General features: G+C 37.0%; 61 protein-coding genes and 1 pseudogene (1 of these 62 running past the window's edge). 23 read left to right on the top strand and 39 right to left on the bottom strand.

Annotated features, from left to right (window positions below; genetic code table 11):
* Positions 1-319: 319 nt before the first annotated feature.
* The 5 genes and pseudogenes from E2K98_RS25015 to E2K98_RS25035 all read right to left on the bottom strand — a co-directional run.
* Positions 320-697 (bottom strand): annotated as a pseudogene (locus E2K98_RS25015) (recombinase family protein); the annotation flags it as partial.
* Positions 698-774: 77 nt separating this feature from the next.
* Positions 775-1,962 carry an MFS transporter gene (locus E2K98_RS25020; RefSeq protein ID WP_235824933.1) on the bottom strand — a complete coding sequence of 396 codons (1,188 nt, stop codon included), beginning with the start codon at positions 1,960-1,962 and terminating at the stop codon, positions 775-777.
* A gap of 675 nt (positions 1,963-2,637) precedes the next feature.
* The gene (locus E2K98_RS25025; protein ID WP_133339052.1) at positions 2,638-3,096 is read right to left on the bottom strand and encodes a DUF523 domain-containing protein; all 459 of its coding nucleotides are present in this window, start codon (positions 3,094-3,096) and stop codon (positions 2,638-2,640) included.
* A gap of 266 nt (positions 3,097-3,362) precedes the next feature.
* A complete protein-coding gene (locus E2K98_RS25030; protein WP_133339054.1) occupies positions 3,363-3,608 on the bottom strand; it encodes a hypothetical protein in 246 nt (81 codons plus the stop codon).
* A 387-nt stretch (positions 3,609-3,995) separates the two neighbouring features.
* Positions 3,996-4,958: a helix-turn-helix transcriptional regulator gene (locus E2K98_RS25035; protein WP_133339056.1), complete on the bottom strand. Its 963-nt coding sequence runs from the start codon at positions 4,956-4,958 to the stop codon at positions 3,996-3,998.
* Between the two features lie 111 nt (positions 4,959-5,069).
* Between E2K98_RS25035 and E2K98_RS25040 the strand changes: the two genes are divergently transcribed.
* The 4 genes from E2K98_RS25040 (at position 5,070) to E2K98_RS25055 (ending at position 8,118) form a co-directional block, all read left to right on the top strand.
* Complete coding sequence (locus tag E2K98_RS25040) at positions 5,070-5,549, top strand: GyrI-like domain-containing protein (RefSeq protein WP_133339058.1); 480 nt, start codon at positions 5,070-5,072, stop codon at positions 5,547-5,549.
* A gap of 21 nt (positions 5,550-5,570) precedes the next feature.
* Positions 5,571-6,038, top strand: coding sequence for a phage tail protein (locus tag E2K98_RS25045; protein ID WP_133339060.1), 468 nt, complete (start codon positions 5,571-5,573; stop codon positions 6,036-6,038).
* A gap of 282 nt (positions 6,039-6,320) precedes the next feature.
* Positions 6,321-7,547 carry an NAD(P)/FAD-dependent oxidoreductase gene (locus E2K98_RS25050; RefSeq protein WP_133339062.1) on the top strand — a complete coding sequence of 409 codons (1,227 nt, stop codon included), beginning with the start codon at positions 6,321-6,323 and terminating at the stop codon, positions 7,545-7,547.
* Positions 7,548-7,659: 112 nt separating this feature from the next.
* Positions 7,660-8,118, top strand: a complete 459-nt coding sequence (locus tag E2K98_RS25055; protein ID WP_133339064.1) for a staygreen family protein — start codon at positions 7,660-7,662, stop codon at positions 8,116-8,118.
* A gap of 286 nt (positions 8,119-8,404) precedes the next feature.
* Here the strand turns inward: E2K98_RS25055 and E2K98_RS25060 are convergent, their stop codons facing one another.
* Both E2K98_RS25060 and E2K98_RS31485 read right to left on the bottom strand, forming a co-directional pair.
* Positions 8,405-10,474, bottom strand: coding sequence for a GH25 family lysozyme (locus tag E2K98_RS25060; protein WP_133339066.1), 2,070 nt, complete (start codon positions 10,472-10,474; stop codon positions 8,405-8,407).
* A 295-nt stretch (positions 10,475-10,769) separates the two neighbouring features.
* Positions 10,770-10,925: a hypothetical protein gene (locus E2K98_RS31485; protein WP_208025420.1), complete on the bottom strand. Its 156-nt coding sequence runs from the start codon at positions 10,923-10,925 to the stop codon at positions 10,770-10,772.
* Between the two features lie 210 nt (positions 10,926-11,135).
* On the opposite strand from E2K98_RS31485, the gene E2K98_RS25070 reads away from it, so the two are divergent.
* The 5 genes from E2K98_RS25070 to E2K98_RS25090 all read left to right on the top strand — a co-directional run bounded on the left by E2K98_RS25070 (position 11,136) and on the right by E2K98_RS25090 (position 16,210).
* Positions 11,136-11,627 (top strand): hypothetical protein, encoded by a 492-nt coding sequence (locus tag E2K98_RS25070; RefSeq protein WP_133339068.1) that lies wholly within the window; start codon positions 11,136-11,138, stop codon positions 11,625-11,627.
* Between the two features lie 573 nt (positions 11,628-12,200).
* The gene (locus tag E2K98_RS25075; protein ID WP_133339070.1) at positions 12,201-13,352 is read left to right on the top strand and encodes a pyridoxal-phosphate-dependent aminotransferase family protein; all 1,152 of its coding nucleotides are present in this window, start codon (positions 12,201-12,203) and stop codon (positions 13,350-13,352) included.
* Positions 13,353-13,662: 310 nt separating this feature from the next.
* A complete protein-coding gene (locus E2K98_RS25080) occupies positions 13,663-14,184 on the top strand; it encodes a PadR family transcriptional regulator (RefSeq protein WP_133339072.1) in 522 nt (173 codons plus the stop codon).
* Positions 14,185-14,390: 206 nt separating this feature from the next.
* The gene (locus E2K98_RS25085; RefSeq protein WP_133339074.1) at positions 14,391-15,512 is read left to right on the top strand and encodes an ABC transporter permease; all 1,122 of its coding nucleotides are present in this window, start codon (positions 14,391-14,393) and stop codon (positions 15,510-15,512) included.
* Entirely contained in the window at positions 15,512-16,210 is a 699-nt protein-coding gene (locus E2K98_RS25090) for an ABC transporter ATP-binding protein (RefSeq protein ID WP_133339076.1), read from the top strand. Before E2K98_RS25085 ends, E2K98_RS25090 begins: the two co-directional genes overlap by 1 nt.
* A gap of 327 nt (positions 16,211-16,537) precedes the next feature.
* Here the strand turns inward: E2K98_RS25090 and E2K98_RS25095 are convergent, their stop codons facing one another.
* From E2K98_RS25095 to E2K98_RS25100, 3 genes are all read right to left on the bottom strand, one after another.
* A complete protein-coding gene (locus tag E2K98_RS25095) occupies positions 16,538-17,032 on the bottom strand; it encodes a cysteine hydrolase family protein (RefSeq protein WP_133339078.1) in 495 nt (164 codons plus the stop codon).
* A 65-nt stretch (positions 17,033-17,097) separates the two neighbouring features.
* Positions 17,098-17,346 (bottom strand): hypothetical protein, encoded by a 249-nt coding sequence (locus E2K98_RS31215; RefSeq protein WP_165976381.1) that lies wholly within the window; start codon positions 17,344-17,346, stop codon positions 17,098-17,100.
* Positions 17,347-17,394: 48 nt separating this feature from the next.
* Positions 17,395-18,597: an FtsW/RodA/SpoVE family cell cycle protein gene (locus E2K98_RS25100; protein WP_133339080.1), complete on the bottom strand. Its 1,203-nt coding sequence runs from the start codon at positions 18,595-18,597 to the stop codon at positions 17,395-17,397.
* An 893-nt stretch (positions 18,598-19,490) separates the two neighbouring features.
* Between E2K98_RS25100 and E2K98_RS25105 the strand changes: the two genes are divergently transcribed.
* Entirely contained in the window at positions 19,491-19,619 is a 129-nt protein-coding gene (locus E2K98_RS25105; protein ID WP_133339082.1) for an FbpB family small basic protein, read from the top strand.
* Between the two features lie 308 nt (positions 19,620-19,927).
* Positions 19,928-20,083 carry a hypothetical protein gene (locus tag E2K98_RS31220; RefSeq protein WP_165976382.1) on the top strand — a complete coding sequence of 52 codons (156 nt, stop codon included), beginning with the start codon at positions 19,928-19,930 and terminating at the stop codon, positions 20,081-20,083.
* 317 nt (positions 20,084-20,400) lie between these two features.
* Here E2K98_RS31220 and E2K98_RS25110 read toward each other — a convergent pair whose 3' ends face one another.
* From E2K98_RS25110 to E2K98_RS25155, 10 genes are all read right to left on the bottom strand, one after another.
* A complete protein-coding gene (locus E2K98_RS25110) occupies positions 20,401-21,174 on the bottom strand; it encodes an alpha/beta hydrolase (RefSeq protein WP_133339084.1) in 774 nt (257 codons plus the stop codon).
* Between the two features lie 714 nt (positions 21,175-21,888).
* Positions 21,889-22,380, bottom strand: a complete 492-nt coding sequence (locus tag E2K98_RS25115) for an OsmC family protein (RefSeq protein ID WP_133339086.1) — start codon at positions 22,378-22,380, stop codon at positions 21,889-21,891.
* Entirely contained in the window at positions 22,373-23,554 is a 1,182-nt protein-coding gene (locus E2K98_RS25120) for a cobalamin-independent methionine synthase II family protein (RefSeq protein ID WP_133339088.1), read from the bottom strand. The genes E2K98_RS25115 and E2K98_RS25120 overlap by 8 nt, the downstream gene beginning before the upstream one ends.
* A gap of 120 nt (positions 23,555-23,674) precedes the next feature.
* Positions 23,675-24,490 (bottom strand): phosphate/phosphite/phosphonate ABC transporter substrate-binding protein, encoded by an 816-nt coding sequence (locus tag E2K98_RS25125; protein WP_133339090.1) that lies wholly within the window; start codon positions 24,488-24,490, stop codon positions 23,675-23,677.
* Between the two features lie 23 nt (positions 24,491-24,513).
* A complete protein-coding gene (locus E2K98_RS25130; RefSeq protein ID WP_133339092.1) occupies positions 24,514-25,641 on the bottom strand; it encodes an acyl-CoA dehydrogenase family protein in 1,128 nt (375 codons plus the stop codon).
* Positions 25,642-25,753: 112 nt separating this feature from the next.
* Positions 25,754-26,401, bottom strand: a complete 648-nt coding sequence (locus E2K98_RS25135) for a TerC family protein (RefSeq protein ID WP_235824934.1) — start codon at positions 26,399-26,401, stop codon at positions 25,754-25,756.
* Positions 26,402-26,801: 400 nt separating this feature from the next.
* Positions 26,802-27,008, bottom strand: coding sequence for a twin-arginine translocase TatA/TatE family subunit (locus E2K98_RS25140; RefSeq protein ID WP_133339096.1), 207 nt, complete (start codon positions 27,006-27,008; stop codon positions 26,802-26,804).
* 55 nt (positions 27,009-27,063) lie between these two features.
* Positions 27,064-28,284 carry a metallophosphoesterase family protein gene (locus E2K98_RS25145; protein WP_133339098.1) on the bottom strand — a complete coding sequence of 407 codons (1,221 nt, stop codon included), beginning with the start codon at positions 28,282-28,284 and terminating at the stop codon, positions 27,064-27,066.
* A 550-nt stretch (positions 28,285-28,834) separates the two neighbouring features.
* Positions 28,835-29,131 carry a putative quinol monooxygenase gene (locus E2K98_RS25150; protein ID WP_133339100.1) on the bottom strand — a complete coding sequence of 99 codons (297 nt, stop codon included), beginning with the start codon at positions 29,129-29,131 and terminating at the stop codon, positions 28,835-28,837.
* Between the two features lie 31 nt (positions 29,132-29,162).
* On the bottom strand, positions 29,163-29,801 hold the full coding sequence (locus tag E2K98_RS25155) for a nitroreductase family protein (RefSeq protein ID WP_133339182.1): 639 nt from the start codon (positions 29,799-29,801) through the stop codon (positions 29,163-29,165).
* A 229-nt stretch (positions 29,802-30,030) separates the two neighbouring features.
* Between E2K98_RS25155 and E2K98_RS25160 the strand changes: the two genes are divergently transcribed.
* Positions 30,031-30,693, top strand: a complete 663-nt coding sequence (locus E2K98_RS25160) for a TetR/AcrR family transcriptional regulator (protein WP_133339102.1) — start codon at positions 30,031-30,033, stop codon at positions 30,691-30,693.
* Positions 30,694-31,141: 448 nt separating this feature from the next.
* Here the strand turns inward: E2K98_RS25160 and E2K98_RS25165 are convergent, their stop codons facing one another.
* The 7 genes from E2K98_RS25165 to uraD all read right to left on the bottom strand — a co-directional run bounded on the left by E2K98_RS25165 (position 31,142) and on the right by uraD (position 38,465).
* Positions 31,142-32,146 carry a DUF3231 family protein gene (locus E2K98_RS25165; RefSeq protein WP_133339104.1) on the bottom strand — a complete coding sequence of 335 codons (1,005 nt, stop codon included), beginning with the start codon at positions 32,144-32,146 and terminating at the stop codon, positions 31,142-31,144.
* 208 nt (positions 32,147-32,354) lie between these two features.
* The gene (locus tag E2K98_RS25170) at positions 32,355-33,323 is read right to left on the bottom strand and encodes a 2-keto-3-deoxygluconate permease (protein WP_133339106.1); all 969 of its coding nucleotides are present in this window, start codon (positions 33,321-33,323) and stop codon (positions 32,355-32,357) included.
* 734 nt (positions 33,324-34,057) lie between these two features.
* On the bottom strand, positions 34,058-35,287 hold the full coding sequence (locus E2K98_RS25175; protein WP_133339108.1) for a Zn-dependent hydrolase: 1,230 nt from the start codon (positions 35,285-35,287) through the stop codon (positions 34,058-34,060).
* 16 nt (positions 35,288-35,303) lie between these two features.
* Entirely contained in the window at positions 35,304-36,665 is a 1,362-nt protein-coding gene (gene allB, locus E2K98_RS25180; protein ID WP_133339110.1) for an allantoinase AllB, read from the bottom strand.
* A gap of 10 nt (positions 36,666-36,675) precedes the next feature.
* Positions 36,676-37,035: a hydroxyisourate hydrolase gene (gene uraH, locus E2K98_RS25185; protein ID WP_133339112.1), complete on the bottom strand. Its 360-nt coding sequence runs from the start codon at positions 37,033-37,035 to the stop codon at positions 36,676-36,678.
* Entirely contained in the window at positions 37,032-37,985 is a 954-nt protein-coding gene (gene pucL, locus E2K98_RS31820; protein WP_133339114.1) for a factor-independent urate hydroxylase, read from the bottom strand. The genes uraH and pucL overlap by 4 nt, the downstream gene beginning before the upstream one ends.
* On the bottom strand, positions 37,986-38,465 hold the full coding sequence (gene uraD / locus E2K98_RS31825) for a 2-oxo-4-hydroxy-4-carboxy-5-ureidoimidazoline decarboxylase (protein WP_235824935.1): 480 nt from the start codon (positions 38,463-38,465) through the stop codon (positions 37,986-37,988).
* A 586-nt stretch (positions 38,466-39,051) separates the two neighbouring features.
* Between uraD and E2K98_RS25200 the strand changes: the two genes are divergently transcribed.
* Positions 39,052-39,522, top strand: coding sequence for a nucleoside deaminase (locus E2K98_RS25200; protein ID WP_133339118.1), 471 nt, complete (start codon positions 39,052-39,054; stop codon positions 39,520-39,522).
* Positions 39,523-39,790: 268 nt separating this feature from the next.
* On the opposite strand, the gene E2K98_RS25205 is transcribed toward E2K98_RS25200, so the two are convergent.
* Together E2K98_RS25205 and E2K98_RS25210 are read right to left on the bottom strand one after the other, a co-directional pair.
* Positions 39,791-40,249, bottom strand: coding sequence for a CBS domain-containing protein (locus E2K98_RS25205; protein ID WP_133339120.1), 459 nt, complete (start codon positions 40,247-40,249; stop codon positions 39,791-39,793).
* A gap of 53 nt (positions 40,250-40,302) precedes the next feature.
* Positions 40,303-41,502, bottom strand: coding sequence for an MFS transporter (locus E2K98_RS25210; RefSeq protein ID WP_235824936.1), 1,200 nt, complete (start codon positions 41,500-41,502; stop codon positions 40,303-40,305).
* A 150-nt stretch (positions 41,503-41,652) separates the two neighbouring features.
* Between E2K98_RS25210 and E2K98_RS25215 the strand changes: the two genes are divergently transcribed.
* Complete coding sequence (locus E2K98_RS25215) at positions 41,653-42,534, top strand: LysR family transcriptional regulator (RefSeq protein ID WP_133339123.1); 882 nt, start codon at positions 41,653-41,655, stop codon at positions 42,532-42,534.
* A gap of 551 nt (positions 42,535-43,085) precedes the next feature.
* The gene (locus E2K98_RS25220; protein ID WP_133339125.1) at positions 43,086-44,195 is read left to right on the top strand and encodes a GerAB/ArcD/ProY family transporter; all 1,110 of its coding nucleotides are present in this window, start codon (positions 43,086-43,088) and stop codon (positions 44,193-44,195) included.
* Positions 44,196-44,330: 135 nt separating this feature from the next.
* Here E2K98_RS25220 and E2K98_RS31225 read toward each other — a convergent pair whose 3' ends face one another.
* Positions 44,331-44,528 (bottom strand): hypothetical protein, encoded by a 198-nt coding sequence (locus E2K98_RS31225; protein WP_165976383.1) that lies wholly within the window; start codon positions 44,526-44,528, stop codon positions 44,331-44,333.
* 119 nt (positions 44,529-44,647) lie between these two features.
* On the opposite strand from E2K98_RS31225, the gene E2K98_RS32445 reads away from it, so the two are divergent.
* Complete coding sequence (locus E2K98_RS32445) at positions 44,648-44,779, top strand: hypothetical protein (protein ID WP_165976384.1); 132 nt, start codon at positions 44,648-44,650, stop codon at positions 44,777-44,779.
* A gap of 520 nt (positions 44,780-45,299) precedes the next feature.
* Here the strand turns inward: E2K98_RS32445 and E2K98_RS25225 are convergent.
* Positions 45,300-45,725 (bottom strand): hypothetical protein, encoded by a 426-nt coding sequence (locus E2K98_RS25225; RefSeq protein ID WP_133339127.1) that lies wholly within the window; start codon positions 45,723-45,725, stop codon positions 45,300-45,302.
* 244 nt (positions 45,726-45,969) lie between these two features.
* Here E2K98_RS25225 and E2K98_RS31235 point away from each other — a divergent pair, with 244 nt between their 5' ends.
* From E2K98_RS31235 to E2K98_RS25235, 3 genes are all read left to right on the top strand, one after another.
* On the top strand, positions 45,970-46,107 hold the full coding sequence (locus E2K98_RS31235) for a hypothetical protein (protein ID WP_165976385.1): 138 nt from the start codon (positions 45,970-45,972) through the stop codon (positions 46,105-46,107).
* 203 nt (positions 46,108-46,310) lie between these two features.
* Positions 46,311-47,771 carry a 4-hydroxyphenylacetate 3-monooxygenase, oxygenase component gene (gene hpaB / locus E2K98_RS25230; RefSeq protein WP_133339129.1) on the top strand — a complete coding sequence of 487 codons (1,461 nt, stop codon included), beginning with the start codon at positions 46,311-46,313 and terminating at the stop codon, positions 47,769-47,771.
* Positions 47,772-48,278: 507 nt separating this feature from the next.
* Positions 48,279-48,476 (top strand): hypothetical protein, encoded by a 198-nt coding sequence (locus E2K98_RS25235; protein WP_133339131.1) that lies wholly within the window; start codon positions 48,279-48,281, stop codon positions 48,474-48,476.
* Between the two features lie 211 nt (positions 48,477-48,687).
* Here the strand turns inward: E2K98_RS25235 and E2K98_RS25240 are convergent, their stop codons facing one another.
* The 4 genes from E2K98_RS25240 to E2K98_RS25255 all read right to left on the bottom strand — a co-directional run bounded on the left by E2K98_RS25240 (position 48,688) and on the right by E2K98_RS25255 (position 51,509).
* The gene (locus tag E2K98_RS25240; protein WP_133339133.1) at positions 48,688-48,897 is read right to left on the bottom strand and encodes a hypothetical protein; all 210 of its coding nucleotides are present in this window, start codon (positions 48,895-48,897) and stop codon (positions 48,688-48,690) included.
* 100 nt (positions 48,898-48,997) lie between these two features.
* Positions 48,998-49,375, bottom strand: coding sequence for a hypothetical protein (locus E2K98_RS25245; RefSeq protein WP_208025421.1), 378 nt, complete (start codon positions 49,373-49,375; stop codon positions 48,998-49,000).
* Between the two features lie 350 nt (positions 49,376-49,725).
* The gene (locus E2K98_RS25250) at positions 49,726-50,337 is read right to left on the bottom strand and encodes an FMN-binding negative transcriptional regulator (RefSeq protein WP_133339135.1); all 612 of its coding nucleotides are present in this window, start codon (positions 50,335-50,337) and stop codon (positions 49,726-49,728) included.
* A 278-nt stretch (positions 50,338-50,615) separates the two neighbouring features.
* Positions 50,616-51,509 (bottom strand): C39 family peptidase, encoded by an 894-nt coding sequence (locus E2K98_RS25255; RefSeq protein ID WP_133339137.1) that lies wholly within the window; start codon positions 51,507-51,509, stop codon positions 50,616-50,618.
* 386 nt (positions 51,510-51,895) lie between these two features.
* On the opposite strand from E2K98_RS25255, the gene E2K98_RS25260 reads away from it, so the two are divergent.
* Together E2K98_RS25260 and E2K98_RS25265 are read left to right on the top strand one after the other, a co-directional pair.
* On the top strand, positions 51,896-52,015 hold the full coding sequence (locus tag E2K98_RS25260) for a YjcZ family sporulation protein (protein ID WP_081810731.1): 120 nt from the start codon (positions 51,896-51,898) through the stop codon (positions 52,013-52,015).
* A 52-nt stretch (positions 52,016-52,067) separates the two neighbouring features.
* Positions 52,068-52,154 (top strand): YjcZ family sporulation protein, encoded by an 87-nt coding sequence (locus E2K98_RS25265; protein WP_133333238.1) that lies wholly within the window; start codon positions 52,068-52,070, stop codon positions 52,152-52,154.
* 172 nt (positions 52,155-52,326) lie between these two features.
* On the opposite strand, the gene E2K98_RS25270 is transcribed toward E2K98_RS25265, so the two are convergent.
* Together E2K98_RS25270 and E2K98_RS25275 are read right to left on the bottom strand one after the other, a co-directional pair.
* Positions 52,327-52,716 carry a cupredoxin domain-containing protein gene (locus E2K98_RS25270; RefSeq protein ID WP_133339139.1) on the bottom strand — a complete coding sequence of 130 codons (390 nt, stop codon included), beginning with the start codon at positions 52,714-52,716 and terminating at the stop codon, positions 52,327-52,329.
* 152 nt (positions 52,717-52,868) lie between these two features.
* Complete coding sequence (locus E2K98_RS25275) at positions 52,869-53,792, bottom strand: glycoside hydrolase domain-containing protein (protein ID WP_133339141.1); 924 nt, start codon at positions 53,790-53,792, stop codon at positions 52,869-52,871.
* 752 nt (positions 53,793-54,544) lie between these two features.
* On the opposite strand from E2K98_RS25275, the gene E2K98_RS31240 reads away from it, so the two are divergent.
* Positions 54,545-54,682, top strand: coding sequence for a hypothetical protein (locus tag E2K98_RS31240; protein ID WP_165976386.1), 138 nt, complete (start codon positions 54,545-54,547; stop codon positions 54,680-54,682).
* A 450-nt stretch (positions 54,683-55,132) separates the two neighbouring features.
* Here the strand turns inward: E2K98_RS31240 and ycaC are convergent, their stop codons facing one another.
* Both ycaC and E2K98_RS25285 read right to left on the bottom strand, forming a co-directional pair.
* Positions 55,133-55,777, bottom strand: a complete 645-nt coding sequence (gene ycaC / locus E2K98_RS25280; RefSeq protein WP_133339143.1) for an isochorismate family cysteine hydrolase YcaC — start codon at positions 55,775-55,777, stop codon at positions 55,133-55,135.
* 183 nt (positions 55,778-55,960) lie between these two features.
* On the bottom strand, positions 55,961-56,518 hold the full coding sequence (locus E2K98_RS25285) for an NADPH-dependent FMN reductase (protein WP_133339145.1): 558 nt from the start codon (positions 56,516-56,518) through the stop codon (positions 55,961-55,963).
* Positions 56,519-56,747: 229 nt separating this feature from the next.
* Between E2K98_RS25285 and E2K98_RS25290 the strand changes: the two genes are divergently transcribed.
* A protein-coding gene (locus E2K98_RS25290; RefSeq protein WP_133339147.1) for a low temperature requirement protein A crosses the window boundary here: on the top strand, positions 56,748-57,671 show its 5' portion. It continues 171 nt past the right edge of the window; 924 of the gene's 1,095 nt are visible here — the first part of the coding sequence; it begins with the start codon at positions 56,748-56,750; its stop codon lies beyond the right edge, outside the window.

The following is a 57,671-nucleotide window of genomic DNA, read 5'->3' on the forward strand; positions in this document are numbered from 1 at the left end:
TTCGGCCCGCTACCTAACTGTCTACGCTTAAAGACTAAAGTTACCTTTAGCCCTCCAAGACTCGCTACGAGCGAATGGCTAGTTCTTACTCGACGGGAATCCCACCCGTTATATGATACGACCTATGCTCGGCCGCACAAGCACCCATTAGTTTAAGTGAAATTCTTCACTTAGAAATCAAACTAAAATGGTTCGTGCAATTGTTTTAGTTTTTCAAGTTCTGGTAACAATGATTTATCGACATAAAACGTAGATTCTTTTCCATTGTATTTATCAATAACAGTATAGTACAGCATGACCATTAATGGATTATCCTCCTTTATTGACGCAGCTGCTCCTGCCGTTTCTTCGCCCTAATTAGAGTGCTTTTGCTTATGCCGGTTGTATCCTCCACTTGCTTGTAAGAAGTAGTTTCTAGTAGTTTCAATGCGTGTTCAATTTGTGTTTTTTTGAATTTCTTCGGGCGGCCTTCTCTAATATCCTCGCGCTGCTTGGCTAATGCTTTCCCCTCTTGGGTTCGTTCAACAATCATATTTCTTTCCATTCCCGCGACCGCTAACATGGTTTGAAGGAAGAACCGCCCCATAGTTGTGTTTTCAAGTAAACCAACATTCAACACATGGACACGAACACCCTTGTTGAAAAATTCCTCTACAACGTCAATTCCTTCACGTACATTCCTGGCTAACCGATCTAGCTAATATTGTGCCGTTTTTTGAAAAATCCGAAGCAAGAATCACTGAACAAGACCGATGATTATCGTTTACATACCCCTTAAATGCGCAAGATAATCATTAACAGTGCAGCGATTACAGCAATCGCACTACTCGTACTGAAAGCCGCCACAGGCCCAAATGTCTGCCATAGATAACCCGCCATGATACTTGCTGGCAAAGCCGCCAAACCGGTCATAGCATTGAAGGTGCCCATCGCTGTACCTCTTTGCCCTTCGGGTACAATATCAGCAATATAAGCTTTTTGTATCCCTTCGGTAAAAGCATAGTAAAATCCGTATAAAACAAACAATACCCAAATCCAAGGAACGTTTTTTACTATTCCAAAACCAAAGTAAATGGCTGCAAAAATAAGCAAGCCGGAAATGAGGACGGGACGACGACCAATTCGATCTGATAACATTCCTATAGGCATCGAAAAGATACTGCTACTCATATTCAATGCGAAAAAGGCTAGTGGAACAAAAGCGGGAAGCATCCCTACATCCTGTGCCCGTAAAGCTAGAAAAGCATCCGAGAAATTACCGACCGTAAAAAACGTGAAAATCAAAGAAAACCAAATAAAGCGACGATCTAAATTTCTGAAACCTATTTTCGGAAGACTGGCTTGTTTTACATTTTCTCTTCGATCCTTTTCTTTCAAAAAAAAGGCGATAAGGATAACCGCTAGAAAACCAGGAATAACGGATAGCCAGAATACAAGACGATAATTACCTGCATAAATTGCCAGAATTGCAAAAGCAGCCAATGGTCCTATTGCTGCACCCAAAGCATCCATAGCACGGCGAAAACCAAACGCTTTTCCACGCTCTTCTTTCGTTGTGGAATCGGCAACGAGCGCATCACGCGGTGAGGTTCTTATTCCTTTACCAAATCGGTCGGAAAAACGAATAATAAGAACTTGACTCCAAGAGGCGCTTAACGCAAATAGCGGTTTTGTCAAATTTGATAAACCATAACCCATTAACATGAGAAGCTTATGTTTCCCTATGCGATCCGTAATCCAGCCGGAAAACAACTTCAAAATACTAGCGGTACTTTCGGCTATTCCTTCAATAACGCCTATTGCCCCTACCTGTACATGTAAAACAGCCGTAAGATACAAAGGTAAAATGGGAACAATCATGTTACTGGATAAGTCTGTAAACAAACTGACTAGCCCAAGTACAAGAATTACCGGATTCATGGTAAACAGTCTCTTTTTATTTGGTTCCGCTGAACCATTCATTTCATCACCTCTATTTTTCTCTTATAGTGTGTAAACTTTTTTAAAGCATTTTTAATTGTGTGGGAACTTAAGACATAAATCCGTTTAAAGTTGTTGCTATTAGTAAACTTATGCTAAGGAAGGTATGTATGTAAATAAATTTCAAATTACAATTTTTTTGAACGTAGATAAAAGAAAAATAATTAACTTGGGACTTCGAATTAGAAGTCCCAATAAATTTTAATAAAAAATAAAGTTTAACAAAGCCTATTTTTTAAATAAATGTAAAACCTTCGCGAAAATCTCATGTGATTCGTGTTTTGATGAAGATTGTAGTCCTTTTTTCTTTTCTAGTTTAATAGTTTCATTATCATCCCTATTATTTACGAATGATTGCATAAAAAAGCAGCAAATAAAAACTTTAGTGCTTCCAACGAAACCAAAATAAGCTAAGAATATATTATTTAAGGTTTTAATTATTAGAGATGGAGCAATCATACAAGCACACCGACCAAATGTCGGTGTTTTCTTGTTTTCTCCTGTCTGCTCTTTTCAGCTAAACTGCCTCGTTACTTCAATAAGAAAAGCCGCCAAAAAAGGCAGCTGGATCTTAAACTCTTGCCCCCGTTTGTTTAAGTACAGTATTTCACAATCTCTATAAAACGAACACTATTTAAACGCCAATATTCGTTAGAACTAAAAGAGGGTATCTGCAAATTGTTCTTCTGAAATTACTTTTAATCCATTTCTTTTTAGTAATGCAGAAGTGACTCCCATCCCCATAATTTTTTTTCCGGTAAATTCACCGTTATATATGGTTAAACTGCCGCAAGATGGGCTATTTTCCTTTAGAACCACCAAAGTCGCATTTAATTCTATAGCTTGTTCCAGCGTAGAATAGGCTCCTTTAATGTAAAGTTGGGTAACATCTTTACCTGATTTATCAACTACTTTAGCGTTTCCATCCAGTACATCTTCTCCGTTTCCACCAATTATCTCAGCTGGTTCTCTAGGCGTTGAAAAACCGCCAAGTAATTCTGGACATATTGTAATAGCTTTATTTTCTTCTACCAATTTACTTATTTTATCATTTAAACAATTTGTCCCATTATATCTCACATCTAACCCTGCTAAGCAGGAACTCACCAATATCATTTACTAACCCCCTTCTGCTAAGTCCTCCTAATTGAATTTTACCAAATATTTTCTTGTTCAACTATCCTGCCCCATTAGTGCAATAAGAAAAAGCTGCCGCAACGACAGCCCTGTTCTCTAACTCTTGCACAAGTTAGGTTAATGGAAATCTTCACAAATTTTTTTTACCATAACAAAATCTAATCAGATAATGTGTAGAGGCATATCAAAAAGACGCCTTTGTACCAATGAAAAGCGCCCTTTAACGGAATACATCTATGGAGAACCTAGCCAGCTATTCCGTAAGCTAATAATAAGAAATATACACATACTAACACCGCACCATTAAATAAAACGCCAATTACCCCCGATAACCATTTCTTAGAAATTACAGCAAAAATTATTCCGAGTAGTGAAAGAGAACCTAAAATGATAATGATTAACGGCAAATCTCTATTCGGTCCTCTAAGAATAAAAAACATAAGAACGCTAATCAAAACCATTAGAATTGATAAAGCTCCAAACTTATTCATCTCAATCCCCCTATCTATGTATTTTGTTTTTAAACCTATTTCATAATCCTATCCATAATTTATTTACAATTATTTCATATCCGGATACTTTGCTCAATCACTAATTCCAGAAAATGGGTAGATTATTAAAGAATAACTAATGTCGTTTGTTCAACAAACCTGCCCCGTTAGTGACAAATTAATCTTCATCCTGGAAAGAATCCGATTGCCCTACTAAAGAAAGGTCCAATTTCCTTTATATGCTCTTTGGAATTTGGACTTTTAATCTGGCAAAAATGTACTCACTTAATTTCTAATGCCGAAACCTTTTTTAGAACTTAATTAGTACCCATTTACTTATGAATAGCGTTCTATGACGTATCTAAATGATGTTTAATTTCACTAACATTATGGACAGTATAGGAATAAATTCTCTTGTAATCCTTCTATAACTTCTTCTGGCACTTCCCTGACCTTGATATCCGTGCCTAAAAAAAGGAGCCAATTCGTCATTTCGGTCAATTCCTCTGAATGATGAACATTGATAAAAGTCTTTAGAATGGCTGTCGTTTGGTAAGGATTCGTATAGGAAATAGAAACTTTTAACGGATGGTATTTTTTGAACTGGGCAATCGCCTTTGGACCAAGTTCGAGGACAAGGTTCATTACTTCTTCCTTCTTACTTAGTTTCTCTAAAATTTTTTTCTTACTTAATCTTTTTTTCATCGAATATGGCGAGACATTGGTGAGATTGTCTACAGAAAAAACCTGCTTCTTTTCATCGTTTAAGTCAAAAGCTTCAATTAGCCATAGACTTTTTTCACGATAAAGGTTTAAAAGATAAATTGGATAAGACTTTATGATCTTCTCTTCTTTAATGGTAATCTCTAAATAGCGATCCAAGAGAAGGAGTTGAATGAGTTTTTCTAACATAGGATGAGGGAGATCTGTCAACTCAAGTAGGTCGGGATTATTGGGGTTGGTCCCTTCAAAAAGCAAGATTTGATTTAAATGAACAAGGTCATCTTGCTGGTTTTCTGAGATGAGGCCGAGTAATTTCTCAGCTAAAGACTGACGACTCTTTAGATAAGGGAGTTGTTGATTTCTTGTGGCCATAAATGCAATAAAAAGTGCTTTGACCTCGTTATCGGTAAAGCGAACAGTGGGCAGGACAGAGTTGTTCATGACAAAATAACCCCCATCCCTTCCCACTTCAGCGACAAGCGGCATCCCCATGGCTTCAATTTCTCTGATATCTCTTATCGCTGTCGAACGTGAGATATTAAATTCCCGCATGATTTCAGTAATGGTAAAGTGGGCACGGTTGTTGATATACCGCATGATGATATTTATCCGTTCAACTTTTTTCATCAGGTCCTCCTAAACAGTATCACTTTTTGACATGATTTAAGGTTATTATAAACTTATCAAGTGGAAAAACAAGTCATTTGATTAATCTAAAAAAAGAGGATGGGATCGAATATGTCAGATTATAAACTGGAAGAAAAGGATAGCTTTACCGTTCTAGGGATCGGTACTGAGCTTAAGAGTCATTACACAGACTATGCGGGTATAAACAAGGAAAAGTCAGACTTTTGGCAAGCCATCAAACAAGATGGAACACTTGATACTTTGAAGTCCATAGCTGCAAACGATTATATTTTTACCGTAAACGAAGCAGTGAATAGCAAGATGATGCATTATGCTGGCGTCATGACAGAGCAATCGTTACCAGAAGCAGACAGATTGATCCAATTTCCCAAAGGGGAATACCTCGTTGTGAAAGGTGAAGCAAAGACATCTGAAGAGCTAAGTAATATGCTTACAGGCATTGCCTTTGGTCAAGTTTTGCCAGAAGCAAAGGATTTTGCCTATGTTGGCGGACCAAATGCAGCGGTTGAGATGGGAGATCGAAACGGCGTCCTATTTGGTGAAATGTGGATTCCTGTTGTGAGGAAGTAACGAAGTAAAAGGAGGATAAAAATGTCCTATATGGTTGATTTTAAACAGGTTTCTACGGTTGGTTTAGAGTCTTCGTCAGTAGCAGAAGCACTTGCTGGTTTACGCGCGAATGAAGCTCGCTATTTTATGAACAAATACAAGCATGAATTCACGGTTGTACCGGCTAGCGAAAGCCAGGAAACCCTTGATTATGTGAACCGTATTTTGAAGGAAGAACGTGATCTTGAGTTTGCGGCTAAACCTTTGGAGACATCGCGTTTTCAAGTGGAAAATATCGATTGGACTTACGTCTTTTACGAGGATGGTCTTTCGGTCAACGTCCTGTATACGCTCGATGGCCCTAAGCCGAAGCGGGCCGTTGGTTTTAAGCTTTCTGAGGGTATGGAGGTACCTAAGGAGCTCGAAGGGAAATTTAAGTTTGCTAGGCAGAAGTCTAAATTGGCTGGAACCATTCGAGGCTCGTATTTTGTCATTAAAGGAGATTATTAACCATAGCAGCACCCTTTCATTAAATGAGAGGGTGCTTTTCCTTTCTTCGCAAAAACCTGATTTACTTATGAAACGGTTCACCGTAATGCATCTAAATGAGGGTTTTTATATTCCTTAGAATAGCGATTTCACCTTACCGTTTCTATCTTGAATTCCTGCAGTTTCGTTCATCCCTTCACATTTATTTATTATTTTTTCGTGGCCAATCTGGGTAGAAACTTCTGTATACACAAAATGAGGATGGAAATAGTAACATTATACTTTTTAAACTGGGGGATATAAATGAATTTACAATCTGGAACCTATTATTGGCCTACTACTTTTCCTGATGCTCCATCCTACCCTGCATTGGAAGAAGACCTATCTTGTGATGTATTAGTCATTGGTGGAGGGAGCTCAGGAGCACAATGTGCATATTATCTCGCTGATACTAATTTAGATGTGGCTGTAATTGAAAAATCAACAATTGGCAGCGGCAGTACTAGTACGAATACAGCCCTACTTCAATATTCTGGTGAAAAAATGTTTACCGATTTGATCAACACCTTTGGCATAGGTTACATCGAAAGACATTTACAATTACTAAAAGAAGCAATTAATGAAATAGAGAAAGCCTCAAAGAGCGTCTCCATTGATTGTGAGTTCAATCGAAGAGACACCCTCTATTCCGCAAGCTGTGCAGAAGACGTTGAAAGTTTAAAAAAAGAATATGAATTTTTAAAGCAGCATAACTGTGAACTTACTTTTTTAACAAAGGAAGATATTGAAGCAAAATATCCTTTTAGTAGGGATGCTGCTATTTATTCATACAATGATGCAGAAATCAATCCTTTCAGGTTTACCCATGCACTATTGGAGCATGCTGCAAATAAAGGGATTCATATATATGAACATACGGAAATGAATGGTCATCATTTTGATGAAGAACGGGGAAAAATGATTATTTCAACAAAGAATGGCAAGTCTATACAAGCGCGGTATATTATTTTTGCAGCAGGTTATGAAGGAATAGAAATGAAAAAAGAGAAAAAAGCATCCTTTGTAAGTACCTATACAGTAACAACCAATTCAGTCGAAAGTTTCTCCCCTTGGTATAATAGGACTCTCATCTGGGAAACCGCTCGTCCTTATTTATTTATGCGGACAACCAGGGATAACCGGATTATCATAGGCGGACTTGATGATAATACTAAGTATCAGGAAGATCGCGATAGTAAACTGATTCACAAAAAGAATAAACTAATTGAAGAATTTAATAAAATGTTCCCCACCATTCAAGTACAGCCGGAATATTACTTAGCTGCATTTTATGGAGGAACGCTGGACGGCATTCCGATTATCGGCAAGTATGGAGAATTTCCAAATTGCTATTTCCTGTTTGCCTTTGGTGATAACGGGACGGTTTACAGCCAATTGTTGTCGAAGATTATTGTAAAGGAAATTGTTGAAGGGGAATCTCCTGATATTGCTCTATACTTGCAAGAACGCCCTCTGCTTAACAAGAGTTGAAAAACAGTTGTACCTACTTTCTGGTTTTATTGGATGTCATTTTGTGGCTTGTAGTATGAATCAATAAAGGAAAATCAGCATAATAGTAAAAAAACGATTGGAGTTGATTGCATTGAACAATTTCAATCCTGAAAAACTATCTGTTGAATACATGGATGGGATTACTGCTACGGGTCCTGTTATTCCAAGGAGCTACACGCTCACTCATTCTGATTTAACTGGAGATCTGTTTTTAACCATTGGAATTCATTATGCCTGGGATAAAATCAATCCTATGCGAGATGAAGTATTAGGTGAATGGAAACAAATTGGAGGTACCTTTTATTATTGTGTTTATTTGCATATTGATCAAGGCCAATATAACCAAAATCAAGCAGCAAAACGCAATGAAATATTTAAACGTGAATTACCACTTGCCTTAACAGCTATTCGATACGGCGACAGATTTTTTTTCAACGCATACCCTCATCTAGATCAAGCGACAATAATCATTAACTTTATGTCCGCCTTTCCCCAGTTTGCTAGACAAGAAAGCTGGGGAACCTTCCACCATTTTTCATACAGATCATGATCTAAGATTGTATGTCACAACTAACATAGTCACTTCCCCCACCAACGTACATTGTTCTTATCATTTACTTGAAACGAAAAAGCTCATTTGCAGTTTATAATAATAAGGAGGCACTAAATCAGCGCCTTCTTATTATAAACTGCCTTTATTTAGTAAGGTTCTCCGTATCATGTCTAATGGAAAAAATCGGCATAAAGACAAGTCGATTTCACTTCTTTAAAAAAATAAGCTACCCAATTGTGATTGTAAAACGCACAATTAAGGTAGCTAAAACTTAGTAAAGAATTCAATATGTTTTTAGGTATACGGAATTTGAATATCCACTATAAATTTTTTTCCCGTTTACTGTTCTATAGGCCCTGATTTTGAAGTAATACAGCTTGCCTTTTGATAGTTTAGTATTTGTATTACTAATAGTAGAACCCGATGTAAGAGTGGCTACTTTCGTATATACGCCTTTATAGGACGTCGCCCTGAAAAGTTCGTATCCGCTGGCTTCTGTCCCTTTTGTCCAAGTCAGTTTAATTGAAGTGCTGCTTGCTCTGGATGCCTTTAGTCCGGTTGGTGCCGCAAGGACTGGCGTACCACTTACAATGGTCGAATAGGAACTATAAACCTTCGTACCATTCACCACTCGGTATGCCCGAACCTTGTAATAATACGCTCGGTTCGTTACCAAACCACTGTTCGTGTAAGAAGAAGTGGATGTAGCGAGATAACTGTATGTTCCCGTTTTCGTTGTAGCCCTGAAAATTTGATAGCCTTGTGCTCCGGAAACAGGCCCCCAGGTGACTTTTACTTTGCTGTAACCCGCTGAAGTGGCTTTCACCCCACCCGGTACTGCCGTATTTTTTGCATAGCGTGCAGATAGGACAACAGCAGATTTAATCGGTGTTTGTAGATTGTATGGGACGGTATCTTTTGAACTTTTAAACCAGCCGACAAACGTATAACCTGTTCGAACTGGTGCTTTTACTGATAAAGGTTTTGCCCCATAATTAACCTTTTGAGAGCTAAGGACTCCGCCATCGTCGTTCTTAAAGATAACCTGATATTGGTTAATCTTATAAAGGGCAGTAATGGTTAAATCGGAAGTAGCATTGGTAAACTTCTGATTCCAGCCAGTAAAGGTATAGCCAGTCCGGCTTGGCTGTGCAGGTGCTGTAATCGGCATATTATATTTCACTTTTGAATCACTCAAAATAGATCCATTATAGTCTTTGAAAATAATTGTATAGACTTTAGGTTCGTAAACAGCCTTTACCGTAAGATCAGACGTTATCTTGTTAAATGCTTGATCCCACTGTAAGAATGTATATCCATCCTTTGATGGAGTTTGAGGTGCATTGGCAGATGAACCATATGCGACCGTCTGAGTATCAAGGACCGTACCATTGGAATCCATGAACACGACTTTATAATGATTGATCTTATACTGGGCAGTTACCACTAGGTCCGATGTAACATTGCTGAAATCGATATCCCAGCCTGTTAATGTATAACCCGTTCTCTCTGGATTTTCAGGAGGATTAGCCGCAGATCCATATCCAATCTGCTTAGTAGAAAGGACCGTACCGTCCGCATCTTTAAAAACAACCGTATATGTCAAGTTACCCCTCAATGCATCGATTGACGTTGGACCATAATCTAAATCTACATTTCCCGATATTCCTGGGACTGTATCTTGGTCGTACTGCCAAGCCGTCCATTCGGTCCACCCGCCAACTGCTGGCGGTTGAGTAACGCCATAGCGTGCAATCCAAAGGGGAAGATCTGAAAGCTTGCCACCAAAATCGTTGTACTGCTGTACAAACCATGCACCTGTGTAGACCATTACATGGCGATGCGTCAGTGATTTTACCGTATCGGTAAAGACTCTTGCCCAGCTGGCTATTTCATCGGAAGTTAGCGTTCCAGTAGAAGTAGGTTGTTCTAAATCAAGAACAGGCATGATCTCTCCAAAATCGCCCATTCCTCCATTCGTCATCACATTGACGAAATACTGCGCTTCTGCTTTTGCATCGTCAGGGCTATATGGCGCACTCGGACTTGCATAGTGGTAGGCACCAATAGGGAGCCCTGCTGCCCTTGCTCCCTGCACATTAGTCGAAAACATAGGGTCGGTATATGTTGTACCTTGTGAAGCCTTTGCATAGACGAAAGCTATACCTGAGTTTTTGACCTGCTTCCAGTCAATAGTTCCTTGCCAATGCGATACATCAATCCCTTTTAAATTGGCGCTTGTCGCTGGCGGCATTACTCCAGACGCCAAAGCTGCAGAATGGCTCGTTAGCAGAACGCTAATCAGCAGAACAACAAAAATAAACGAGCGCATCCACTTTGCTGCATGTTTCATAGTCTCTCTCCCTTAAATCTGATATAAAATTATGTATTCTAGCAATCTACTACCTTATGGGAAAACTACTAGTTTATAATTCTATCATACATAAGGGATAGCATATGAGTAAATGTTGAATAATTGGTAATAACCCACAACACAAGCCAATATTTGGGTATGATTTTGAAGAGAGGAAAAAGAGAAAATTGATTAAATTAGTTATCGTTTCAGTACCAAGATTTCATAATAATTTTTTGTATTATTGCTAATTAAAAAGCTCATCTCGCCAAAATATATCCCTTGCTATGCTATCCTAATATCCGAAAATAGCTACATACTGATTTTGCAATACAAACCTATTATCTAACCATCCTAAGGTGTTCAAGACATATCCTCCGGTTACATCACCACGTGCAAACGAAACAATACTTGGCTGATTCATCGTTGTCCTAGAATAATCGTTATACATAACCTACTCCTTATCATGGTGATCACCATGATGATTTTCTGACGGTCTAAAAGAATTATTGCTCTTTATCTAATAAGTAATATCCATTCACCAGCATCATAAAATTTATAAGGCCAGCTGAATTTTCATGAAAATATTGCATAGCTCCCGCTCTCGAGGTTTTTGGAGGATTGAATTTCGTTTATTATTCATCATAAAGGAGAGGAAAAGGTGAAAAAATTCAGTTCTTTCGCTGGTACCGTTACCATGATACAAGATTATTTAGTAAATTCAGACGAGGAATTAAAAGGGTGTTTTAAGTTAATGTCCTTATTAAGAGGAGATGGTTCAATCGTAAATTTCGTTATTAGTCCAACAACCTATTTTTTGGATCGAGTTATGGTTTCAGTTGGAGATCATGTAACTGGTTTTTATGATGTCAATCTACCCGTCCTTTTAATTTATCCCCCACAATATCAGGCTCTCATCATCGTAAAAGATAACCCTTATCATAATGTAAAGGTTGATTATTTTGATAGTCATCTGGTAAGTAGTGATGCCCAGTTACAATTGAATATTTCTAATTATACGCCGATATTATTACAAAACGATCAACTCTTCACATTGAGTCCTGCAAACCGAAATTTACTCGTTGTATATGGTCCCACCACACTAAGCATTCCTGCCCAAACTACTCCCTTTAAAATCATTGTTTTATGCTAATCATTTTAGAGGATATAAGGGCGTTATGGCCTCTTTGTTATTTACCGACTTTTCTCTCCTCGTAGAATAATCATTCCAATTGTTTATTTATCCCTACAGACGATGACCAGTTTACACCTAAAGAGTCTGTACAAATTTTTAGCTTATTAGAATTCCTAAAAAAAGCCGATTCGAGAACAGATTTCGAATCGGTTTATTTATCTTTAAAAAAACCTCATTTACTTATAGTTAGGTTCATTTTGATTAATAATAGAGACGAAAACTCCCAAATAATATAATTGATATTGGCCATCAGGTTTATAGATCCATATGACAACCTATACCACTTCAAAGTATTGTTGGAGTGGCCTTTTACTTTCCATATATATAGAAAGCTATGACTAAAACAATAATGTCTGGGAACAATTTAAACAGCTAAATCAAGCAACAAATTTCCAACTATGTCAGATCCATAAATCGGTATTTTATTTAAACTAACCACTAGATTTTAGGATAAACTGATACTTTTAAATATACCAATTATTTGCTACTATTACTCCATAAAATACTCTAATTTAAAAAGGAACGATACATATGCGATTTAAACCAAACTATGCCCCAGGACCAACGGACGTACGTGAGAATGTACGCTTAGCGTTAGCTAAAAAAACAAATAACCCTGATTTTGATAAAGAATTCATCCACTATTACCATGAGGTGTGCCAAAAGATGGGCCAGGTCATGGGGACTACAAATGAAGTACTGCTGCTTGCCGGAGAAGGGATTCTAGCTTTAGAAGCTGCCTGTGCGAGCTTAACTGAACCTGGTGACCGTGTCCTAGTACTGGATAACGGGATATATGGTGAAGGTTTTCAATATTTTGTGAAAATGTATGGAGGAGAACCTGTTGTCTTAAGTTTTGACTATCATAAAGACATACCTGCTGAAGAACTACGCAACTATTTAGAAAAAGATCATGACTTCAAATATGCAACATTTGTTCATTGTGATACACCAACGTCCATGTTAAATGATGTTAGTCAACTCTCCCCCCTACTAAAAGAATATGGCATTCTAACAGTGGTTGATTCAGTAGCTGGTATGGTTGGTGAACCAATCGATGTCGACCAAAATCAAATCGATATTTGCTGCGGGGGTACTCAAAAGGCGATCTCAGCACCTGTTGGCTTAGCGATCGTTTCCATTAGTGAAGACGCTAAAAAATCGATGAATAACCGTATAACACCAATTGCTTCTTATTATGCAAACCTACAAATTTTCGAGGGATATATTGAAAAAGGAACCTTACCTTATACGATGCCCGCTGGAAATATTGAAGCTTTAGATGTTGCCTTGGACAATATTTTAAATGAAGGACAAGTGGCGGTTTATGACCGACATGCGAAAATTGCGAACGCAGTAAGGAAATCTGTTCAAGAATATGGACTATCCTTATTCTTAGAATTAGGAGCCTCCAATACGGTAACTGCCGTCATCATTCCAGAAGAAATAGGCGCATTACGATTACAACAACACATCCAAGAAACATATAATTTATTCATTGCTACTTCTTTGGCGCAATATGAAGATGTTATCTTGCGTATTGGTCATATGGGTGAAAATGGCTTCGTTGAAAAAGTTCTATCTGTATTAACAGTGATCGATCATGGCCTACGTGATTTAGGTTTCAAAGGAAAGGGTAATCTTGGACAACTATTCTTAGATGCCTATAGAGCAGAAAATTAAGAAATCAATTAATACGATTAATACTTGAAACTACCGAACCTCATATACTTTTGATAGGGTTCACCTTAATTTATCTAAATGAGGTGTAAGCCCGTATTTAAATAGTGCAAATTAATAGAGTAGCACCTCCTGTTTGTATCAATTAAAGGAGGTGTTTTTCTATGCTACAACAAAATAGACCATTGTCCCCCTCTGACGTAGGAATCTAAAAAATATTCCCTTCATAGTTGTTGGTAATCCCTCAATTGACTACAAATAAATTATGCGAGAAAATATAAACCAAGAGATGATAGTAGAGAGGGGGATATCATTGGAAGAACGTTCGCTTATTTTACTTGGATTGCTTATGAGTCAAAGTCAACATGGATACCAAATCAATGAATTTATAGAGAGAAACTTAAGTGCAGTGACAGATATGAAAAAACCTACTGCCTATGCAACTTTAGATAAACTCAGTCATAACGGATATATTGATATTCAGTTGGAGCAAGAAGGAAACAGACCGACCCGAAAAGTGTACTCCATTAATGAAAATGGCAAGAAATATTTTTACGAATTATTATTGCTGAATTTATCTTCAGCCGAAAGTGTGAATTATCAAGGAGATATTGGGTTAATGTTTATTGATTTTCTCCCTTTAGAAAAAACAATACCTGCGTTGGAAGAACGGTTAAACAATAATAAGAAATTATTAGCACTCATCAAACAAACTCCATCCCACGGAGAAAGATCGGGAGTCAATCTTGCGGTAGAACACAAAATGGCAATGTTGGAAGCAGAGGTTGCCTTTCTTGAAAAGTCGATAAGAAAGCTTTCCCCTTATTTGAAATAATTCTCCCTCTATAGGTAGTGCTAAATTTAAGGAAACCTTGTTATGGGGTTTCCTTTTCCTATTTATGCATGATCAAATCCCCCATTACTTCCTTTTTGCCTTTCTGCCCTCAATTAGTCACAGTTGACTAATCACCGACAAAATAATATAATACTATCAAATTAGTCATCTATGACTAATCATAAATATTTAAAGGAGGACTTACATTGTTTCTGGCTTTAAAAGAATTAAAACATGGCAAATTTCGTTTCCTTATGATTGGAACCATTACCGTCCTTATAGCTTGGCTAGTCTTTATTCTGTCAGGTTTGGGAAACGGGCTTTCCACTCTGAGTGCTGCCACATTTAAAAACATGAAAGCAGATTACGTTACTTTTGAAGAAGGATCCAGATCCTCTATGAGCCGTTCACTATTACCTGAATCATTAATGGATGAACTAGAAGAGCAAGATCATGTTTCTTCGGCAGCACCGATGGGGGCCACAATGGCTACCGTTTTAAAATCCACTCCTTCCAAAGATAGTGAAAAAGTAGATATTGCGATATTAGGTATCAATCCGGGGAGTTTTTTAGAACCAAAGGTGATTGAAGGAAATCCTCTTAATAATGATAAATTATTAGGAGTTATCGCTAATGACACCTTAAACGACAAAGGCTTTAAAATTGGAGACACTATCTCCATTGAAGGGTCATTAGAGAAAATGGAGATTATCGGATTTGTAGAAAATGAAACGTACAATCATTTACCTGCTATTTTTACCACACTAGATAAATGGCGCTCCATTCAATTTGCAGCACCTGGTTCTGATAATGGAATTAAGAATCCAGTAAACGGTATTATGCTTCAAGGAGAAAATATTGATTCGCAGAAATTAAATAATCTTTACCATAACACTGAGACCGTTACAAAGGCTGCAGCGATTCAAGGAATGCCTGGTTACAAAGAGGAAAACGGTACAATTATGATGATGCTTGCCTTCCTTTTGGCAATCTCTGCTTTTGTACTAGCCGTCTTCTTTTATGTACTTACCTTGCAAAAATCCAATCAATTTGGCATTTTAAAAGCAATTGGCGCAAGTAATGGATTTTTAGGTAAAACCATTGTGTCACAAGTTTTTCTACTTTCACTTAGTAGTATTGTTGTTGGAATACTCTTAACCTATGGAACAGCACTCATTCTCCCAGAGGGAATGCCGTTTTCACTAGATATAAAGCTTGTCGTCATTTATGCTTTTTTATTGCTCGTAATATCAATTTTAAGTTCATTGATTTCTATCCGTAAAATTACAAAAATAGACCCACTTCAAGCCATTGGGAGGATTGAGTAATGTCTGGAATAATGTTTAATCATGTATCCAAGGTTTATCAGCAAGGGGGAAATCAAGTAGTTGCGCTTAGTGACGTTTCACTTTCCGTCGACCAAGGAGAATTTATTGCCGTCGTTGGTCCCTCAGGTTCAGGTAAAAGTACGTTTCTCTCTATTGCCGGGGCCTTACTGCAAGCCTCAGAGGGAGAGGTAATGCTTAATGGAATAGTATTAGGGGATTTAAAAGAGAAAGATTTATCAAAAGTGCGCCTTGAAGAAATAGGGTTTATATTACAAACTAGCAATCTAGTTCCCTATTTAAATGTTCTCGACCAATTACTTGTTGTTAGAAAGATGGCGGGTAAAATGACAAAAAGAGATAAAGAAACTGCCAAAGAGTTACTTCAACATCTTGGACTAGAATCAAAAATAAAGAAATTCCCAGAACATTTATCCGGAGGAGAACGTCAACGAACGGCTATTGCTCGTGCATTGATGAATAATCCTTCGATTATTTTGGCAGATGAACCAACAGCAAGTCTTGATACTCAAAGGGCCCATGAGGTTGTCCAACTTATTGCAAGGGAAGTAAAATCCAGAAAAAAAGCAGCGATTATGGTAACCCATGATGAACGAATGTTAGAATACTGTGACAAAGTATATAGAATGGAAGATGGTAAACTTAAGTCGGCTGATTATTATTTGGAAAAGGCAAAATGACAAAAAGAAGGAAAATGGAGCCCTAGACTAAAAAGGTAGGCTAAACAAGAATCTCATAAAAGATAAATCTTGTTTAGCCTATATTTGTCGACCTGGTTCATTTCAGCCGACTTTGCCTAGCTTCACACAATCTGACTACTACCATTATGTGCATGATGAGAATCAGATCTTTTTAACATATGCTCCCCTTTCGTTTAAGTACAAAATTCACATTCCTACCCTCTCTAACTTTCTAACAAAAACCTTTTCATAATATCTAAAAACTTTTTTGGGCTCGATACAGGGTATTTGTTAAGTACTACTCATTTTGATAAAAGCAATTCTTTGCTATAAAAAAGTTAAAAATCTATTATTCCAAAGATTCTCATGATGCTCAATGATTGTTTTAGCTCCTAAAAGTTCGCTGTTAAGGGTTGTCGTCAACCCTTTTTTCATAAATAATCTATATCCTAATCCATGAGCCATTCTAATCGTTGTATCTACACAATATTCAGTTTGTGCACCACAAATTTCAAGTTTATTTATCTTTAATTTCTTTAGTTGTTCATTCAAATCAGTCTTATAAAATGAGTTTGCATGTGTTTTATTAATATAGATATCTGTATCTTTAGCATTTAGTTCCGGAAATAGTTGCCATTCTGGAGAATTCAGAACCAAATCACTATCATTATGTTGAACAAAGATTATAGGATTATTCTTTTCTCTAAATAAATGGATTCTTTGGTTAACACCATTTAATACATACGATAAGTTATAAAGTGGAATATTTTCAGGCTGTACACCGATTTGCAAGTCGATAATGATTAATGCTGTATTTTCCATAATTATTATTCTCCTCATACCTTTTTTTAACAATTAATCTATTTAAGAATATCATAAGATTTTCCTTATGTACTTTTCAAAGGAAAAAAATGCACTAAAATTGTGGCCAGTCCCCCACTGATGTAAAACTTTACTCCACCTGGGGACTGACCCCTTGAACACTGCGAAAAGCCCTTTTCAAAATCAGTCCATTTATATGGTAAAAATCCAGAAAAAAAGCTTGTCAGTAAGGCCATTTTTAGGCTTATCGACAAGCTTTTTACGTTCACTGGATCCTTTAAAATGTCTATTGCCTCTTTTTCTTTTGCGTCCAAGATTTCAAAGATCCTTATAGTAAAAAAAGTAGACAAAATATGTCCACTTTATTTTGTAAGATAATAAATATTTTTCCTATTAACAATATTTTCAGCGTTTTGTTTCCGTTGTTTTTTATACTTCTTCTCGTAATTAACAAACATTGAAACATTGACTAAAATTCCTGCAGCAATTGCTAATTGAATTAGAGAAGATCCTCCATAACTGACAAATGGTAGGGGGACACCAGTAAGTGGGATGAGGCCAGAGATACCAGCAAGATTAACAAAAGCTTGGATGCCAATCATGCTTGAAATACCGATAGCTAGTAAACTTCCAAATGGATCTTTGCATTGCAATGCAATATAAATTCCCCTTAACACTATATATGCTAATGTAATGATTACAAAACCAACACCCCATATTCCTAACTCTTCAGCAATAACCGCCATAATAAAGTCTGTATGTGATTCTGGCAAATAACCAAGCTTTTCAATCCCTTTTCCCAATCCTAATCCATTTATTCCACCATTACCAATTGCTATGTATGAATTTACAAGGTGATATCCAGAGGTTTCTTGAAACTTAAATGGATCTTTTAAAATTTCAAAACGATTCATTCGAGTTGATGTGAATATTTTATTATAAAAAAGGAGAAAAAATGGTATCAGTACTATAACACCAAGTGTACCTAGTTTCGATAAATTTTTAATATTGATTCCAGAAGAAATAATGATTGCTCCGGAAAATAATAAAATAAGTTCAACTGTACCGAAATCCGGTTGAATCGCAATTAATATACAAACTACTCCTAAATAAACTAAAGGAGGGATAACCCCTTTTTTAAATTCATTTATATATTCCTGTTTTTTAGCATACTGTGCAGATAAATAAATAATCACACAAAGCTTAACAAATTCTGCCGGTTGAATACTAAACGGTCCAATTTTAAACCAACTTTGTGCATTTCCAGCCACATGTCCAAAGAGAAAAAGCGCCATTAGGATAAAAATGGATGAAAAAACAATCGTTATAAGTACTTTTTTGCTTTTCAAGGCTTTATAAGGGAATAAGGCAGTAATCACAAAGAAAAAAGCACCACATAGTAAAAATAATTTTTGTTTCTGATAGAAATAATCACTGGAAACTCCATATCTTTCTACAGCAGTAGCCATGCTCGCACTATAGACCATGATTAAACTAAAGAGAGATAATAAGGTTATCGCAATAATTAAAGTATAATCATAGGATTTTACAATTTTCTTAAACATCATTTCCTCCTCTTTAATAATTTCTAAAAAATTTTTAGTAGTTATGTTTCATAAATTATGACTAAATCTTACTATGTATATGAAAAGGTAATTCCGGCTTTACTATAGCAAAAAAGTATTAGGATTTTATTACAAATAAACTATAATTTGATTATTTTATCAATCGAGTTAAAAGGAAGACGAAAAAAAACGAAAAAACACCTTAAATATAAGGTGTTTTTATTTAGCAATAGATAGTAACACTCTTCAAAAGGAATGATTTTCTTTCAATTGATTGAGAAAATTGCACGTAAAGTAGCAGGTGTTATTTGCTTAATTTCAAGAAGTGTGTTCGGCATATTAAAAAATAAAAACGATTAAACCTAATCAGCTACTCCACAGACAATTAATTTAATATTTAATAAACCTTTACATAAAATCCATTAAAACTTAAAAAATTGCTTATATAATATGATTGTGATTGATAAATACAGTTTTTCCAAAGAAACAGTAAAATCTTTTTTTGATATAAAAATCTGAAGACTAAAATGGGGTATCTGTCATGGAAAATATCTTTTTATCAATATACTTCACTACAGTTATTTATACTCTTTTATATATTAACTCAGCTTCTAGGCATGGGGATAACTTTAAAGACATGCATAATAACTATATGACTATAAATTGGATGGAATAATAAATAAATTGAACTGTTGGTTTGTTTACTATTTTGACTGCTTTCCAAATTTCAGTTAAGCATGCTGGATACATGCACGAAAAAAGGCGCCCTGCAGCTGTCGCATTTGTTTAAGGCACAAATCTTTTAAGGTTATTAAAATTTCAATAATATCATGTATGCATTTAATGAATTACGACATATTTATTTAAATCTGTATGATGAAAGGAGGGATACTATGAAAAAGATTAGCAGTACATTACAAAAAATGATTGAAAAAAATAAAAGTGAGATTTTATCCAATCAAACTAAACTGATCGATATAGAGAAAAAAGTTGACACTAAAATAATTGCCAATGGAAAATAACATTGATATAAAATGGCTCTTATCTGTATTTCAACAAAAATATCCAGTTTCCTTTAAAGTAAGTTATTCAATTAAATGCCTGTTTGTGCAATTACACTCTCCTCCTCCAGTAGGAGGAATCTATGTAAAGTATGAATCTCGAAATACAAAAATGTAAATAAAGTGTAATAATCATAATCGGCACGAGGATGTTATAATCATCCTTTTTAAAATAACCAACCCCCTACTCGCTTTAATCACTTCTAAAGTCACTTAACCATTCTCAAAACAGGGGTAAAAATTTATCTTTTAATTGGGGGATTTTAATAATGTGGGTAGTTACTGTCCATTCAAAAGAACATACTATAATGTTTGAGTTTGACACAGAAAGAGAAGCAAGAGAAACTTTTGAGAAAATTCAGGGTAACAAAATCCTTTCAGAGATTATCTATTTCAATGATTCTTGCTTAGAAAAAGCTGTTTAGGATTCCTACCACATTTTACTGGGTTTCCCGGTATTTTCATTGTTCCTGCTACTGGGCCAACATAATAAATTTTCACCTGTAAGAAGATTTTTTAATTTGAATAAGAGAATTTAACAAATTTAAAACCACCAAGACTGGTGGTTTTTTATTCTTAGTTTAATTTTCCAAGTTTTTTAACTGCTTTTTGATAAGTTGTAAAGTAATACTATACCTACTCATCCCGGTTCCCTTATTCAATTTCGAATCCTGCCTCCGATCCTTCGGATGGGTGCGATCAATACATTTTTCTTTTGCCTCCAAGATTCCAATCATCTGAATCAGTTCATATCGCGGTTTAAAAAAGTAAATAGATTGGGCACTCGATCAATAAAATATTTATAATGATGCTCTCCATTCTTAACCACTTTAAATTGTGAATAAAAAATTTTATTCTTTATTATTTCACATACTCTTTCATTTGATTTTAGGAATTTCTCACTTACAACATGATCATTTCTAGCTTCTTTGTCCCCACAATCCATATAAAAGCTTTTAATATGTGACAAATTAGACTCAAATAGAAGGTTCTCTATTTCTTCCTGGTTACGGTAGAACGCACAGGAAATTCCCGCTACATGCTGAAATGCTTCAGGATAAACACAAGCAGCATATGTTGATATAAGTACTCCGAGAGAGGCACCCGCTATTGCGTTTGCGTTTTTCAAGGTGCGATACTTATTATGTATGAATGGAATAAGCACATTCACAATAAATTCAACATATTGTTTCCCCTTACCTCCAGTTGTACTGGGTTGTCCTAGGACATCTTCGCAATATGCACCATCCACCCAAGGACAATACTCGTTTAATCTCTCTTTAGGATTTTGATCGATGGCCACTACAATAACATCCAATTTTTTATCATGGAGGTACTTTTCTAAACCTAAAGATACTCCACCTATTGCTTCACGATCATCAAATACATTTTGTCCATCATGCATATATAGCACAGGATACTTTGTTCGTGTAGATTGATAACTTTCAGGCACATATACTCTTATTTTCCTATTTTCTTTAAAGGCATTTATACGAATAGAATGAAATTCTAACATTGTCTCCCTCACCCTTGATTATGATTCATAATCCGTAATGAACTTCAGTAGATGGCTATGTTAAGGTCTTATCCCATTCCTCAATAGCAAAACTAAATCCAACACATTTAATCCCGCCTTAGACACGAACTCAAAACAATTATAAAATCATCGAAGGCATATGTATATTTTTAAAAGGCTGTTTTCGCAAGGATTGTTGTTTTTCGAACAGATTTAATAGTAAACTTTTGACCCTAAGGCATGCATTCGGACACGATTGCCCTTGGCTTCATCAAAGATATTCGAATGAGACCATTATTCAGACTCGATTACCTTGGATCTCATCATAGACTGTCCGAAAAAGCCCCTAAATGGATCATATTTTACCAAGAGCAACAAAGTTTGAAAAATTGGGGTCAGTCCCCGTGTGAGCTAACGTTCTACTCCACAAGGGGACTGACCCCTTGAACACAGATAATTATTTAAGAGTATATGTTACCAATTAACAAAGTCGCTTTCTCCACCAACAACGTACATTCTTCATATAGTTTACTTCAAAACAAAAAACTTAAATTTGCAGTTTATAATAAAAAGAAGAAAGCACTTAAATCATTGCCATCTTCTATAAAAACTGCACCTATTTATGATAAGGTTCACCTCAACTTATCTAAATGAGGTTTATTCTGTGCCGAATTTCTGTATCCCCATATTTTATATCTGTATGGATAAGGCTCCTCATATAAGCTTTTTGAATAAGACTTCCAGTTCCATTGATTTTTTTAACGTATTGAAAATAGGGGAATTTTTAAGGGCACTGAAGCAAAAATCATCAAAATCATTGTCCTCAATTTCAACAAATAAAAAAACGGTTACAGTTATTTTTCTGATAAACGGTTCTTCATCATACCCTTTCACACCTACCAAGGATAGAGGGTTTTCCAGTGAAAGGTTCAAAACTCCTTCAATTTCTTCAATAATAGAGCCCCTTTTTTTCGACACCTCTAAGAGCGTCAAAATGATGCTGCTTAAAACGGATCCGGCGAAGTATTCGAGACTCGTGATTTCGTTGTATTCTGGATCAAAACTCATTTGCTTTTCTATTTGAAAGCTCATTTGATTTGTAAAAACTTTTACCGATGAGAGATCATTTGACGTCCCCCTAAAGCTCATATCAAAAATCCTGGATTCATATAATGTGTTTATTTCATCTTTTGACTGCTTATTCATACTTACTCCTTAGTATTAAAGCCGCTCCTGTCAATGAGCGTATTTTAGCTGAGATATTTTCATAGATGTTAACCGGACTATTGGCGAAGGTTGCAAAACCGCAGTCAGGATTTAGCCATATTCTTTCCTTTGGAAGATACGTCATTGCCTCTTCGACTCTTGAAAGGATAGGATCCAATGTCTCCATTTCATCTGTACGCGGATTGATCACGCCTAAACCAAGGGTGGCATGCCCCCTAATTCTTGAATCAGCCAATAACGAACTTAGTTCACCTGCCCGTGGTGTTGAGAATTCAAGTGTTAAAAGGTCCGGATTCACACTAGCAAATAACTCAAGCAGTGGAGTATATGGACCTGTCAATAATATGCTCTCATTCTTGCTCCAGTTGCCTCTGCAGACATGTAAAGAAGCAACCGTCTTTGTTCTATCTATATGACTCATAATCTTTCCAATTAAGGAACTGGCAAATTCAAGCTCCTCTTTAGGATCTTTTCTCTCAGAAAGAGCTGCACACATAAATGACCTCGGCTTTCCCTCTGTAAAAACAACCTCGGTCAGAACCGGTTCATCAAATTGAATTACATCAACCCCTATATTCAAAAGATGATCTATCTCTTCCTTCATGATCTTTATTACATCTTGCCCAAGTTCTTCCTTGCTGCCATAAACCTTACCAGAGAGATTAGGAAGCCACATCGATCTGGTTAGAAGATAGGGACCTGGCATTGTGATCTTAACGGGTTTGTTGGTGAACTTCTTCATCATCAAAAGCTCATTTGCGACAATATCGCCATTGTAGTTCAACTTACCAACACAAATAGCATTTTTAATGCTGACAGCCGGAACGTCAAGCGCGGTCAAAATATTCTCAAAAGCTTTTTTATCATCAATATAATCGAGCATTTCACTCATGTTCATCATTCTAACGCCGCTAATTTTATCGGAAACAAAGGACACATAGTTATCCCGTCCGAGCTCTCCGCTTGTGATGATATCAATCCCTAAATCCTCCTGCAGCTTAATGATCTTTTGCGTTTCAATCTCAATAAGCTGGTTGAAGTCATTTGGTTCAATCGTTCCTTTTCTCATCATTCTGAGGGCTCTTAGAACCTCTTTTGACCTTGGCATGCTCCCAATTAAGGAAGCGGGAAATAGCGGTAATGGCCTATCCATGTGTTTCATCCCCCAAAATGGATGTAAATGGTTAAAAGAGAAGCAGCGAAAAAAAAACGCTCTTCTCTTTTAAATAAACAAGTTTAAAGTTTGTCTAGCAAAAATTCATTCACGAATTACCTATATGAAGAACTTCAGATAGTCATTGGCTTCACGTAATTGCTGAAATCCTGTGATTCTGCCTTCAACCCATTCTTTCAAACCTTCCATATCCATCATCTTCCTATGAGCTTCATTGTTATAGTCCATTCTATGAAGCACCTTTTGCCATTCTATGAACCTATCAGTTGAAAAAACAGGATGAGCTACGAAAATACAGTGGTCAAACAAAGCGGTTGTATCAATGCATACCAGTTGATTTTCATCAATTGCGCCATCCTTCTTCCAAGCTTCCCAGTTCAAATCTAGAGTAACAGAGGCGTCTACAGTTCCCTCCATCAACGCTTTAATAGCATCCAGCTCTCCACCTATATGGTCTCCATGTAGGCCTACGCCAATATCAAACCTTTTCTCAGTGTAGTCCGCTCCATACTCAAGTCCATTTTTATGCAAATGGTTAATTGGTATTAATCTTGCCTGAGGAGAGTCTATCGCTCCAAAGCCAATTGTCTTGCCCCTTAGCCCGGCTAGATTTGTGATCCCGCTGTCTTTTCTCACTATAAAACAGGTCTTTCTGTCTCTGTCCGTATCTCGCATTGAACCCATCTGGCATTTTCCATCGGTTCTCAAATAAGCGTCCAACCATGCAAGGGGCGAATTCCAGGCAATGTCTATTTCCCTGTTTAATAAACCGTCAACCTGTCCTTCGTAATCCTTATAGAAGATACATTCGATTTCAAGGCCTTCCTCTTTGAAAAAATCGGCGATGATCCCCCAGATAACGGTAACCCTCGGATCATAAATAACAGCCCCTACTTTTATTCTATCGTTATTCAATGAGCTCACTCCTTATATTGTGGTTATGGAATCATCTGACCTGTTAATGCTTTTCCAAGCCAAATAGCCAGAACGTCGGCACTTGGAGCCATAATTTGTCCGGCATATGCGTCTCTCAGAAGCCTTTCCGTAGGGAGAGATTTATTGTAAGCTTTCCCTCCACCCACTCTCATTGCAAGCCTTCCACATTCGATTGCAGCTTCTGAGGCCACGATTCTTGCCGAGAGAATCTTTGCAAGTGCATCAGCTTCACTGTTGGCACCCGCTCTAGCAGCGTCTAGAGTAAGTGCTCTAGCGGCTGCTGCAGTTTTATAAATATTTGCAATATGAATTTGAATTGTTTCAATATTAGCAAGGGTTGTCCCATCCGGATATTGTCTATCCACAGCATGGTTGCTGGCTATTTCAAACATATGCATGGCAGTACCGCTATAAACGGCTCCCAGCCCTGTGACGAAAAATGGAGCTACCACGTTGAATACCTGCTCTTCTCCTGAACCTTCTGCCCCAATGCGGAAAGATGAATCCAAAGTGACATTCTCAATGTGCATTGGACATGACGCATTACCTCTCAATCCAAAGCCATTCCATTTTGACAAGTCAAAGGATAGGCCTTTTGTTTCCAGAGGGAATACCCAATTGTTTATTTTTCCTTCTTCAACAGATGGTGCAAGAACGAGATAGTAAGAAGCATATGTTCCAGATGTGACCATACTCTTTGTTCCGTTAAAAGTTGTGTTGTCCCCGTTAACCTCAGCAGTCATTTCCGGAATATAGAAGTGTGTTCCTGTTCCTAATTCGCTGTAGGCTAAAGCCATGAATTTCCCATTTTCTACAATGTCTGTGAAAATATTTTGCTTTAGTTCGTCACTTCCATGAGTTAGAATACACATCAATGCGACATTATGCATCATGTAACAAAGGGCTGTAGTTGAGCAGGTCTCTGCAAATGCCAGACAAGCCTGGGCATGCTCTTCAAGTCCTTTGCCAAATCCGCCATATTCTACAGGTATAACCAGTTTTAAAAAGCCGTTTTCACTTAGCTTCTTGAAGGACTCTTCAGGAAATTTCGACTCCTTGTCAGTCAATTCAGTGTAAGGCAGTATGTAGGACCTTGCAAAATCTTTGCCTTGTTGATAAATATTGTTCATATATTCCTCACCCTCCATAAAATCCCATATTATTAATATAAAATTTTTTATGAATCCATTTTCATATAAACACAATCAATGCTGCAAAAAGAGCTTCACTATAGAACAAATTTTAAGAAAAGAGTCTTATCTTATTAGCTAAATAACCCCAACCAATGACAAGAACGGTAATAGCAGCAGGAATCAATAAATGGTAATCGTGTGGAAGAATATACTCGAATTTTGGTTCTCCCGCCATCATTTCACCTGCTGTCCAAGCTAATATTCCAGCACCAGCATAAGAAATGATGGGGTACTTTTCCATTGCCTTTAATATCAATTGGCTGCCAAAAACAACGAGAGGAATACTCACAATAACTCCAATTATGATACCGGATATATTTCCTTCAACAGCACCAGCAATAGCAAGTACATTATCAAGGGACATGATGGCATCAGCCGTAATAATGGTTTTCACAGCGGAAATGAAACTTGAACCCCCTTCTCGATGAGAGTCATGTTCATCACCGATTAGAAGTTTTATGGCAATATACACGAGAAGAAGACCGCCTACAAAAGTTACGAAAGGTAATTTTAGTAGGTAAACAATAGCTACTGCAAAAATTAAACGTAAAATAATCGCTCCAACTGTTCCCCAAAAGATGGCTTTCTTTTGTTGCTTCTTTGGAACATTACGTGATGCCATCGCGATTACAACTGCGTTATCCCCACTTAATACAATATTGATTAAAATAACCTCCAAAAGAACCGCAAATGACAAACCAAAGATCTCCAAACTATTCACCTCTGGAACAAGCTTAGTAAGTCATTATATTAATCTGAGGTTTAAAAAAGACCCAATTTGTGATATTCTGCGTTTTACCAGAGATTTTCCAAATACCACTTTGAACAAGTACGCTGAATCATAAAAAACATCAATTTTTTAAAACAAGGCTGTGTTAAAGAACATTGTTGATTTTTTACCCCGTTGATTGGAGTGGAAGACACGAAGACTCCTGCGGGAGTACGGGGCAGGGGAGACCCCACAGGAGCGAAGCGACGAGGAGGCTCACCGGCACGCCCGCGGAAAGCGAAGTGCCTGGAACGGAAATCAACAGACTAGTTTAACAGAGCCTATAACAAAGAAAGAGAGCTGACGGGCCCCGCCTGCTCTCTTCCTATTATTTTTCTTTTGTAACAGCGGAAAGCGCAGGTTTTTTCGTTTCCTCTTTGTTATCATCAGATACTAAATCCTTAGCGGCACTTTTGAATTCGGTTAATGTACGCCCGAATGCCCGGCCCACTTCTGGCAGTTTTGAAGGACCAAAAATGATTAGAGCAATAACCAGTACTAAAATTAACCCTGGAATACCAATATTGGAAAGCATTTTGATTCATCTCCTTTTTAAGTAATGGCATTGTGAATGGTTATCTCTCACATTTCTATCTAACTATTTTTTCTTGTTTTTTGTTTTCTGGTATTGGGCCAGGATCAGTGCTTTGATCATTTGCTGTAAGGTCAATGCCAAAGTCCTTTGCAAAAACCATATGTGTTTCAACTAATACATCTGCTTTAGTTTCATCCAAATTAAATACACGGGCACCGCGCAGTCGATTTCGTTCAGCCCCCGGCAATCCGTAGGCACCAAATCCGGTACTGCCTGAATAACCCAGTAATATTCCAAAATAATTCCCCATGTATGTGTTTACGTGGTCATGACCGCAAAACACACCTTTGACATCTCCTCTGTCAAGCATGGCCGAAAACATGCCACTATTAATGGGCCCCGGGCACTCCTCTTCATTCCTTTCTCCTACTATTTGATGCTTTTTTATTGCTCGGGCATGGTCAATATCTGTTCTGCTATCAACACTATCAAACCACATGTAACGATGTTCCCAAAGAGGGATATGAATGAACATGAGAGAAGGTACTTTGTAACCAAACTGTTTCTCCAGCCTTTTGGAAGTCTCAAAATACCAGTTGACCTGATTTGAACGAATCCAATCCCAAGTAGGATATCCACTAAAATCCTGCCCCGCAATCGTTTTAGGAGCATACCTGCCGCTATCTAGCAGCCAAAGATTGAAAGCGGCTTTCTTTCCTGCGGAATCCCTAATCAGCAGGTTCATGTTTCCCGTTCCGTTTATATCCGTTACTCCCGGCTGATTAACATTGTATTTGTATGCCATATAAAATTTAAGCATGGCTTCCTCATCAAGTCCGCCTTTTGGTGTTGAATCTTCATCATGGTTGCCAAAAGTAACAGCCCACTTGATCCCCCTCTGTTCCATTGGCTGGGCCACATTGTTCATAGCTTGTCTCATCTCAAGCTCCGAATTGCAGCCACCGGTGATAATGTCACCATTTAGTACTACAAAATCTGGTTTCTCACTATCAAGCACTTTATTCATTAATTCGATTGTACGGCGATCAATCTGCTCATCATCCTGTGTATCGTTAAACTGCACGATCTTAAACTTTCCATCTGGATTGAATTGTAGTTTAGCATTATCATTTGTTTCAGCGTGAGCGACGGTAGTACCGAATAGATTGACACCTGGTATGCCAGCAGAAGCGATTGTTAAGGCAACTGTACTCATTCCTCCAATTTTTATGAAGTCCCTCCTGTTTAAAACCTTGTTTTCATTTTGTTCATTCATTAGAATCCGCCCCTATTCATTTAATAGATTATAATTGTTTAAATCATGCCAGTTGAGCTGGAAAGCATTAAACTTTTTGTACATGTCAAACTTTATCAAAAGATTGTAAATTCAGTTTTATAGCAACGTAAATTATTCCGATATTTTTCTATTTAGGAATTTCCACCCATTTTAATTATATGTAAGATAGATTTTAGTCATATACGAGCATATTTTGGGTTCTTTTGACTTATATAATAAATTCCATTCTTGATTTATGGGCGGAACAATGAGAAAAAAGTGGTAGTGAGGAAAGAATGTATTGTAAGAGGATTGTAAAATTTTATTATATATATATGTGATGCTTATCGGAGCATAATAGAACCGCAAAGCTTCAATAGGGATTAAAGTAAATAAGAAGCCCATGGAGGTATATTTTAATTACTTGCAACATTAAAGAAAAAGCCTATTCAAGATTTATTTGCTCTTGAGTAGGCTTGTTTGTTTTTTGAAAAAAACTCATTTACTTATGATACGATTCACCATTTCATACTATTTAAGAGGCCGAAATCTATAATTTTAATGGCTGCCCCTCAAATGCTTTAACTTCTAATGGTGCAGTCAAAAAGTCTTTTGCATTTGCTACGAACTTGGTAAAGTGCTCGCTTGAGTTATGCTTGGCAACAGCTTGCATATCCTCCCAAATCTCCACCATCGTAAATACATTTTCGTTTTCTGTATCTTTTTGAAGGAGATATGATATATTTCCGTTTTCTTCTCTTGATGCAGCAATTAACGGCTGAATTTCCTCTAGAAACAAATCCTGTTTCGCTGGATTTATATGGAATGTGGCATGAATAATAATCATCGAACGTCAATCCCTTCTTATTTAGGTTTCATTACTTCCATTGCGCGACTTGATCAATAGGCAGACGAACGGATGGGTGTCCGTTATCTGCTGCTTTACCAATCGAGATTAACATAACCGGAACATAACGTTCTTTATCCAATCCAAATGCTTCTGCAATTTTGTCTTTTTCATATCCGCCGATTGGATTTGTATCGTATCCATAAGCGCGGGCAGCAAGCATGAACTGCATGGATACAAGTCCGCCATCCACTAAAACAATATCTTCCATAGCTTCACGTGAAATCGTTTCAAAATAGCCTGAATAGGAAGCGTGAATTCTTTCTTTTACTTCTAAGGGCATAAATCCCTTCTCTACAGCTGCGCCGAAGATTTCTTCAAATTTCTCAAAATTATTCAAATCACCAAATACGGCAATAACGGCTGATGAAGTTTCAACTTGAGTTTGGTTAAAACGTGCCAGTGGGGCAAGTGTTGCTTTTGCCTCAGGACTTTCAATCACAAGAAAGCGCCATGGCTGCATATTAACAGAAGAAGGAGCACGTGTTGCTAATGTAAGAATTTCAGTCATTTCTTCATGGCTGATTTTTACGGATTTATCATAATTTTTAATGGAACGTCGTTCTGCCACAATTTTATTAAAATCATTCGTTACTTGTGTTTTAGTCATAGTAGTCATAGTTATATTTTCCTCTTTTCGTTATAAGTATTGTTTATAATATTTGAGTTCCATGATTTAATTCATTTTAGACAAAAATATTATAAAGTGTCTAAAATGTTAGCTGTGTATAACCTTACTCCACTTTCTTTTCGTTGTAAACTGAAAAGAATTGGAATATCAGAATTTGAATGAACACCATTGGATTATGATATAATTTCCTGATAGAGGGAGTGGTAGTTTGAGAAAAATTGCACCTGTTGAAAGACAGATGATGAGAAAAGAATATGTAAAACAGTTAGTCCATGTCGTTCGGACTCAAGGATTCCTTTCTCTTACTATTCAGGATATCGCAAAAACGATGAATTTAAGCCGGGCCTCCTTGTATAACTACTTTTCTTCGAAGGAAGACATTATTATGGAGCTGACGAATCTCTGTATTGATTATATAAATGAAGCTGGTAAAACCATTTCCAATGAAGAGTTATCTTATCCCCTTCGTTTCCAAAAAGTGTTTGAACAAGCTGTTTTTTCAGCTGTTTATGCTTCAGATCTTTATTTGACTGATTTAAAAACAAGTTGTATCCATCTTTATGAAAAAAAGATGCACTCAAGAAAAGAACAACTGTCTGCGATTCATACCTTTTATCGAAATGGCATGAAAGCAGAAGTTTTTAATCAATTGAATCCCTCAATCTTAATTATTCAGGATGAAACTGTACTAGGGAAATTGGTGAATACAGCCTTTTTAGTACAAGAAGAATTGTCATTGAAACAAGCTCTATTGGATTATTATGTAGCGAAGAAAACCCAGGTACTAAAGCCCGAATACTTGCAAAACACAGAAAATGAAGATATTCATGCGATGGTAGAAAACATCCTCAACAAGCTGGCAGCCATCTAAAGATTATAAAAAGACTCTTACGCGATGGTAAGAGTCTTAAGTAATTTTTTGTTTGGAACTATACGTTTTGAAACGAGCTTTATATTTTTTGGTGAATTCTGTTTAAAATCGATGATAATGTTTGATTTACATTTTTTAATTCCTTCATATCTATTTCATGTGTGCTCTAATGGGTACGATTATTAGATCTTTTGAGCTATTTATTTACTTAAGCATTTGTAATTGAAGATGGTAAATATTTTGTTAAACTACTTTAATTTCTTCAAAATTCCCCTCAATAAAAAACCAAAGACTAATCCCGGTATAATGGACAACATTGGAAGCCAATCTGTACCAATAATATTCCAAAAAAGATGAGTATAATGCCCGTTACATATTTTCCATTTAATAACTGACCAAAACTAGGAAGAACAAGGCTCTTAATAATCTTATATTGAGATTCATTTCGTTAATTCTGTATTAATTTGTCATGGTCGACTGCTTGTGGAGGTTCCTCCATCCAGCCGTGTTTAATCATAATGTTGGCTCCATCTTCGACATACAGGGCGACTTCTGGGATCAATGACATATATTTAAGTCCTAAATCTCTCCTTAGACTTGCTGCTAATGCTGTTCCATAATATCCAATCCCTGCTGCAACCATGGTTGCAACATGAAACATCATTAGTTTATCCGAAAAAACACTTGCGGTTGTATCTAAAACAGACGAACCTAAACTTATAGGGGCAGGCAGATCCTCCTTGGTTAAAAAATTGCTAAAGGTATCTACATATTTTTGAGCAAGCTCTTTCCCTCTTATAAAATACTGTTTTACATCTTCATTTTGAGCAGTCTGAGCAAAGCCCGTTACAATTTCTTTACCGATAACATTAATTAGAGTATTTAAGTATAAATGAGTGATTTCATGTGAATTAATAGACCTTTTTTTCCCAAAAAAACCTGTTAAATAATATTGTTTTTCTACAAAATCCACCTTATCAGGAATAGGTATTGAAGGAGGTTTTACATAAATCCCTTGTTTTAGCATTAGTTCGCGTGTTCTGTCCTGCAATTCAACCCCTTTATTCAATATACGCTTATGAAAAGCAACAACATCTGGACGTGTCGCAACGGTTAGTCCCGCACTGCTGGCAGTCATTGCAAATACAGCCATTTGACTTAAATGCTTTAAGAAAAATGTATCTGTAAAAAGTCTTGGAGCTTTTGTATTAACATCTTGTTCTGTAAATCCAATGGGTATCGGGAAATTCTCTTTTTGAAATAGTTCCTGCATGATGGAAACATTCTCTTTTGCTGTATCGAGTGTCCATTCAATAATAGGGCGTATTTCTTTATCTTCTACTTTTTCTAAGAAATAGCTGTCGATACAAACAGCTATTGTATCGCCCATGTATTGAGTCCATAAACCAGCCATTTCCGCAGAAGTTAAAGGAATATTTGTTTTATCTTCCATTGGAACAACCTCCTGTTTTCAATTCATACATCATCGAATAATATCCCCTGAATAGTGGAAAATATAAATGAACAACCTATCAAATCCATCGAATGAAAAAAGGGACCCTTAGAATAGGTCCCCCAGATTTTTTTCTCGGCATTTTTTTACTTGAACAGATTCTAAACGCCGATTTTTTTATTGATTGTTCCTGCTAATGGGCCTGTTATCATGCTGCACGTGCAAATGATTTATTAGCTTTTTTCCTTTCGGACCTTTTAAATACATAGCTAACAATAATCGGACAGACGATTGCAGATATTACACATGCTGCCGCAACTTGTGCAGTAGCTGCTTGTGCTACTGATGCTAAAGTTGGATCTGCGGCTGCAACAATAACTGGTGTAGCTACAGCATTTCCTGCAGTTGACCCTGTTGCTAAACCAACTATTGGATTTTCTTTAAATAACTTCAAAAGTAGGTAAGCTCCAATTCCAGTGAATGCAGCTATTAATCCTAGTAAGATGCCAGGACCTCCCGCTTTTAGGATAGTTGAAAAATCCATTCCTGCACCTAATGGGAATGAGAAAAATGGGATTAATAATAATTTACTGCTTCCAAGGAATTTTCTCATATCAGGATCAATATTTCCTAAAATCATTCCGATTACAATTGGAATTAATACTCCTAAAAGTGTTTGAAAAGGAATGGTGGCAAGACCGGATGCACCTAATGCACCTAATGTGAAAAATGGACCATCTTTTAAAGAAAATAACGCATATGCTCCTACATCTGTTTCGTCACCATACGATGAAGCAAGCGATGCATATAACCCGCCATTAGCATTTAATAACGCTGCAAGGATGGCTAATGGAGATAATCCTAGTATTCCGGCAGGCCCAAAAAACATTGCTACAGCTAAACCTATACCAGCACCTACTATAAATTTCCCTGTTAATAATATTGCACCTTTTTTTAATGCCTTTGGTGCTAATTTGAAATTAATTTGGGAACCAATTAAAAACATAAAACATGCCAAAATGGTTGATGATGCTTCTTTACTGAATAATGCTGTTGTAAAACTTCCAATTTGTAAAACTTGCGGAAAAAATGTATTTGTTAATACCCCTAAAAAAAGTGGAACAACCATCAGGCCGCCTGGAATTTTATCTAGCGTTTTCTTAATTGGAATTTGCATTTCCCATCCTCCTAAAATAGTTTTTATAGCTGCATTTATGAATTCTTCCGCGACATAATCATGTAAGCGGAAGTAGAACAACACCATTCTTCACGCTGGCTAATCTGTAAAAAACCATTATTTTTTCTACTATTTGGCCAATTTCTACATTAATCGCAGAAAGCGATTCCATTTATCTTTGCGGGTTATTTCAATCCCCGTTTGTTTTGTTACAAGTTCATCATATTCCCAAGTAAACCGTTTTCATAGTTTATGAAAGTTTTTTAATTTTTTTTGTAAATAAAAAAAGTAAGCGGTATCCATAACTGCTTACAGAAAGTTTTTTATTAAGTGCTCTTTAAATTTGTTATATTATTTATTATTTCTAACGTTGATATAGCAGGTTTTAAATTACTTTCTTGGACTTCCCCTTCTCTTCCATGAATACTCGGTTGGAAGCTTACTTTTTTCTGCCAAAAAAAGCCTCCTTCGCTTTTGGGGTATCCCAACATAGCAAAGGAGGCTCCACATCTGTTTGATAGTACCTCAAACAGTCTTGGGGGAAAAAACATCGTCAAAACCAAGCTTACAAAGCTGCTGATGTAAAAGGGAAGCCATCGGGTAACAATCACCAGAAGGATTATCTGATGGAGTTTGCACTAATTTTTGTAAAAAACCAATCATTTACGCTTGGTGCTCCTCAATCCACTGAACTAGAAATGACTTATCTTGCATGATAAAACTCCTCCTCTTTGCTATTTGTAAGCTAGCCGATGCAATAATTGGATCAGAACAGATAGTCCTGTTTCTAAATCATGGTTTGAAGTATATTCAGACGGAGAATGACTAATTCCTCCCTGACTTGGAACAAACACTAACGCGGTCGGACACATTCGCGCGAATAACTGGGAATCGTGCCCCGCTCCGCTATTCATCACATGATAAGAAATATTACTATTTATACAAATGGTTTGAACTATTTGTTGCAACTTTGCATCCATTTGAACCGGCTGAACATTATGCCAAATTTCTATGCCAATCTCCAAACCCAATTTTTGAGCTATTTCAAGAAACTGCCGCTTAAACTGCTCGCAAAAAATGCTCAAAACCGAATTCACCGGATGTCTTGCATCTACCGTAAATTCCACTTGTCCTGGTATCACATTCGGTACATTTGGTTCCACAAACAGCTGACCAACTGTTGTAACAAAGTCTTCGTCGTATTCTTTCGTTAAGCCATATAAATCATGAATCATCGTTACGGCTCCCAGAAGTGCATCTTTTCTCCACTTCATTAAGGTTGTACCCACATGATTTGGCTCTCCCTTTACAGTAATTCGAAACCTTTTTTGACCGACAATTGACTGAACAATACCGATGGATTTTTGAAGTCTTTCGAGACTGGGGCCTTGTTCAATATGTAATTCAACAAAGGCAGAAATATCACTACGGACTACGTCAGGTTGCTCGCCAATCCCGAATCCAGCCTCTTTCATTGCCTGCTCAAAACAGATTCCCTCAGAATCTCTAAAACCATTAATATCTTGAATGCAATAGATTCCTGTCATCATGCCGGAACCCCAGCAGGCGATGGGAAAACGGCTTCCTTCCTCTTCACACAATGAAACGACCTCGAGATTCACCTTGGGGTGGCCCTGATGCTCTTTAAGATGCTTTAACGCAAGGATACCTGCTAATATTCCATAAGCGCCATCATATTTTCCCCCTGAAAGAACAGTATCGATATGAGATCCCACCAGGATTGTCGGGGCCATTGAATCTTTAGACGCTAAACGCCCAAACAGGCTTCCTATTGGATCATAAGACGTTTGCAGCCCCAGTTCCTCCATCCATTCCTTTAGGACCTGCTGGGCTTCCTTCCAAGGTTTGGAGTAAAGAGTACGTGTAACACCACCATCAGGAACTGCACCATACGAGCTTAGCCACTCGATTGCTTCTGCCAGATTGTTAGGAAATGGACTCATGATACTCCCTCCATGGTTAGAGACACAGACCAATTTTCTCTTTTGTTATACCTGTTTGGTCGTCATAAATAACCTTGCCCCGTAAAATCGTTTTTTTTATTTTGACTAAAAATTCCTTATTCTCATACGGGGAAAATTTATTCCGAAAACCAAAGGATTTTTTATCCGCAAAGGTCGTTTCATCCAATCGGATCAACACTAAATCAGCATCCAATCCCGGACGAATTCTCCCTTTTCGATTCGCAATTCCAAATCGGTCAGCTACACGTGAGGTCCCTAAAGGCAGAATATGTGTTAGTTTTATTTTTCTCTTTAAAGCCTCATCGAGCATTGCAAGCCATGTAAATTGTACTCCTTGAATTCCGCCCCAAGAATTCCAAATGGTGTCTGTTGTTTTCATCGTATAAAGACATGGAGAATGATCGGAACCAATCGTATCAATCATGCCCTTCGAAAGGCATTCCCATAATCCTTCGACCTCTTCCCGAACCCTTAGCGGCGGCGCACATTTAAGGATAGCTCCTTGCTGCAAGAAATCATCTTCATCAAAAATTAGATAATGCGGACAGGTTTCTAGCGTTACGTTTACACCGCTTTTTTTAGCTAGGTCGATCTGAGCGACTACTTTTGCGGAACTAATATGGACAAAATGAATGGCTGTTCCATATTTTGCGGCAAGCTCTAAGGCATAATTTACAGCCTTTTCTTCTGCGGAAATAGGTCTGCTCAAAGAGAAGGCTTTTCGTTCATTTACACTAGGACGTTGCTTATAACAAGTAGTCAATCTCACGATCTCCTCTTCCCACTCCGCATGGAGGGCAAGAATTTTATTGTGTTCCTTTGCCACTTGCATGGCTTGTTTTAAACCTTCCGGTGAAACCAAACTAAAATCCGTAATTCCGCTTTCGCTCATAAATGCTTTCCATCCAATAATTCCATCACTCATTTGTGCCAATTCTGCCCGGCTTTCAAGATTTGTACCTGTCAATCCCCCCCAAAGAGCATAATCAACATGTGATAGAGAGGTTAAATAATTCTTTTTTTCTAGTAAATAATGGAGGTTGGTAATAGAAGGGGAACAATTGAGCGGCATGTCAAAAATGGTGGTTGTTCCGCCCATAGCGGCTGCACGGCTGCCTGTCTCTATTCCTTCCCAATCGGTTCGTCCCGGATCATTAAAATGGACATGTGCATCAATAAAACCGGGAACAACAAGACAGCCGCTTGCATCGATAACATTTTTATTTGTTTCTTTCAAAGGTTCAGCTTTATCTTTTACTAGGGTGTCAATTCGCTCATCTTTGATTTTTATGCTTATTTCCTGAAATCCAGCATCTGTAAAAACCAAACCATTTTTTATCCATAACTCTGTTGGCATCTGTTTCACCCTAACTTCCTCGGTAAGTACTGTAGCCCCCAGGAGAGATTAACAGGGGTACATGGTAATGAGTCTCAGGCTGGGAGATTCCAAAGCGGACTGGAACACACTCAAGGAAAGATGGATCTCCCATTACTGTTCCGCTCCTCCTGAAATACTCCCCAATGTGAAACCGAATTTCATAGATTCCTTTTTTCATGGACTCCCCCTCCAGGAGCGGCTGGTTTACTCTTCCATCTTCATTTGTATAGCTATTCTGTAAGAACTCAGACTGATGACCCGCCCCCACCAGCCACAATTCCACTAAAACCCCGCTTGCTGGCCTTCCTTTGCTCAAATCCAGAACATGGGTTGTCAGCTTTCCTGTCATTCGCCTGACTCCTCAGTATTTTCCACATCCTCGCGTGTCAGCGAAAAACGTTGAAAGCCAAATGGCGGGCGAGGCTCAGTGAATACTTTGCCTTCTTCTGATACTGGAATATCGTCTAAAACGGTTTCCCATGTCCTGTTATTGGACTCGAAGCGAACCTCTATTAATTGCGGGAAACGCTGCAGTATCCTTTTACCGATCCGATAAATAAGATTTTGGATGGAAGGTGAGGTTTCTTCATGAAAAATGGTACAGGCAATATCTCTTACTTGTTCGGCTGCCACGTATCCTTCCTGTGTATTTCCTTTGGCATCCTCCATATCGTTATAACGCCAATCAATATTTAAATAGATAAATAGCGGACGGTCGTAGGATTCTGGCAGCGTCGTATATTCATCCTTCACGTATCCGTAAAAAGAACTTCCCCTCACCTTTATAAGTTTAAGCCCCTTTAAACTGCTGATTTGGTCGGTTATAGTGATTCCCTCCTTAGTACGTTTCACTTCCACAGATGCACAAGCCTGCTCATTTAAAGAATAACGAAACACCAAAGGACTTGGCTCGAAACGATCCTTGGCTGGAACGGGAAGCTCTTCAAAGGGAATTTGCTCGCCGGACATCTTGACGCAAGTCATTTGCGGATACTTTTCAAGAAAGCGGCGACCGACAAATTCCAAAAATCCTTCTTGAGTTGCCCCCTCATATTCCCCAGCATGCTTGAGAATAAAATTTTTCATGGAATCGGTTGCGACAACTACTGTATTATCGCCTTCTGTAAAGGAGGAAAGAAACGCATCTCCCTCCACTGCCACCTTTACATTCATACCAAAAAGGATATTCTCACGCCCCGTAAAGGCTGATTCAGGGATGGACCGAACCGTTTTAAGTGGCTTTGCATAAGTACGATAAACCCAAACAGCTTCCTTTCCATAACTCATGATCCTTTGCATTTACTCATCTCCTTTTTCAAAGATATCGTTTAGACGGAACCCGGCGATTTTATAAACCTCATTTATTGCCGTATTACATTCAACTTCATAGTCACTGTCCACCCGTTCTTTCATCGCAGAAAGAATTGAATCTTTGTTTTGTCCCTTAACCGCCATGATAAAAGGAAACCCAAATTTCTCAACATATCTTTGATTAAGCGAAACAAACTCTTCGTATTCACCCTTAGAAAGTTTATCTAAGCCGACACCGGCTTGTTCTTTTTGAGAGACCTCCGACATTTTCAATTTGGTTCCGAGATCGGGATGGGAACGGAGCAGTGCTAATTGCAACGGTTCCTCTGCATTTTGGACCACTGTGATCATGGCTTGGAAGAGTTCCTTACATGATTGAAAAGGCTGACGATCCCATGCTTTCTCTACCACCCATGGGGAGTGTTCAAATATCCAGCCAACGGTGTTAACAAACTCTTCTTTGTTCATTTGATTGACTTTCTGTAATGTTAACCTTCCTATATCATTCATCTCCATTTCTTTATGCTTGGGCTAGCAATAAAGCGAGCATCTCCTTACATATTACCGTTTTAATTTCCAGGTTAATTCTAACTGATCAGGCACTCAAACAGTTGGAGAATGAAACATGGCAGCCCCCAGCCTAATCATGACTGGCATTTACTTTTTTAATTTTTTTCCTATAATAGCCAAATGACGAACTATCATCCACATTAGTGTCATATAATCTCACATAGAACTATCTTTTGTTTATTTACAAATGGCTAAGATTTTGGAGAAAAGCAATAGAGTAATACTCTGAACAGTAAATTATTTAAATAAGGAGTCGGATGTGAAGACTTTTAACGCGGTTATTTTAGAAATAATCGATCAGATAATCTGACAACAAGTGAAAAATAAGGAGGCTTTTATATAATAATTAACTAAAGTAAAAGGAATAGGAACTCCATTTCCGGGCTGAGATATTAATAATTAAAACAAGATTGCCCCCTTTCATATCAAGGCGTCGTGTATGAATCGAAGGTTTACTTTAATATATAAGATAGGAGAGGTTGTTATGTCAGATTTTCGTTTTATGGAAAAAGCCATTGAGATCGCACTTCAGAATGTGCTTACAAGTAACGGGGGACCCTTTGGGGCGATTGTTGTGAAAGACGGGAAGATTATTGGGACAGGTCGGAATGAAGTAACGGCCTCGTTTGATCCCACTGCTCATGCCGAGGTCCAAGCCATTCGAGATGCCTGTAGAAATATTAATGACTTTCAGCTGACTGACTGCGAGATTTATACCAGCTGCGAGCCCTGTCCAATGTGTATTGGTGCCATTTATTGGGCACGGCCAAAGGCTGTATATTTTGCCTGTACCAAACAAGATGCAGCCAAGATCGGTTTCGATGATCAGTTCATATATGACCAACTCTCACTTCCAATCGAAAATCGAAAAATACTAATGAAACAAATTTACATTCGAAAAGGTGATTTACCATTTAGAACATGGGAAAAATCTAAGAATAAGGTGGAATACTAATCTAACAAAAGAGGATGTTTAAAATGGAAAAATATCAATTAGTAAAACGAATCTCTGTACCTGCCAGAAGAGAATTTCTTATACATTGCACATGGAATACACATAAATTAAACTAGAATATCGATGAATCTTCCGGCAGTAAGGATTCTATTATTGGTTATTTTTGATCAAACACAAAAAGTGGAATAGCCTGCAAACAAAGAAAAGGCTCAAAACCTTAAGACTAAAGGATTTGGGCCTCTTCTAAATGATGAACTAAGTAATCCCCTTAATTAAATATTGATTTTGATAAATTATGGACAATGTCTCCTCGGCTTATAATCCCTACAACCCTACCGGCTCCATTCACAACAGGAATCTTTTTAAAATGATGCTTCGATATTAAACGAATGGCACTTTCAAAGTCATCATCGGGTGCTAATGTCTTAATGTTTTTCCTTACCATAATTTCCTCAATTGGGGTATTCATTTTTTCTCTTAATACATCTTCTATTTTTTGCGCTTCTTCTACATAGGTAACATAGTAAGCTAAATATAATTTCTCTTTATGGGGGGAAAGAAAACGTACGATATCCCCGTCTGAAACAATGCCCACTAAATTTCCTTTCTCATCAACCACTGGGACACCGCCAATTCGATTCGTTTCTAAAATAGAAATTAATTCTTTGACCGTTGTTGAATGCTTAGCCGTAATGACATTTCGAATCATAAAATCGCGTACTTGCATGTTGACCTTTCTCCTTTCTTGTATCTTTATATTAAAAGGAAAATATCATCTACTTAATTATACTCTTCTACTGCATGCCGATCCCGATTTTTCTTGCCGCCCGCTAAAGCGAAGTAAGCAAATCCTCCAGCGACGATTAGAACGATTCCAGAGATAAAAACACTGCTATAACCGAATGATTTGGCCATAATTCCCAACACGAATGCGCCAATCGCCATTCCTAAATCCATTGAATTGAAGAACAACGAATTGGCGATTCCTACACGATGTTGTTCAACAGAACTAATAACCTGTGTTTGAAGTATTGGTGTAACAGATCCATACCCAATTCCAATGATTGCACCTGCCAAAATCATAATCACTGCTGTTTGAGGCAATGAGAGCATAACCATCCCAATTGCAAATAAAATAATACAAGGATAAACAATTTTGTTTGCCCCGTAACGGTCTGCCCATACACCTGTAAATGGCCGGAATACAAACATTAAGCCTGCATAAAGAATAAAGAACGTACTGGCGGCCTTTACAAGGTTAATTTCTTGCGCATACAAAGCTAAGAATGATGCAATACCTGAATAAGCACATGCTAAGATAAATACTACAAGTGCAAATGGTGCAGCTTTTTTATCAATCAAATCATTAAGATCAAATCTTTTACGAGTTTTCGAACCATTTTCTTGTTTCCCTTGATTTGGAGCATGAATAACCACGGATAGAAAGATATTTACTGCTGAAATGACAATACAAACAATGTATGCTGTGTTGTATGCTCCAATATTAGCTAAGTTAAGCCCTATAACCGGCCCAATTACCATCGCCAATCCCATCGCTAATGAGAACCAGCTTAGCCCCTCACCACGTCTTGAATCTGGTATGATTTCTGCACAAATGGTACCTTTTACAGTTGTGATAACCCCAAACATGATTCCATGAATTATTCTCAGGATAAATAATGCCCAAATATTTGTTGCAAATGGATAAAATAGTGTGGCAATAAAAAATGCTGCTGCAGAATAAATAAGTATTTTCTTTTGTGATCCTACACTTACCCACTTACCAGCAAATGGCCGAATAACAATCGCTGCAAGTAAAAATAGGGTTACTAATAAACCAGCCTGATCCGCCCCCCCGCCAAATTCTTTTGTTAGTTGAATGGGAAGTGCTGTTAATAAGATATAAAATGCTAAAAAGATAAAAAAGCTGATTGTAGTGATATTTATGAAATCTTTTTTCCATAGTTTTGGTTTAACCATATCCTGTTCCCCCTTGATTTTTCTCGTCAATGAACACATCTAGTAACGTACATATTTAGTATATATCGATTTGCCATGCATACATAATTGAATTTTTTATAGAAACCATGCATAATAGTAATACCATCGATTGACAGGGGAGAATACGGAATGGACTTTGACCAGCTTTTTTATTTCCAAATCGTTGCAAAACATCAGAGTCTAACAAAAGCCTCTGAAGAATTAAATCTTTCACAACCTGCATTAAGCCGTTCCATTTTGCGGCTTGAAGAAGAAATTGGTGTCCCTTTACTCGAAAGAAAAAGCCGTGGTGTCGTTTTAAACCAATATGGCAGGGTTTTTCTAAGCCATGCAAACCAGGTATTATCCGAAATGAAAGAAGCAAAACTAACTATCCATGATATGGTCGATCCACACCGTGGAACCATTTCACTTGCATTTATCCAAACCCTTGGCTCTAGTTTTGTACCTGATTTAATCAGCGAGTTTCAAAAAGAATTTCCCAACATTCAATTTCAATTATCTCAAAATATTTCAAGTGAAATTTTAAAAGAAATACATACAGCTAACATTGACATTGGCTTCTGTTCTCCGCAGGAACCGCACGATGATATGTGTTCCATTCCAGTCTTGAGAGAAGAATTATTTCTTATTGTTCCTGCTGCCCATAGGCTGGCAGGAACAGAGCAAGTCAATTTAAGTGAAGTAGCGGACGATCCGTTTATCTTATTCAAGCCCCAAACAGCCCTTCATGATTTAATAGAAAACCTCTGTAATGAAGCAGGATTCCTTCCAAGGAAGGTTTTTGAAGGATATGAGGAGAGGACAGTTTCTGACCTAGTTGGGGCCAATTTCGGTGTTGCCATTGTACCGTACATTCCTAATCTTGACGAAAGTAAGATTTCTATGATCCGGCTCCAGTCACCTAAATGCTTTCGAGTAATCCAATTGGTATGGAGGTTAAATGGATATATGTCTCCTGCAGTGACAAATTTTAAAGAATTTGTGGAGAGAAGGGCCTTCCGAGTTTAATAACTAAAAAAAGCTGGTATTCCTTTGGTCCCCCCTAGGAATAACAGCAATATATTTATTATCTACCTTAGGCTTTTTTTGGCAGCTTCCACACTCTCTTCATCCTTTGCATCCAGTTTCGCCATCTTAATATTGTCCTTAATGGAAATTATCCTGAGTGACCAATCCCATTTGTACAGAATAAAGTTAACCAATCAGATGAAAGTGGTAAACGGCCAGCAGCACCATTAACAAGAAAGATTTTGCCCCTGGTATATTTAAGCCAAACAGCTTAAAATTTTTTCTCGAATTTTCCATACATTCACCTTAAATCTACTCATTTAATTACTATGGGGAATTCCCCCAAAGTGTGGTTAATCTGGATTTATTTGGACAATCTACCTAATATTAGACTAATTGTTTGGCATCGGGGAAGTTATCCATCAAACGTACCCAACATCTTCGATTGGAAAATTGATTTCCTGAGCTTCAAGTACGGCTAGCAGGAATACGCGTGAATCCGTTAAGGGATTATTTAACAAAATCACCCTTAGCAAAGGGGAACATAGCAAATGGATAAAATTAAAATAAGCGCATCCCAGCTTTTCGTACTAGTATTTTTATTTGAAATGGGTAGTTCAATCCTCTTTGGTCTTGGAGCAAATGCAAAACAGGATGCATGGATTGCCGTATTATTAGGGTTAGCAGGTGGCTTGGTCGCCTTCTTTGTTTTCTATCGTCTGTTTCTTTTTTATCCAGGATTAATTCTCACCAGCTATATACAGAAAATTGTCGGAAAATGGCCGGGCCGGATTATAGCCTTATTCTATATCATCTATTTTATCTATATTGACGCAAGAGTATTACGAGATTTCGGGGAACTCTTGGTAACGACTGTTTATACAGATACACCATTATTCATCATCAATACATTGATGGTTCTGACCATCATCTATGGCATTCATAAAGGTTTAGAAGTAATCGCAAGAGTGGGGCAGATTTATTTTGGCATTCTATATTTAATGGCCATTTTAGGATTCTTGTTAATTATTTTTTCCGGGTTAATCCATTTTGAATTTCTTCAGCCTATTCTTGAGAATGGCTGGAAACCAATATTTAGAACGGTTCTCCATGAAACATTTCTATTTCCTTTTGGAGAAGTACTTGTCTTCACGATGATATTCCCATTGGTGAATGAACCAAAGAAAATAAAATTTGTTTGTATTGGCGGGATGATTTTAAGCGGGATTAATATTACCATTACTGTGATTATTACGATTTCAACCATTGGTCCGGAACTGTATACCCGCTCAAACTTTCCATTGCTAACTACCGTTTCTAGAATTCAACTGGCAAATTTTATCGAGCGGCTGGATGTTCTTTTTATGCTCTACCTAATCATTGGAGGTTTTTTTAAAATATCACTATATTTTTATGCTGCAGTAGCAGCTACAGCAGATCTATTTCAATATAAAAAAATGGAAAAGCTGGGCTTTCCAATTGGATTGATTATTTTGTTTGCATCCTTAACACTTGCATCGACGTTTGCTGAGTTTATTAAAGGACTAGAATTTATTATTATCTATTTAAATTGGCCTTTTGAAATAATCATTCCAAGCATCTTACTGCTTATCGCATTCTTTCGAAATAGGAAGAAAAAACCTGATACAAATGTAAATTAAAAAACTGCATTTATGAATCTTTTGAATAGTTTGAACAACTGTATCAAAAAAATGCTGGGGTAGTTTTGACCACAGCATTTTTTATATTCTAATTTCATTTACATTATTTTTGTTCTAATTTGTTTACCCTTCGTTTTACATCCGCACCTCTTTAAAAAGAAGATCAACATCTGAATTTACATTAAAAGCCATTGTTTTCAAATCTCTCCGAATATACATGTAACTTACCGTCATTAATGTTGTCGTATGTTTAATTAAATCTTTTATATCACTTTGTCCTGTTTCTAATCTTTCTAAACGATTAGATAGATCCTTCTGAAGTGGTAAATACACCCTCGCAATAAGAAATTAAGTAGCATTTCTCCCTATTAATCTCATTATTTTCTAACTTTCCTTTATACACAGCTATTATTTCATCCGTTATAGGGGATTCAAATCTTTCCTTAAAAGAAATGGTCAATGAATATGAAAAGACCCTGCTCGCATCCTATTTATCTACTTGTCGTCCGATGAAGTGGTGTGCGGAAAAGCTGCAAATTGACCTAGCTACTCTTGTTCGTAAGAAAAAAAAGTTCGGGCTGTAAGCCCTGGCGCTGCATTGTTCCACTAGGTCCTTGAAAATATAAGGTTCAGGGACCCTTTCTTCTTTTAAGATTGTGTTGATAACCCAAATTAGTATTTGAGTGTACCTAAGTTGTGGTTTATACCTTTCATGGTTGAAGAAGTATTGCTTGTGTAACTGTTCATTCAGAAACTTTATAAATTTTATTTGAAAAACTTTCTTCTTAATTATCCTCTTCACACGATAAGTTTTTTGTAAATACTTCCTAACCTTTCTATTTACGAAGAATAACCTATGATATCTTTCATCATCATAAATATCCTTAAACCAAGAATACTTCTTTAACATTTCAATATTTCGGTCGATTTTTCGTGTATTCAAAGAATTACTACCATTGGGTATTAGTGAGGCAAGAAATTCTTAGCAAAAAGATAAGCTGCCTCAATGACAGCTTCCACTCTTAAACACATGTACCCTTTAGTTAAATAAAGAGAGACTGATTCAGCCACTTTTAAAATATACTACGATGTTTCTTTATTTGTTCACTGTGTAAATTCTCTGATAGCTGTTCGAACACAGTCAACTGTATCTCTTCCATCTGAAGTTCTACACCTAAATGTAACTGTTACAGTTAATTCAAATGCTCCAGACCCAGCGACTTCCACCCTGTCATTGCCTATTTTACGAGAATCTCCGACGATTCTTGTATTTCCCGAAATGGAAAATAAACTCCATTCATATATAGTATCTTGGTCATACCCCTCACAAAATACTCCACTACATCTTAAATCAGCATCTGCAAAGTAAACTCCACGAGTGCTTGTTCTTCTGATACCTGGAGGCCTTAGGTTAGAACCACGGCAACAACCTTCATTCGGTTGACCAACTCCATTACATTCACAATCACAACGATTGGTTCGATTGTATCTCATATCCGCCCAACCAGGTTCATTTCGCTTATCGAGCATTGTTATCACCTCACTTAATAGCTTGTACTAACAATTTATTCGGATTTTATTTGAGTGTTTGGACAAATTATAAAATCACCATATTTAGTCACTCTCTAAACAATCCTAAAAAGCTTCTTCAACAAACCTGCCTAGATATACATTTCTTCACAATCTTCTCGACACAATTTAATATGTTATTCCGCAATCTGTCCCGTTGGGGCATAACAATCGCCTGCTCCAGTAGGGGAAATCCGGGTAAAGTATGAATGGACAGAGTTTCCATCTTCAAGACTATCCCAAGTATGATGATTCAATGATTAATGAAGACTTAGAACGAGATATGGAAACAGACCTGAAAATTGTTGAACTTGGTCGGAGTATTCGGAATACACACAACTAAAAGAATTTGTAGACCATATTCCTGAAAACTTTAAAATGGCCTTATTAGAAAATGGCCAACTTTGTCGCAGTAATCCATCCTGAACTAAAGCACTTGGAATTTTGTGAAATAAGGCTTTTCCAATAGGAACAAGCCAGAAGGTTAGCCAATAAAATGATACTAGCTTAGCCAGTACTTCTTTAAACAAAAGGAGAATATTCAAGATGGGGACCATAGACGGAAATACTTTTATTCAACGATTAAATGGACTGAAAAATGAAATTTGGTTTGATGGAGTAAAAATTAAGGGGAATATCTCCGAACATCCTGCCTTTAAAGGAATTGTTGCAGCTAAGGCTTCCCTTTATGATTTGCAAAATCAACCAAGCATAAAAGATGAGATGACTTTCTATTTGCCAGAAAAAGAAGATCCTATTGGACTTTCCTATTTACAGCCTAAAACGAAAGAGGATTTAAAAAGAAGAAGAAAAATGATTGAACATTGGGCAAGACACACTCATGGAATGATGGGAAGAAGTCCTGATTATATGAATACTGTCGTTATGAGCTTTGCCTCATCTGCAACCCTTTTAAAGGAAAGAGAAAATTGCTTTCCTGAAAATATTCAATGTCTGTATAAAAGGGCTATGGAACACGACCTCTCGTTTACGCATACTTTTATAACTCCCCAGGTAAATCGTTCCCAAATCAATTTGGGATTTTCGAAGGAGCCAATCTCGGCTAAGGTGGTCGATCGAAATGAAAAAGGATTGGTGATAAAAGGTGCCCGCCTACTTGCCACTCAGGGTGGTTTAACGGATGAAGTATTGGTTTTTTCTGCTCCGAGAGCATTTTTTGATCCGAGCGAGGCGTTCGCCTTTTCTATTCCTTCTAATACAAAAGGATTAAAATTTATTTGCAGGGACTCTTTTGTCGGGGGAGAATCAACTTTTAACCATCCCTTAAGTTCAAGATATGAAGAAATGGATTCAATTGTGGTCTTTGAAAATGTTTTAGTTCCATGGGATAGGGTATTTTATTACGATAATGTAGATGCAGCTACTGACTTTCTCCTTCAAAGTTCTTTTTATCCATTCGCCTACCATCAAGTCGTAACCAGACAAATTGTAAAAACAGAATTTATTCTTGGAGTGGCACAACTCCTTGTCGAAACAATAAATGTAGGTGAGTATCAGCATGTTCAAGAAAAACTTTCTGAAATCATCATTGGACTTGAAACCATGAAAGCACTAGTGGAGAAGTCGGAAAATGATGCAGAATTGGATGAATGGGGATATATGCGTCCCAGTATGATCCCATTACAAGTAGCGAGTAACATTTTTCCGAGAATTTATCCCCGATTCACAGAAATTATCCAATTGATTGGAGCCAGTGGAATGGTTTCATTGCCAACGGAAAAAGCCTTTGATTCTGAAATTAGAGTTGAACTGGACCAATATCTTCAAGCGGATGGTATGAATGCCGAAGATCGAGTTAAACTCTTCCGATTAGCATGGGATCTGACGATGAGTTCATTTGGTACAAGGCAAACCCAATACGAAAGATATTTTTTTGGTGACCCCGTTCGTTTATCCAGTATTTTAAACCGAAACTATCTAAAAAATAAACATGTTGAAGAAATAAGCAAATTCTTAAATCTAAATTTAAAGAGTAGTAATCATTAAAACAAATATAAATTTTGGTATTAAATCTCCTAATTTTCTTATCCTGCTAAACTTCCCCCAAAAAAACTCCCGTTTTGTAATAAATTAATGTACCGTTTAGTGAAATAATAGGCGTTATAAGCTTCAAAGGGCATAAAATCCAAATAAACAGCTCTTGGCTTTTCGGATACACTCCAGAGTATGAATCAGTATAACTTGAGATGTATTTTTATTTAAGAATGTTGTACTATTAGTAATAAGATGGATAGAGCAGGAAAAAGGCCCTTTATCGGGCCTTTTTTTACTTTTTTCAGTACACAAAAAAACTGCTGATGAAGCTCGATGCTTATTTAACTAAGGCCCGATAGTTTAAGTGTAACCCCTCACAAAGTTGAGATGTAACAGGTAGTTTAAAAGGTATTTTCATTCATTCCTATATGTATTTCTGCATTAAACTTTATCCTTTGTGGATTTCTAAAATCGCACAGGAAAAATCAGCTTTACATAACATAGTTAGGAGGTGTGAAAATGCTTAGTATAAATACGTATGGAGGTCATCCTGCGCAATATTCTGGAACCACAGGCATACCAATGTTCTATGGACCGTGGGGAAATATTGTTCAACAAAATAGTCATGAATACTATATAACAGCTGGAGGTCATAAGTTTCCTGTCATCCCCAATCCCCATCTTCCTTATCCCTACGTTATCCCTTCTTATTTTTAAATATATAAAAAGCCTAAATAAGGCTAACCGTCCTTTGTAAATTGAAAGCTCATTCTACACCTCTTCTCTTTTATTTATTAGTTGGTGATTTCTTCATTTTTATTAGCCAGCCCCCCGGGGCAACATCCCGATTAAACCAAACCATCTGTCGAACAAGAAAAAGCGTCTCTACGTATTATAGAGGCGCTTCTTTTTAAATAAAATCCCATTCTTACTCGTACTCTTTAACAACAGCGATTTTAATTTTAGGTTGTGTTAAACTTGTCTGTTGATTTCCGTTCCAGGCACAAGCGGTCCGCAGACGTGCCGGGGGAGCCTCCTCGTCGCTTCGCTCCTGTGGAGACTCCCCTGCCCCGTACTCCGGCATCACACTGAATTGCTTCCTTGAATCCACCCACTCACGAAGAAAATGCGTTAGCATTTTCGAGGAGTCTTCGTGCCTTCCATTCCAATCAACAGGGTTAAAAAATCAACAATGTCCCTTAAAACAGCCTAATTTAAAAAAATGTTTAAATTGTAATTTAATGGTATGGATAGGGGTATGGGTATGGATATGGGTATGGATATGGATATGGATAGCCATATCCTGGAGCACCAAAACCAAGACCTGGATAAAAACCAAGACCTGAGCCTGGTCCGCCTAAACCAAGACCTGGAGCAAAACCAACACCAGAACCCGGCGCACCTATACCTGGACCGCCAAAACCAGGACCTGGACCAAAGCCAAGACCTGAGCCTGGTCCGCCTAAACCAAGACCTGGAGCAAAACCAACGCCAGAACCCGGCGCACCTATACCTGGACCACCAAAACCATGGCCATGACCATGACCTGGACCATGACCATGTCCTGGACCAATCCTCTCATATGTTGGACTATAAACATTATAATTAAGAATCACGTTCATCCTCCTCATTTAATTTACATTAGAGCATATGCAAATTGGGGATAAATTCCTGGGTATTCGTCCTGATTCTTAAAATATTATATGACAAAGGCGGATAGGGTAATTATTTAAGCTAGCCTTCCTAGTTAGCTTAAATACATTTCTTCACAATCTTCTTGACACAATTTAATATGCTTTTCCACAATCTGGCCCGAATAGCAAATAGATCAAGTACAGACGCACAGGAATGTATTAAGTCACCTGGGGCAATATCCAATCCAGTGACAATTCCATTTTTCTTACAACCTGTTATGGTTTTTTAGAAAATGTAAAAACACAACTGGACAAAGTTAAATAGCTCTACTTTATTTTTGTAAATTGTTCTTCATTAGAGAGGCTACCTGTATATTATCTTGTTGGGAAGTGTGTTCTAATTGTTTAATGATTAACTCTTGTCGGTCCACGGGATGATTTTGACTTAATTTTGCTTTTGCTTCAATTTTTGAAATCTTTATTCTGAATGCTACAATCCCTTTGCTCATTCCTTCGATATAACTGGAGTCTACATTGCTTAAATTATACGGACTATCCGTACTCTCATATTTTTTTACCAAGTCATTTAAAGAATCAAATATTACTTTAGGATCTTCAACAATCTCCATCTTTCCATATATATGAATAGACACATAATTCCAAGTTGGTACTGCCTTCATTGTTTCGTACCAAGAAGGTGAAATATAACAATGGGGACCTTGGAAAACCGCAAGGACCTGCTGGCCTTCAACATCTTTCCATTGCTCGTTTGCTCGTGCAAAATGGCCATATAAAGCATATTCATCTTTATTTAAGGTCAGTGGAAGATGGGTTGCGTATGGTTCTCCGTTGTGCTGAGAAAATAGAGTGGCAAAGCTGTACTTTTCGATAAAATCATAAATCATTTCTTCGTCATCTAGTTTAAAATGTTTAGGAATATACACGATTAGCTCCTCCTTAATTAAGCTTTGAAAACGATAGTTTCAATATAAGATATACTATAATGCAAACTGAACACATTTTGATTACAAAAATACAATTAATGAAAATATATCAATCGTAGGCTTATTTTTGTAATTGGTAGATTTTGGGCTTTAATATCTTCTCTTTCAATAAATACTCTCTTAATATAGCTCCAACTAACTCCCTCCCATTCGTCCATAAATAAAAAGAGATTCAAAATTTATGAATCTCTTTTTATAACACTATTCTTTTAAATTCATTATCGTACTACAACTGCAAATTTTAAAGCATTATAAGATCTTTCAAAAACACTTTTACTTACCCAATATTTATTGTTTGTGCTTTTACTGTTTGGATCTGCCACATAGTAACTGCCAGTACTTTTATTGTAACCAATCAATGTGACGACGTGCATATTGTCAACCATATTTACCTTTCCTGCACTTCCCATATCCCACTTAGCCCATGTTGGTTTGGCAAAATTTAAGGTAACGTATACAACTGCTGGATTTCCGTTATCTAGCTCTTGTTTTAATTGGGTAGTTGTATACCCTGTTCCATTCACAACTTTACTACTATATTTTCGACCAAAATTAGTTAAAGGTTTTGGGAAAATGGATTGGAATACACCATTTACATTTTTGTATGGGGTGCCTGCATATCCAAGATAGGGATTATTCTTGGTTCTGGGCATTTTATCAAGCAATGTTTTTAAACTTTGACTCGTATAACCTTTATATTTTAAAGCCATTAATAAACTAGCACCTTCGCAACCAAATGGGGCGTATGTCGGTGTTAATTGACTAACATACGGCACGTTTAACTTTACCGTTTTGACTGCCTGTGTGCTAACTTTTTTAAGATATTTTGAACTTGCGTACCCTATGTAACTCTTATATTTGACTTTATACCAATTGCCACTTTTTGAAATATACGTAACCGTTTTTCCTTTTGGCATGACTAGAACACGAGAATATTTTGTTCCTGGTCCTTTACGTAAATTCAAATTTACTGTTGTTTTATAGGTTGTAGTTGTAGCTGCTTCCACAGCAGATGCGCCGAAAACCTTAGAGCCTAAAACATTTGTATCGGCTAAAACACCACTCGTAAAAATTGCCGATGCGATGAAAGAGCTGGCTAATATTTTTTTCATAAAAATCCCCCTTTAAATCGTTTTACTAGCATAATTATCCATTATAACATGTTAGATTTCACCTATTATGGAATAAATGACTGGAGCAGAAATTTTTTAAGAACAGACCAAAAATTAATTCGTTATAAATCAGCACTTGTCCATTTCATTTCATTATCTTGTACATATAGTATATTACCGCCAGTATAAAACCAACATATTATATTACCTTCTTTCAATTAAAGAGCGTAGAGCGTTTGCCTATAATGGCATACGTTCTTTGCTTTTATAGGTATAGCGTATATTTTTCTATTTTAATATGATGTTTGTCCAAGCCACTTTTGTTTTATGAAATATTATACATAGTGAAAGTTCTATTTAAGATCTTCTAACAGGTGGTGATCATTATGTGCTTTGGATACGGTGGTTATGGCTATGGCGGTGGTTTTTACGGAGGCAGTACATTTGTTTTAATCGTAGTACTATTTATCCTTTTAATTATTGTTGGTACTGCTTTTGTTTATTAATGACCAATACACGTTCTAGTGTAAAGAATCATTCATGCTGGAGGTGTAATAAATGAGCGGACATGGAAATAATTTTGCGTTAATCGTTGTACTATTCATTCTCCTTATCATCGTTGGTGCATCCTTTATGTTCTACTAATAGTTGAGCAGGAAAAAGGCCCTCTATCGGGCCTTTTTTTGAATATTAATATTCGCATTCTTTAAAATAAAGCCCTCTTTTCAAAAGGGCTTTTTCCTTTGATTGCAGGACGCCAAGTTTGAACCATAAGACCCCGATTGGTTAACAAGCAAGGCCAGATTGGCCTTGTTTGTTAGTTGACTACTACTTTTCCAACCATCCCTTCCTGGAAATGGTACCGACATATCAGTTCGTATGTACCGGGCTTTTTCGGTGTTACGGTAATGGTTTTTTCTTTACCCGGCTGCACTTCGGCGTCAATTCCGAGCTTATCCACTGTGAAGGTATGTTCTTTCTTACCTTGGTTTTTCAAGACCAACGTTGTCGTACTTCCATTCGGAATCGTGATGGCTTTCGGATTAAAGAAATCGTCGTTCAATACGACCTCAATCGCTTTCACCGACTCAATTGGTTGAGTTACGGCACTGGATTCGGCAAATACACCGTGCGTGCCTAGAGTTGTCATAACCACAATCATAACAAGCAATACAAATAATTCTGTTACCCTTTTTTTCACAAACATTCGCAATCCCTCCTTTCTAAGCACTATTATCTTCGAATTCATAAAATATTATCACGATAAAATTGGTTCCACCGTGCTTCAACTAGTTACTACATTTTATTTGAAACAATGACCAAGAAAAAAGATTGACCCTAATGGCCAATCTTCCACTTCTATTCAATTCTAATTTTTTGTCCTGGTTGCAGTCTTTCAGGTTTAACTTCCGGATTCAAGCTATTTAGGGTGCCATGTTTCATTTTCAATCCCTTTTCAAGGTTCCAAAAAGTATCACCTTTTTTAATGATATACGTTTTAGGTTTTGATACAGAAGGAGCCTTTCCCTCTAACCTTAACCGCTGTCCTGCATAAATAACATTAGGATTTACAAGATGGTTTAACTTCGCAAGGTAATCAATTGATAATCCATATTTTTTACCAATTACCGAAAGATTTTCTCCAGCTTTTACAATGTGAATTGCTGGAATTTCATCTACCTTTAAAGATTTGGTTTTTGGTACTACAACTTCATCCCATGCGCCAGGATCCTTTTTAATATCATTCTTGTCTATAGCAATTCCGGCAACGGTGACCTCATTTTGATATTGGTGCATATGGATGTGATCGGCAACTTTTCCGTTGCTCCAAGCAAATGTCTGCCAGTAATAATCCACTTTATTTTTTACTGACATCATAACAGCATAAGAGCCATATAATCCAACTTTGTAGTTTTTTAATGTAGCATTTAAACCATCGACATAATCGAGAATTCCTTCCATATGGCAGGCTTTGGCATCGAAATCAACCGCAAAGTAAATGGCGCTTCCGGCAGGTTGCCCTACTAATGTTGCGAATATTTCCGCATCCTTTGCATCCGCGATTCCTTGGGCTTTCGTATGATAACCTGGAAAGTTTGCACTTTTTTGAGCAATACTAATTAACTTTAATCCTGCCTCTTGAATTACCTTTGCTTCAGCTGCATCAAATGTTTTCCAACTATTGCCGAGATATCGGGCCACGTAAGAAAAACCTAAATCATTTAAATTTCTTGCTGATGCAGCCGTTAATTTTGTAGCGCAATCAACCCCACTTCTCCTCATGACTTTTCCTCCCCTTTTCCGATTTTTTTCCTTCTTGAATTTCTTTGTGTTGTATTTTATTCCTATTAAGGTTCACACCCCCTCATATCCGGTTTCTTTTTTCATCAATTGGTACATTCCTCTTTCACTAGTTATATAAAGAAAAGTAACAAAAAGAGATAGGGTAGAATAACAAAGTTTTATTAAGTATCGAAATTGGGTGAACGATTGGATAAGGAAGGATTTTGTCTTTAAGGGGTTTTTTTAAAATTTTTTTGATGGGGAGTTTCTTTGGGTTAATTTCTGAAGTAATTTCTGGTATTGTCATAAAATTGCTATACATTTATTTAATGTTAATCTCACAAATGATTATTCTTTACCTTGTCAAGTCATGTTTGACCTATACCAATATCTTTAAAATCAATATGAATATTAAGTTGGCTTCTCTCTCCCTTTCATTATAAGCAATCATTCCAATTGCCATGTTATCAATGAACGCTAAATCTATTCGATACTGATAAAGAAAAATGTGATCTAAAAAATATATTCAAAGCTATGAATTTCTTTCAAACCAATAGCCCCTTCCTTACTTTCTAACCACGTTAGTTCAATAAAAAAAGATGGCTGCCGCAGCAACCCCTTTATTCCACTATAGCACCTGTTAGTTGAACAAGCACTTTTTGTTCTATTGCACCTTTTCATCGAAGTATTCATTACGAATAATAAATGTTTTTTTATACATACTATACTTATTGCTAAAAGGAGGTTCTGTTATGCGTGATAATACAAATTTGGCAGTTACTGTGTTTTTTTCACTTTTAGGCTTTGTAGCAACAATAATTTTTAGCAGCGTCATCATATCTCAAAATAACCAAATTAAATCAAAACTTGAAAATGCAAAACAAACGTGATTCCTTTCAAGAAAAACTTGAGAGGATTTTTTATGTCATAATATTCATTAAATGCGTCCTATTATTAACTAACCTCCCGTTACCACAGTAAAAAGTCTCCTGAAATAGCAGCTGGATCTTTAAGGATTGCACCCGTTAACCATCCATGAAGCGTAAAGAATGAAAATGTATTGATTCCGTCCATACTGTTTCTAAGGCTGGGAGAGGAAGGTCGATAAACTATAGTGCCGTAGAGCCCATCCGTTAGTCTGAATCCAACGATATTCTCCACTGTAAAGACGCACAGCTGGGCGAAGGGGAAAAAATCTAACCCGAAAAGAAATGTACGTTGATGCGAAGATTATTTTGATAAGCAAAGACGCACTTTTCCTTATTATTGGAAAGTGCGCTTTTCTTGAATAAGCCAGAAGCTTTATATTGGAAAAAGTGAGTTATAAACGAGACCCTATTCTAGTTAGCCTGCTTGCTGAAATCTCTCTGAGCTCCCCTATAGCTTCCAATAAGATTTTGATAACCAGGAAGATGATTAGAAATTAAAATCCCAAAACCTTCAACATCATTGCGCCAATCACGTTGTAATTCGCACGCTATGCTAAACCAGTTCAGAAGCTGTACTCCACCATGGGCCATACGCGTTAATGCAGCATCCGCTACTTGTTTACTGAATGTTCCAGAAGCATCAGTAGCAACAAATACCTCATAACCAGCGTTCACAGCGGAAAGCGCAGGAAATGCAACACAAACATCTGTTACTACCCCCGCAATGATCAGTTGTTTTTTTCCAGTTTCTTCGATTGCTTTGACAAAATCCTCATTATCCCATGCGTTAATTTGTCCAGGACGAGCTATTTTTGGCGCATGAGGAAAAAGTTCAACCAATTCTTGCATGAGTGGCCCATTAGGCCCTTTTTCAAAACTTGTTGTTAAAATAACTGGTAAATCAAAAAACTTAGCAGTGTTAGCTAGAGCCATAACATTGTTCTTGAATTCATCAACACCATAGTCACGCACAAGACCGGAGATAAGGCCGGTTTGATGATCAACTAAAAGAACAGCAGCGTCATCTTTATTAAGACGAGAATAGAAATCAGACATTTTATTGTCCTCCCTTTAATTAAGGTATAAGTAATCGAAGAAGATTCATAGATTGGAAAATAGATTTTAACTCCTTCGTTTGTTCCAATATTATTGAACGGATGATTGGAATTCGTTTCTAAAAAATCATAATGCGTTTGTAGTATTTTAATAAAAATGATTGAAAAGCTAGGACTTTATCAATTAATCTATAGCTGGAATGTGATCGATCCAATGAATAAATTGGTTTAAATATTTTTGAAGATAACGTTTTGTTTGTTCGTCTGTAAGGACTTTCTGATCAGGATCAATCTTTTTATGTACTTGGGAAATCAACACTTTTTGAAATGGAAGAACATGAACCTGCATGGCCTCTAGTACTTGTTTGATTTGCAATTGAGCAAAGGCAGTACCTAATCCCCCAGGAGTTGCACCAATTAAACCAACCGGTTTTCTGCTAAGAACAGCGGATTCCCGAGGTCTTGATGCCCAGTCCAATGCATTCTTTAATACGCCTGGAATCCCAGAATTGTACTCTGGACTTACAATAATGATACCCTCAACGTCCTGGATAGCAGATTTAAATGATGTCACTGTTTCTGGAACACTTATTTCTAGGTCTTCGTTGAACAAAGGCAGATCATTAATCTCGATCCAACGGAATTGATAGGAATCATCCAGCTCTGCTAATGATTGAGCAATGATTCGATTATAAGAGTTTTTTCGTAAACTACCACATATAAGGCCGATGGTCTTGGTCATACATTTCCTCCTCGTTTAAAATCACTTTCATGTTACCATAATATTCCAAAATAGAGGAAGTGACGTTATACCTAATTTTGTAAGATTATTAATTTAATGAAGTATTTATTACTTTGCACTCATTTCCCAAGATATAGAAAAATGGTCTATGTTAATTTTTATTTTCTCTTCCAATTACCATATATTCCTATCATACTAGTAACTATAAAGAATTGGAGGGAGTACATAAATGGAAGAAAAGAAAGTGACGTGGTTAGAACTCTTTTATGATTTGTTATTTGTGGCGGCGGTTGCGGCTGCGACGCATGTATTACTTCATGTTGAAGATGGTCATATCCATGCAGAGTATTTAGTAAAGTTTGTATTAATTTTTATTCCTATCTGGTGGGCTTGGGTAGGGCAAACCATATTTATTAACCGGTTTGGAAAAGATTTATTTCATCAACGTATCTTTTTAATTCTGCAAATGTTTTTTGTACTAATTATGACATCAAGTTTATCAGCTGATTTTGATCCTTATTATCTTTCTTTTTTAATTGGGTATATTGGCTTAAGAGCAGTGACTGCGATCCAATATCTTATTGTCCAGAGTGTAGAAACGGGAGTTCGAAAACAAGCAGCCCTCTTTTTGGGAAGGTATTTTTGGATTGGAATCGTCATTTCATTATTGTCCGTCTTTTTTGATTCCTGGGTTCGATATGCTGTGTTGTATACGGGAATCCTTATTGATATCTTTGTCCCGGTGCTTGGACGAAAATGCTTAGTAAAGGTTCCCACAAATACGGCTCACTTATTAGAGCGATTTGGTCTATTTACCATTATTCTCTTTGGGGAAGCTCTTATTAGTACACTTGCGGTCATTCAGCCTAGACAAGGAAACTGGGATTCAATAGGCTTTGCGATCATTTCATTTATCCTGATTATATCGATGTGGTGGCAATATTTCGATAACTTGGAGAAGAAACTCGACAAGTCTTTACAAACATCCGGCCAAATCATTATTTATGGTCATCTGTTTATTCTAATGTCTTTGAGCATGATTGCAGCATCTATCAGACTATTGTTTTTACGTGAGGTCCATTACCTATTTATCTTATTTTTTGTTTTTGGAGCTGTATTGCTCTATTTCCTGTCAACTACCTTTGTTTTCCAT

Source organism: Bacillus salipaludis, assembly GCF_004358205.1.

Excerpts from the sequence above, each read along its gene's own strand:
- E2K98_RS25150 (WP_133339100.1), bottom strand. The coding sequence starts at position 29,131 with ATGATTATTATTCATGCCACATTCCATATAAATCCAGCGAAACAGGAT.
- hpaB (WP_133339129.1), top strand. The coding sequence starts at position 46,311 with ATGGGGACCATAGACGGAAATACTTTTATTCAACGATTAAATGGACTG.
- E2K98_RS25100 (WP_133339080.1), bottom strand. The coding sequence starts at position 18,597 with ATGTTTAAGAAAATTGTAAAATCCTATGATTATACTTTAATTATTGCG.
- E2K98_RS25165 (WP_133339104.1), bottom strand. The coding sequence starts at position 32,146 with ATGGAAGATAAAACAAATATTCCTTTAACTTCTGCGGAAATGGCTGGT.
- E2K98_RS25155 (WP_133339182.1), bottom strand. The coding sequence starts at position 29,801 with ATGACTAAAACACAAGTAACGAATGATTTTAATAAAATTGTGGCAGAA.
- E2K98_RS25145 (WP_133339098.1), bottom strand. The coding sequence starts at position 28,284 with ATGAATGAACAAAATGAAAACAAGGTTTTAAACAGGAGGGACTTCATA.
- E2K98_RS25130 (WP_133339092.1), bottom strand. The coding sequence starts at position 25,641 with ATGAACAATATTTATCAACAAGGCAAAGATTTTGCAAGGTCCTACATA.
- E2K98_RS25285 (WP_133339145.1), bottom strand. The coding sequence starts at position 56,518 with ATGACCAAGACCATCGGCCTTATATGTGGTAGTTTACGAAAAAACTCT.
- E2K98_RS25075 (WP_133339070.1), top strand. The coding sequence starts at position 12,201 with ATGCGATTTAAACCAAACTATGCCCCAGGACCAACGGACGTACGTGAG.
- E2K98_RS31220 (WP_165976382.1), top strand. The coding sequence starts at position 19,928 with ATGTGGGTAGTTACTGTCCATTCAAAAGAACATACTATAATGTTTGAG.
- E2K98_RS25210 (WP_235824936.1), bottom strand. The coding sequence starts at position 41,502 with ATGGTTAAACCAAAACTATGGAAAAAAGATTTCATAAATATCACTACA.
- E2K98_RS25110 (WP_133339084.1), bottom strand. The coding sequence starts at position 21,174 with ATGTTAGAATTTCATTCTATTCGTATAAATGCCTTTAAAGAAAATAGG.
- E2K98_RS25050 (WP_133339062.1), top strand. The coding sequence starts at position 6,321 with ATGAATTTACAATCTGGAACCTATTATTGGCCTACTACTTTTCCTGAT.
- E2K98_RS25025 (WP_133339052.1), bottom strand. The coding sequence starts at position 3,096 with ATGATATTGGTGAGTTCCTGCTTAGCAGGGTTAGATGTGAGATATAAT.
- E2K98_RS25120 (WP_133339088.1), bottom strand. The coding sequence starts at position 23,554 with ATGGATAGGCCATTACCGCTATTTCCCGCTTCCTTAATTGGGAGCATG.
- allB (WP_133339110.1), bottom strand. The coding sequence starts at position 36,665 with ATGCCAACAGAGTTATGGATAAAAAATGGTTTGGTTTTTACAGATGCT.
- E2K98_RS25220 (WP_133339125.1), top strand. The coding sequence starts at position 43,086 with ATGGATAAAATTAAAATAAGCGCATCCCAGCTTTTCGTACTAGTATTT.
- uraH (WP_133339112.1), bottom strand. The coding sequence starts at position 37,035 with ATGACAGGAAAGCTGACAACCCATGTTCTGGATTTGAGCAAAGGAAGG.
- E2K98_RS25270 (WP_133339139.1), bottom strand. The coding sequence starts at position 52,716 with ATGTTTGTGAAAAAAAGGGTAACAGAATTATTTGTATTGCTTGTTATG.
- ycaC (WP_133339143.1), bottom strand. The coding sequence starts at position 55,777 with ATGTCTGATTTCTATTCTCGTCTTAATAAAGATGACGCTGCTGTTCTT.
- E2K98_RS25215 (WP_133339123.1), top strand. The coding sequence starts at position 41,653 with ATGGACTTTGACCAGCTTTTTTATTTCCAAATCGTTGCAAAACATCAG.
- E2K98_RS31485 (WP_208025420.1), bottom strand. The coding sequence starts at position 10,925 with ATGTATAACGATTATTCTAGGACAACGATGAATCAGCCAAGTATTGTT.
- E2K98_RS25225 (WP_133339127.1), bottom strand. The coding sequence starts at position 45,725 with ATGCTCGATAAGCGAAATGAACCTGGTTGGGCGGATATGAGATACAAT.
- E2K98_RS25105 (WP_133339082.1), top strand. The coding sequence starts at position 19,491 with ATGAAAAAGATTAGCAGTACATTACAAAAAATGATTGAAAAAAATAAA.
- pucL (WP_133339114.1), bottom strand. The coding sequence starts at position 37,985 with ATGCAAAGGATCATGAGTTATGGAAAGGAAGCTGTTTGGGTTTATCGT.
- E2K98_RS31240 (WP_165976386.1), top strand. The coding sequence starts at position 54,545 with ATGCGTGATAATACAAATTTGGCAGTTACTGTGTTTTTTTCACTTTTA.
- E2K98_RS25260 (WP_081810731.1), top strand. The coding sequence starts at position 51,896 with ATGTGCTTTGGATACGGTGGTTATGGCTATGGCGGTGGTTTTTACGGA.
- E2K98_RS25205 (WP_133339120.1), bottom strand. The coding sequence starts at position 40,249 with ATGCAAGTACGCGATTTTATGATTCGAAATGTCATTACGGCTAAGCAT.
- E2K98_RS25140 (WP_133339096.1), bottom strand. The coding sequence starts at position 27,008 with ATGCTTTCCAATATTGGTATTCCAGGGTTAATTTTAGTACTGGTTATT.
- E2K98_RS25275 (WP_133339141.1), bottom strand. The coding sequence starts at position 53,792 with ATGAGGAGAAGTGGGGTTGATTGCGCTACAAAATTAACGGCTGCATCA.
- E2K98_RS25175 (WP_133339108.1), bottom strand. The coding sequence starts at position 35,287 with ATGAGTCCATTTCCTAACAATCTGGCAGAAGCAATCGAGTGGCTAAGC.
- E2K98_RS25030 (WP_133339054.1), bottom strand. The coding sequence starts at position 3,608 with ATGAATAAGTTTGGAGCTTTATCAATTCTAATGGTTTTGATTAGCGTT.
- E2K98_RS25035 (WP_133339056.1), bottom strand. The coding sequence starts at position 4,958 with ATGAAAAAAGTTGAACGGATAAATATCATCATGCGGTATATCAACAAC.
- uraD (WP_235824935.1), bottom strand. The coding sequence starts at position 38,465 with ATGAACAAAGAAGAGTTTGTTAACACCGTTGGCTGGATATTTGAACAC.
- E2K98_RS25090 (WP_133339076.1), top strand. The coding sequence starts at position 15,512 with ATGTCTGGAATAATGTTTAATCATGTATCCAAGGTTTATCAGCAAGGG.
- E2K98_RS25240 (WP_133339133.1), bottom strand. The coding sequence starts at position 48,897 with ATGCTAACGCATTTTCTTCGTGAGTGGGTGGATTCAAGGAAGCAATTC.
- E2K98_RS25020 (WP_235824933.1), bottom strand. The coding sequence starts at position 1,962 with ATGAATGGTTCAGCGGAACCAAATAAAAAGAGACTGTTTACCATGAAT.
- E2K98_RS25265 (WP_133333238.1), top strand. The coding sequence starts at position 52,068 with ATGAGCGGACATGGAAATAATTTTGCGTTAATCGTTGTACTATTCATT.
- E2K98_RS25060 (WP_133339066.1), bottom strand. The coding sequence starts at position 10,474 with ATGAAACATGCAGCAAAGTGGATGCGCTCGTTTATTTTTGTTGTTCTG.
- E2K98_RS25040 (WP_133339058.1), top strand. The coding sequence starts at position 5,070 with ATGTCAGATTATAAACTGGAAGAAAAGGATAGCTTTACCGTTCTAGGG.
- E2K98_RS32445 (WP_165976384.1), top strand. The coding sequence starts at position 44,648 with ATGGTCAATGAATATGAAAAGACCCTGCTCGCATCCTATTTATCTACT.
- E2K98_RS25255 (WP_133339137.1), bottom strand. The coding sequence starts at position 51,509 with ATGAAAAAAATATTAGCCAGCTCTTTCATCGCATCGGCAATTTTTACG.
- E2K98_RS25045 (WP_133339060.1), top strand. The coding sequence starts at position 5,571 with ATGTCCTATATGGTTGATTTTAAACAGGTTTCTACGGTTGGTTTAGAG.
- E2K98_RS25235 (WP_133339131.1), top strand. The coding sequence starts at position 48,279 with ATGCTTAGTATAAATACGTATGGAGGTCATCCTGCGCAATATTCTGGA.
- E2K98_RS25200 (WP_133339118.1), top strand. The coding sequence starts at position 39,052 with ATGTCAGATTTTCGTTTTATGGAAAAAGCCATTGAGATCGCACTTCAG.
- E2K98_RS25170 (WP_133339106.1), bottom strand. The coding sequence starts at position 33,323 with ATGCAAATTCCAATTAAGAAAACGCTAGATAAAATTCCAGGCGGCCTG.
- E2K98_RS25095 (WP_133339078.1), bottom strand. The coding sequence starts at position 17,032 with ATGGAAAATACAGCATTAATCATTATCGACTTGCAAATCGGTGTACAG.
- E2K98_RS25115 (WP_133339086.1), bottom strand. The coding sequence starts at position 22,380 with ATGAATAAGCAGTCAAAAGATGAAATAAACACATTATATGAATCCAGG.
- E2K98_RS31235 (WP_165976385.1), top strand. The coding sequence starts at position 45,970 with ATGAATGGACAGAGTTTCCATCTTCAAGACTATCCCAAGTATGATGAT.